Source organism: Paraburkholderia sp. Ac-20340, from assembly GCF_017104965.1.
Taxonomy (GTDB): domain Bacteria; phylum Pseudomonadota; class Gammaproteobacteria; order Burkholderiales; family Burkholderiaceae; genus Paraburkholderia.
Genome location: NZ_JAAGPR010000003.1, coordinates 227,966 through 285,359, shown reverse-complemented (window position 1 = coordinate 285,359; position 57,394 = coordinate 227,966). Strand labels below are relative to the sequence as shown.

The 57,394-nt window shown below is 62.8% G+C and carries 52 protein-coding genes (2 of these 52 cut by a window edge); 41 read left to right on the top strand and 11 right to left on the bottom strand.

Annotated elements, in window-relative coordinates; genetic code table 11:
- The 8 genes from bamA to G3N59_RS06455 form a co-directional block, all read left to right on the top strand.
- Positions 1–853 carry the final stretch of an outer membrane protein assembly factor BamA gene (gene bamA, locus G3N59_RS06490; protein ID WP_205981736.1) on the top strand. 1,454 nt of this gene lie to the left of the window's left edge, so only the last 853 of its 2,307 coding nucleotides appear in the window; its start codon lies beyond the left edge, outside the window; it ends in the stop codon at positions 851–853.
- Between the two features lie 43 nt (positions 854–896).
- Positions 897–1,442, top strand: coding sequence for an OmpH family outer membrane protein (locus G3N59_RS06485; RefSeq protein ID WP_205981735.1), 546 nt, complete (start codon positions 897–899; stop codon positions 1,440–1,442).
- Positions 1,443–1,460: 18 nt separating this feature from the next.
- Positions 1,461–2,537, top strand: a complete 1,077-nt coding sequence (gene lpxD, locus G3N59_RS06480; RefSeq protein WP_205981734.1) for a UDP-3-O-(3-hydroxymyristoyl)glucosamine N-acyltransferase — start codon at positions 1,461–1,463, stop codon at positions 2,535–2,537.
- 267 nt (positions 2,538–2,804) lie between these two features.
- Positions 2,805–3,269 carry a 3-hydroxyacyl-ACP dehydratase FabZ gene (gene fabZ / locus G3N59_RS06475; protein WP_205981733.1) on the top strand — a complete coding sequence of 155 codons (465 nt, stop codon included), beginning with the start codon at positions 2,805–2,807 and terminating at the stop codon, positions 3,267–3,269.
- 71 nt (positions 3,270–3,340) lie between these two features.
- Positions 3,341–4,129: an acyl-ACP--UDP-N-acetylglucosamine O-acyltransferase gene (gene lpxA, locus G3N59_RS06470; protein ID WP_205981732.1), complete on the top strand. Its 789-nt coding sequence runs from the start codon at positions 3,341–3,343 to the stop codon at positions 4,127–4,129.
- A gap of 3 nt (positions 4,130–4,132) precedes the next feature.
- Positions 4,133–5,302 carry a lipid-A-disaccharide synthase gene (gene lpxB, locus G3N59_RS06465; protein ID WP_205981731.1) on the top strand — a complete coding sequence of 390 codons (1,170 nt, stop codon included), beginning with the start codon at positions 4,133–4,135 and terminating at the stop codon, positions 5,300–5,302.
- Between the two features lie 29 nt (positions 5,303–5,331).
- The gene (gene rnhB, locus G3N59_RS06460; protein ID WP_346777855.1) at positions 5,332–6,027 is read left to right on the top strand and encodes a ribonuclease HII; all 696 of its coding nucleotides are present in this window, start codon (positions 5,332–5,334) and stop codon (positions 6,025–6,027) included.
- A gap of 94 nt (positions 6,028–6,121) precedes the next feature.
- The gene (locus G3N59_RS06455) at positions 6,122–6,907 is read left to right on the top strand and encodes an RNA methyltransferase (RefSeq protein WP_205981729.1); all 786 of its coding nucleotides are present in this window, start codon (positions 6,122–6,124) and stop codon (positions 6,905–6,907) included.
- Positions 6,908–6,972: 65 nt separating this feature from the next.
- Here the strand turns inward: G3N59_RS06455 and G3N59_RS06450 are convergent, their stop codons facing one another.
- Positions 6,973–7,788, bottom strand: coding sequence for a pyruvate, water dikinase regulatory protein (locus G3N59_RS06450; RefSeq protein WP_205981728.1), 816 nt, complete (start codon positions 7,786–7,788; stop codon positions 6,973–6,975).
- A 424-nt stretch (positions 7,789–8,212) separates the two neighbouring features.
- On the opposite strand from G3N59_RS06450, the gene ppsA reads away from it, so the two are divergent.
- The 3 genes from ppsA to G3N59_RS06435 all read left to right on the top strand — a co-directional run bounded on the left by ppsA (position 8,213) and on the right by G3N59_RS06435 (position 12,221).
- A complete protein-coding gene (ppsA, locus tag G3N59_RS06445; protein ID WP_205981727.1) occupies positions 8,213–10,612 on the top strand; it encodes a phosphoenolpyruvate synthase in 2,400 nt (799 codons plus the stop codon).
- Positions 10,613–10,763: 151 nt separating this feature from the next.
- Positions 10,764–11,201 (top strand): NfeD family protein, encoded by a 438-nt coding sequence (locus G3N59_RS06440; RefSeq protein WP_205981726.1) that lies wholly within the window; start codon positions 10,764–10,766, stop codon positions 11,199–11,201.
- A gap of 63 nt (positions 11,202–11,264) precedes the next feature.
- Positions 11,265–12,221: a stomatin-like protein gene (locus G3N59_RS06435; RefSeq protein ID WP_205981725.1), complete on the top strand. Its 957-nt coding sequence runs from the start codon at positions 11,265–11,267 to the stop codon at positions 12,219–12,221.
- Positions 12,222–12,322: 101 nt separating this feature from the next.
- On the opposite strand, the gene smpB is transcribed toward G3N59_RS06435, so the two are convergent.
- Positions 12,323–12,769, bottom strand: coding sequence for an SsrA-binding protein SmpB (gene smpB, locus G3N59_RS06430; protein ID WP_205981724.1), 447 nt, complete (start codon positions 12,767–12,769; stop codon positions 12,323–12,325).
- 102 nt (positions 12,770–12,871) lie between these two features.
- On the opposite strand from smpB, the gene G3N59_RS06425 reads away from it, so the two are divergent.
- Positions 12,872–13,315 (top strand): type II toxin-antitoxin system RatA family toxin, encoded by a 444-nt coding sequence (locus G3N59_RS06425; protein ID WP_205981723.1) that lies wholly within the window; start codon positions 12,872–12,874, stop codon positions 13,313–13,315.
- Positions 13,312–13,656: an RnfH family protein gene (locus G3N59_RS06420; protein ID WP_205981722.1), complete on the top strand. Its 345-nt coding sequence runs from the start codon at positions 13,312–13,314 to the stop codon at positions 13,654–13,656. The genes G3N59_RS06425 and G3N59_RS06420 overlap by 4 nt, the downstream gene beginning before the upstream one ends.
- Positions 13,657–13,702: 46 nt before the next feature.
- On the opposite strand, the gene G3N59_RS06415 is transcribed toward G3N59_RS06420, so the two are convergent.
- A complete protein-coding gene (locus tag G3N59_RS06415) occupies positions 13,703–14,728 on the bottom strand; it encodes a DMT family transporter (RefSeq protein ID WP_205981721.1) in 1,026 nt (341 codons plus the stop codon).
- Between the two features lie 284 nt (positions 14,729–15,012).
- Between G3N59_RS06415 and guaB the strand changes: the two genes are divergently transcribed.
- The 3 genes from guaB to guaA all read left to right on the top strand — a co-directional run bounded on the left by guaB (position 15,013) and on the right by guaA (position 18,930).
- The gene (gene guaB / locus G3N59_RS06410) at positions 15,013–16,473 is read left to right on the top strand and encodes an IMP dehydrogenase (RefSeq protein WP_205981720.1); all 1,461 of its coding nucleotides are present in this window, start codon (positions 15,013–15,015) and stop codon (positions 16,471–16,473) included.
- A gap of 6 nt (positions 16,474–16,479) precedes the next feature.
- A complete protein-coding gene (locus G3N59_RS06405) occupies positions 16,480–17,157 on the top strand; it encodes a hypothetical protein (protein WP_205981719.1) in 678 nt (225 codons plus the stop codon).
- A gap of 189 nt (positions 17,158–17,346) precedes the next feature.
- Positions 17,347–18,930 carry a glutamine-hydrolyzing GMP synthase gene (guaA, locus tag G3N59_RS06400; protein WP_205981718.1) on the top strand — a complete coding sequence of 528 codons (1,584 nt, stop codon included), beginning with the start codon at positions 17,347–17,349 and terminating at the stop codon, positions 18,928–18,930.
- A 240-nt stretch (positions 18,931–19,170) separates the two neighbouring features.
- Here guaA and G3N59_RS06395 read toward each other — a convergent pair whose 3' ends face one another.
- On the bottom strand, positions 19,171–19,644 hold the full coding sequence (locus G3N59_RS06395) for an Lrp/AsnC family transcriptional regulator (protein ID WP_205981717.1): 474 nt from the start codon (positions 19,642–19,644) through the stop codon (positions 19,171–19,173).
- A gap of 266 nt (positions 19,645–19,910) precedes the next feature.
- Between G3N59_RS06395 and G3N59_RS06390 the strand changes: the two genes are divergently transcribed.
- The 12 genes from G3N59_RS06390 to G3N59_RS06335 all read left to right on the top strand — a co-directional run bounded on the left by G3N59_RS06390 (position 19,911) and on the right by G3N59_RS06335 (position 32,290).
- A complete protein-coding gene (locus tag G3N59_RS06390; RefSeq protein ID WP_205981716.1) occupies positions 19,911–21,329 on the top strand; it encodes an amino acid permease in 1,419 nt (472 codons plus the stop codon).
- 117 nt (positions 21,330–21,446) lie between these two features.
- Complete coding sequence (locus G3N59_RS06385; RefSeq protein ID WP_205981715.1) at positions 21,447–22,643, top strand: amino acid aminotransferase; 1,197 nt, start codon at positions 21,447–21,449, stop codon at positions 22,641–22,643.
- Between the two features lie 530 nt (positions 22,644–23,173).
- Positions 23,174–23,575, top strand: coding sequence for a DnaJ family domain-containing protein (locus G3N59_RS06380; protein WP_205981714.1), 402 nt, complete (start codon positions 23,174–23,176; stop codon positions 23,573–23,575).
- A gap of 11 nt (positions 23,576–23,586) precedes the next feature.
- Positions 23,587–24,213, top strand: coding sequence for a tRNA adenosine(34) deaminase TadA (tadA, locus tag G3N59_RS06375; RefSeq protein ID WP_205981713.1), 627 nt, complete (start codon positions 23,587–23,589; stop codon positions 24,211–24,213).
- A gap of 64 nt (positions 24,214–24,277) precedes the next feature.
- Complete coding sequence (gene ldcA / locus G3N59_RS06370; protein WP_205981898.1) at positions 24,278–25,204, top strand: muramoyltetrapeptide carboxypeptidase; 927 nt, start codon at positions 24,278–24,280, stop codon at positions 25,202–25,204.
- 309 nt (positions 25,205–25,513) lie between these two features.
- Entirely contained in the window at positions 25,514–26,260 is a 747-nt protein-coding gene (locus tag G3N59_RS06365; RefSeq protein ID WP_205981712.1) for a GntR family transcriptional regulator, read from the top strand.
- A gap of 288 nt (positions 26,261–26,548) precedes the next feature.
- A complete protein-coding gene (locus G3N59_RS06360; protein ID WP_205981711.1) occupies positions 26,549–28,063 on the top strand; it encodes an NCS1 family nucleobase:cation symporter-1 in 1,515 nt (504 codons plus the stop codon).
- Between the two features lie 39 nt (positions 28,064–28,102).
- Complete coding sequence (locus G3N59_RS06355) at positions 28,103–28,891, top strand: aspartate/glutamate racemase family protein (protein WP_205981710.1); 789 nt, start codon at positions 28,103–28,105, stop codon at positions 28,889–28,891.
- Positions 28,892–29,159: 268 nt separating this feature from the next.
- Positions 29,160–30,119: an allantoinase PuuE gene (gene puuE, locus G3N59_RS06350; protein ID WP_205981709.1), complete on the top strand. Its 960-nt coding sequence runs from the start codon at positions 29,160–29,162 to the stop codon at positions 30,117–30,119.
- Positions 30,116–30,637, top strand: a complete 522-nt coding sequence (uraD, locus tag G3N59_RS06345; RefSeq protein ID WP_205981708.1) for a 2-oxo-4-hydroxy-4-carboxy-5-ureidoimidazoline decarboxylase — start codon at positions 30,116–30,118, stop codon at positions 30,635–30,637. Before puuE ends, uraD begins: the two co-directional genes overlap by 4 nt.
- An 87-nt stretch (positions 30,638–30,724) precedes the next feature.
- The gene (alc, locus tag G3N59_RS06340; protein ID WP_205981707.1) at positions 30,725–31,735 is read left to right on the top strand and encodes an allantoicase; all 1,011 of its coding nucleotides are present in this window, start codon (positions 30,725–30,727) and stop codon (positions 31,733–31,735) included.
- Positions 31,736–31,753: 18 nt separating this feature from the next.
- Complete coding sequence (locus G3N59_RS06335) at positions 31,754–32,290, top strand: ureidoglycolate lyase (RefSeq protein ID WP_205981706.1); 537 nt, start codon at positions 31,754–31,756, stop codon at positions 32,288–32,290.
- A gap of 94 nt (positions 32,291–32,384) precedes the next feature.
- Here the strand turns inward: G3N59_RS06335 and G3N59_RS06330 are convergent, their stop codons facing one another.
- On the bottom strand, positions 32,385–34,937 hold the full coding sequence (locus tag G3N59_RS06330; RefSeq protein WP_205981705.1) for an ESPR-type extended signal peptide-containing protein: 2,553 nt from the start codon (positions 34,935–34,937) through the stop codon (positions 32,385–32,387).
- 605 nt (positions 34,938–35,542) lie between these two features.
- Here G3N59_RS06330 and G3N59_RS06325 point away from each other — a divergent pair.
- The 4 genes from G3N59_RS06325 to G3N59_RS06310 all read left to right on the top strand — a co-directional run bounded on the left by G3N59_RS06325 (position 35,543) and on the right by G3N59_RS06310 (position 41,475).
- Positions 35,543–36,505: a hypothetical protein gene (locus tag G3N59_RS06325; RefSeq protein WP_241023222.1), complete on the top strand. Its 963-nt coding sequence runs from the start codon at positions 35,543–35,545 to the stop codon at positions 36,503–36,505.
- 110 nt (positions 36,506–36,615) lie between these two features.
- Positions 36,616–37,824, top strand: coding sequence for an HlyD family efflux transporter periplasmic adaptor subunit (locus G3N59_RS06320; protein WP_205981704.1), 1,209 nt, complete (start codon positions 36,616–36,618; stop codon positions 37,822–37,824).
- A 1-nt stretch (position 37,825) separates the two neighbouring features.
- Positions 37,826–39,940 carry a peptidase domain-containing ABC transporter gene (locus G3N59_RS06315; protein ID WP_205981703.1) on the top strand — a complete coding sequence of 705 codons (2,115 nt, stop codon included), beginning with the start codon at positions 37,826–37,828 and terminating at the stop codon, positions 39,938–39,940.
- Positions 39,937–41,475, top strand: a complete 1,539-nt coding sequence (locus G3N59_RS06310; RefSeq protein WP_241023221.1) for a TolC family outer membrane protein — start codon at positions 39,937–39,939, stop codon at positions 41,473–41,475. The genes G3N59_RS06315 and G3N59_RS06310 overlap by 4 nt, the downstream gene beginning before the upstream one ends.
- Positions 41,476–41,595: 120 nt before the next feature.
- Here G3N59_RS06310 and G3N59_RS06305 read toward each other — a convergent pair whose 3' ends face one another.
- Together G3N59_RS06305 and uraH are read right to left on the bottom strand one after the other, a co-directional pair.
- A complete protein-coding gene (locus G3N59_RS06305; RefSeq protein ID WP_205981702.1) occupies positions 41,596–42,789 on the bottom strand; it encodes a urate hydroxylase PuuD in 1,194 nt (397 codons plus the stop codon).
- Between the two features lie 171 nt (positions 42,790–42,960).
- Positions 42,961–43,314 carry a hydroxyisourate hydrolase gene (uraH, locus tag G3N59_RS06300; RefSeq protein ID WP_205981701.1) on the bottom strand — a complete coding sequence of 118 codons (354 nt, stop codon included), beginning with the start codon at positions 43,312–43,314 and terminating at the stop codon, positions 42,961–42,963.
- Positions 43,315–43,875: 561 nt separating this feature from the next.
- On the opposite strand from uraH, the gene G3N59_RS06295 reads away from it, so the two are divergent.
- Positions 43,876–45,252, top strand: coding sequence for an 8-oxoguanine deaminase (locus G3N59_RS06295; protein WP_205981700.1), 1,377 nt, complete (start codon positions 43,876–43,878; stop codon positions 45,250–45,252).
- Between the two features lie 121 nt (positions 45,253–45,373).
- On the opposite strand, the gene G3N59_RS06290 is transcribed toward G3N59_RS06295, so the two are convergent.
- Positions 45,374–46,306, bottom strand: a complete 933-nt coding sequence (locus G3N59_RS06290; protein ID WP_027814783.1) for a LysR substrate-binding domain-containing protein — start codon at positions 46,304–46,306, stop codon at positions 45,374–45,376.
- A 288-nt stretch (positions 46,307–46,594) separates the two neighbouring features.
- Between G3N59_RS06290 and G3N59_RS06285 the strand changes: the two genes are divergently transcribed.
- The 4 genes from G3N59_RS06285 (at position 46,595) to G3N59_RS06270 (ending at position 51,606) form a co-directional block, all read left to right on the top strand.
- Positions 46,595–48,241 (top strand): ABC transporter ATP-binding protein, encoded by a 1,647-nt coding sequence (locus G3N59_RS06285; RefSeq protein WP_205981699.1) that lies wholly within the window; start codon positions 46,595–46,597, stop codon positions 48,239–48,241.
- 98 nt (positions 48,242–48,339) lie between these two features.
- The gene (locus G3N59_RS06280) at positions 48,340–49,446 is read left to right on the top strand and encodes an ABC transporter permease (RefSeq protein ID WP_205981698.1); all 1,107 of its coding nucleotides are present in this window, start codon (positions 48,340–48,342) and stop codon (positions 49,444–49,446) included.
- 38 nt (positions 49,447–49,484) lie between these two features.
- Positions 49,485–50,414 carry an ABC transporter permease gene (locus G3N59_RS06275; protein ID WP_205981697.1) on the top strand — a complete coding sequence of 310 codons (930 nt, stop codon included), beginning with the start codon at positions 49,485–49,487 and terminating at the stop codon, positions 50,412–50,414.
- Positions 50,415–50,520: 106 nt separating this feature from the next.
- Positions 50,521–51,606, top strand: a complete 1,086-nt coding sequence (locus tag G3N59_RS06270) for a BMP family ABC transporter substrate-binding protein (protein ID WP_205981696.1) — start codon at positions 50,521–50,523, stop codon at positions 51,604–51,606.
- 128 nt (positions 51,607–51,734) lie between these two features.
- Here the strand turns inward: G3N59_RS06270 and G3N59_RS06265 are convergent, their stop codons facing one another.
- Positions 51,735–51,944, bottom strand: a complete 210-nt coding sequence (locus G3N59_RS06265; protein WP_205981695.1) for a dodecin — start codon at positions 51,942–51,944, stop codon at positions 51,735–51,737.
- A gap of 244 nt (positions 51,945–52,188) precedes the next feature.
- Between G3N59_RS06265 and G3N59_RS06260 the strand changes: the two genes are divergently transcribed.
- From G3N59_RS06260 to G3N59_RS06250, 3 genes are all read left to right on the top strand, one after another.
- Positions 52,189–53,073, top strand: a complete 885-nt coding sequence (locus G3N59_RS06260; protein ID WP_205981694.1) for an NAD(P)-dependent oxidoreductase — start codon at positions 52,189–52,191, stop codon at positions 53,071–53,073.
- A gap of 181 nt (positions 53,074–53,254) precedes the next feature.
- On the top strand, positions 53,255–54,847 hold the full coding sequence (locus tag G3N59_RS06255; RefSeq protein WP_205981693.1) for an ABC-F family ATPase: 1,593 nt from the start codon (positions 53,255–53,257) through the stop codon (positions 54,845–54,847).
- Positions 54,848–55,106: 259 nt separating this feature from the next.
- A complete protein-coding gene (locus tag G3N59_RS06250; protein ID WP_205981692.1) occupies positions 55,107–55,466 on the top strand; it encodes a hypothetical protein in 360 nt (119 codons plus the stop codon).
- Positions 55,467–55,476: 10 nt separating this feature from the next.
- Here the strand turns inward: G3N59_RS06250 and G3N59_RS06245 are convergent, their stop codons facing one another.
- Positions 55,477–56,223 (bottom strand): hypothetical protein, encoded by a 747-nt coding sequence (locus G3N59_RS06245; protein ID WP_205981691.1) that lies wholly within the window; start codon positions 56,221–56,223, stop codon positions 55,477–55,479.
- 18 nt (positions 56,224–56,241) lie between these two features.
- A complete protein-coding gene (locus tag G3N59_RS06240) occupies positions 56,242–56,985 on the bottom strand; it encodes a hypothetical protein (protein WP_205981690.1) in 744 nt (247 codons plus the stop codon).
- 165 nt (positions 56,986–57,150) lie between these two features.
- Between G3N59_RS06240 and G3N59_RS06235 the strand changes: the two genes are divergently transcribed.
- Positions 57,151–57,394, top strand: partial view of an aldehyde dehydrogenase family protein gene (locus G3N59_RS06235; protein ID WP_205981689.1) — the beginning only. Its footprint extends 1,190 nt past the window's final position; 244 of the gene's 1,434 nt are visible here — the first part of the coding sequence; it begins with the start codon at positions 57,151–57,153; its stop codon lies off the right edge, out of view.

The following is a 57,394-nucleotide window of genomic DNA, read 5'->3' as shown; positions in this document are numbered from 1 at the left end:
CACCGTGGACGGCATCAAGCGCATTACCGACGTCTACTACCGTACGTATCAGCCGCTGTACTACTCGACCGATTCGAGCTTCAAGATCATCACGGCAGGCGGCGACCTGAAGTTCGGCATTCCGTTCTCGGAAGTCGACACCGTGTTCTTCGGTATCGGTTTCGAACAGGACCGTCTGGACGTCGACGATGCAACGCCGCAGGCCTACAAGGACTACGTCGATGCATTCGGCCGCGTATCGAACAACGTGCCGCTGACGATCGGCTGGTCGCGCGACGCACGTGACAGCGCGCTCATTCCGAGCCGCGGTTACTTCCTCCAGGCCAATGCCGAATACGGCACGCCGGCGGGCTCGACCCAGTACTACAAGACCGATGTGCAGGCACAGTACTATTACTCGTTTGCTCGCGGCTTCGTGCTGGGCCTGAACTTCCAGGCGGGCTATGGTAATGGTCTGGGCGGCAAGCCGTACCCGATCTTCAAGAACTACTACGCCGGCGGTATTGGTTCGGTGCGGGGTTATGAACCGAGCTCGCTGGGTCCGCGCGACAAGACGACGAACGACCCGATCGGCGGCTCGAAGATGGTGGTCGGCAACATCGAACTCACGTTCCCGCTGCCGGGCACGGGCTACGACCGCACGCTGCGCGTCTTCACCTTCCTCGACGGTGGTAACGTCTGGGGCGACGAAGGCACCAGCATCGGCTCGAACGGTCTGCGTTACGCCTACGGTGTCGGTCTTGCGTGGATTTCGCCGATCGGCCCGCTCAAGCTGAGCCTGGGCTTCCCGGTCACGAAGCACGAAGGCGACCAGTACCAGAAGTTCCAGTTCCAGATCGGTACGGCATTCTGACGGTACGCGCGGAACAGGTATTTACAGAAACGAGAGGATAACTTTGCTAACGGGTATGTTTTCCAGGCGGACGATCGGGGCCATGACGCTGTCGCTGGCGATGCTCGCTTTCGGCACGGGCGCGGCCCATGCGCAGGAAGCGAAAATCGCGGCGGTCAACTCCGACCGCATCCTGCGCGAATCCGCCCCCGCGAAGTCTGCGCAGACCAAGCTCGAAGCCGAGTTCGCGAAGCGCGACAAGGATCTGCAGGACATGGCGCAGCGTCTGAAAACGATGTCGGACTCGCTCGACAAGAGCGGTCCGAGCCTGTCGGTGGCCGATCGCGCGCAGAAGCAGCGCGATCTGTCGCAACTCGACAGCGATTTTCAGCGCAAGCAGCGCGAGTTCCGCGAAGATCTGAACCAGCGCCGCAACGAAGAACTCGCGGCGGTGCTCGATCGCGCGAACAAGGTCATCAAGCAGATCGCCGAGCAGCAGCATTACGATCTGATCGTGCAGGAAGCGGTGTATGTGAGCCCGCGCATCGACATCACCGATCAGGTGCTGAAGGCGCTGGCTTCCGGCGCCACTGGCAGCAACAGCAACTAAGGCAGGAGCAGCACGCGCATGGCATTTACGCTTGAGGCAATCGCCGGGCAGTTCGGCGGCGAAGTGGTGGGCGATGCGACGCAACGCGTCGGTTCGCTCGCGCCGCTCGACCAGGCGGGTCCGCAGCAACTGGCTTTCCTCGCCAACCCGAAATATCTCTCGCAGGTCGAAACGACCCGCGCGGGTGCGGTCCTCATCAGCCCGGACGATCTGGCGAAACTCGCATCGCGCGAAGGTCGCAACTTCATCGTCACACCTAATCCGTATGCTTACTTCGCGCGCGTCGCGCAGGCGTTCATCGACCTGGCCGCGCCGAAGGTGCAGCCGGGCGTGCACCCGAGCGCACACGTCGACGCAACGGCCAAGGTAGCGGCAAGCGCCGTCATCGGCCCGAACGTGGTCGTGGAAGCGGGTGCGGTGATCGGCGAGAACGTGCGTCTGGACGCCAACGTCGTGATCGGCCGCGGCACGCAGGTGGGCGAGAACTCGCACTTCTATCCGGGCGTGACCGTCTATTACGGCTGCAAGATCGGCGCGCGCGCCATCGTGCACGCGGGTGCGGTGATCGGCTCGGACGGTTTTGGTTTTGCCCCCGATTTCACGGGGCAGGGCGATGCGCGCACGGGCACGTGGGTCAAGATTCCGCAAGTGGGCGGTGTGTCGATCGGGCCCGATGTCGAAATCGGCGCGAACACCACGATCGATCGCGGCGCAATGGCCGACACGATCATCGAGGAGTGCGTGAAGATCGATAACCAGGTGCAGATCGGCCATAACTGCCGCATCGGTGCCTACACGGTGATCGCGGGCTGCGCGGGTATCGCGGGCAGCACGACGGTCGGCAAGCACTGCATGATCGGCGGCGCGGTGGGCATCGCGGGTCACGTCACGCTGGGCGACTACGTGATCGTCACGGCGAAGTCGGGCGTGTCGAAGTCGCTGCCGAAGGCCGGCATCTACACCAGCGCGTTTCCGGCCGTCGAGCACGGCGACTGGAACAAGAGCGCCGCGCTGCTGCGCAATATCGACAAGCTGCGCGATCGTATCCGGGCGCTCGAAGCCGCCGCCGCGGAAAAATCGCAAGGCGACGCATAAGCATCGCACCACACGTATAAGGGGCCTGGCGCCGCGGCTGTCGCGCTGCATGCCAGGCCGAGCCCCGGCGATGGGTGCCAGACCGCGCGTCTGGCGCGCAGAGCCCGGGGGAATCCGCATGCACGAAGTCGCGCGCGTGGCGCATACTGCGCCTGGGCGCGAACCGCAGGGGTACGTCTGGCCGGCACGGCTACCGTCGGGCAGGGACAGGCGCTTCGGGCAACGCAATCGAAAGTGACACGCAATTCCCGCGTGAGCAGAAACACCATGAACATCGAAAAAATCAACTTCGACATCCACAAGATTCTCACGTTGCTGCCGCACCGTTATCCGTTCCTGATGGTGGACCGGGTCCTCGAGCTCGAGCCGCACAAGAGCATCAAGGCGTTGAAGAATGTGACGGTCAACGAGCCCTTTTTCACGGGCCACTTCCCGCAGCGTCCGGTCATGCCGGGCGTGATGATCCTCGAAGCGCTGGCCCAGACCGCCGCGCTGCTCACTTTCTCGGAAGAAGAGCAGGATTTTGCAAACACGCTGTACTACTTCGTCGGTATCGACGGCGCGCGTTTCAAGCGCGTGGTCGAGCCGGGCGACCAGCTCATCCTGAACGTGACGTTCGAGCGCTACATGCGCGGTATCTGGAAGTTCAAGGCGCAAGCCGACGTGGACGGCGTGGTCGCCTGCGAGGCGGAACTCATGTGCACCGTCAAGAAAATGGACGCGGCGCAGTAAGCTGCGCCGTCGTTTGCCGCAGGGCGCCTGGCGGCGCCCCGGCATGACAACAGAATCGGAGAGCATGACGAATGAGCAGGATCCATCCCACTGCGATCGTCGAGCCAGGCGCGCAAGTCGATGAATCGGTCGAGATCGGCCCCTACGCGGTAATCGGTGCGAATGTCACCATTGGCGCGCGCACCCAGGTCGGTTCGCATAGCGTGCTGGAAGGCCACACGACGATCGGCGAAGACAATTCGATTGGCCATTACGCCTCGATCGGCGGCCGCCCGCAGGACATGAAGTACCGCGGCGAGCCCACGAAGCTCGTGATCGGCAATCGCAACACGATTCGCGAATTCACGACGCTGCACACGGGCACGGTGCAGGACACCGGCATCACGTCGATCGGCGACGACTGCTGGATCATGGCCTACGTGCACGTGGGTCACGATTGCCGTCTGGGCAACAACATCATCATGTCGAGCAACGCGCAGCTGGCCGGCCACGTGTTCGTGGACGATCACGCGATCGTCGGCGGCATGACGGGCGTGCACCAGTTCGTGCGCATCGGTGCGCATGCGATGGTGGGCGGCGCTTCGGCGCTCGTGCAGGACGTGCCGCCGTTCGTGATCGCAGCCGGCAACAAGGCTGTGCCGCACGGTATCAACGTCGAAGGTCTGCGCCGCCGCGGTTTCTCGCCCGACGCAATCTCGGCGCTGCGCGCGGCATATCGCACGCTGTACAAGAACAGCCTGTCGCTCGAAGAAGCGAAGGTTCAGCTCGCCGATCTCGCCCAGGCGGGCGGTGACGGCGACGTGCACGTGAAGGCGCTGCTCAGCTTCGTCGAGCAGTCGCAGCGCGGCATCATCCGCTAAACGATGGCGTTGCAAACCCATCCGTTGCGCCTCGCAATGGTCGCCGGCGAACCGTCCGGCGACCTGCTCGCATCGTCGTTGCTCAAGGGGCTGGTCAGCAAGCTGCCGGATACTGCGCAGTACTACGGAATCGGCGGCCCGCGCATGCAGGCAGTCGGTTTCGATGCGCACTGGCCGATGGACAAGCTCACGGTGCGCGGCTACGTCGAGGCGCTCAGTCATATTCCCGAAATCCTGCGCATTCGCCGCGAGCTCAAGCATCAACTGCTTGCGGAACCGCCTGATGTTTTCATCGGCGTCGATGCGCCCGATTTCAACTTCGGTCTCGAACAGCCGCTGCGCGAAGCCGGGATTCCCACGATCCATTTCGTCTGCCCGTCGATCTGGGCGTGGCGGGGCGGGCGCATCAAGAAGATCCAGAAGTCCGTGGATCACATGCTCTGCGTTTTCCCGTTCGAAACGGCGATCCTGGAGAAGGCCGGCGTGGCCGCGTCCTACGTGGGCCACCCGCTCGCCGACGATATCCCGCTCGAACCGGACGTACCCGGCGCGCGCCTTGCGCTCGGTCTGCCCGATGGCGGTCCGATCATTGCGGTGCTGCCGGGCAGCCGTCGCTCCGAGATCAACCTGATCGGCCCGACTTTCTTCGACGCGATGCAGATCATGCAGCAGCGCGAGCCGGGTCTGCGTTTCGTGATGCCGGCGGCCACGCCTGCGATCCACGCGCAGTTGCAGGAACTGGCGAGCCAGCATCAGGGCCTGGCGCTCACGATCGTCGATGGTCAGTCGCAACTGGCGATGACCGCCGCCGACGCGATCCTCGTGAAGAGCGGCACGGTCACGCTGGAAGCGGCGCTGCTCAAGAAGCCGATGGTCATCTCGTACAAGGTGCCCTGGCTGACGGGGCAGATCATGCGCCGTCAGGGCTATCTGCCTTATGTCGGTCTGCCGAATATTCTTGCGGGGCGTTTCGTGGTGCCGGAAATCCTCCAGCATTTCGCCACGCCTGAAGCGCTCGCCGACGCCACGCTCACGCAGTTGCACGACGAGGCGAACCGGCGCACCCTGACCGAAGTGTTTACGCAGATGCACCATGCGCTGCGCCAGAACACGGCGGAGCGCGCGGCCGAAGTGGTAGCGCGCGTGGTGGAAAGCCGCAAGGGGCGGACATGAGCGACGCGCCGGTTAAAAGTGCCAGAAAGGTGACGGCGAAGGCGGCAGCAAAGCCGAAAGCGCCGTCGCAGGCCGCACAAAAGCGCGCGCTGCGTCTGCAACTCGCGGAGCAGGCCGGTCTGCTGTTCGAATCGCCCGACGACATCATCTGTGGCGTGGACGAAGCCGGGCGCGGCCCGCTCGCCGGTCCCGTGGTGGCGGCGGCTGTGATTCTCGATCCGGCGCGGCCGATCGAAGGACTCGACGATTCGAAGGCGCTCACGGCAAAGTCGCGCGATGCGCTTTACAACTTGATCGTCGAACGCGCGCTTGCCTGGTGTGTGGCAGAGGCGAGCGTCGAGGAAATCGACACGCTCAACATCCTGCACGCGACCATGCTGGCGATGCGCCGCGCGGTCGAAGGTCTGAGCGTGACGCCTACGCTTGCGAAGATCGACGGTAATCGCTGCCCGGTGCTGCCGGTGCGCAGCGAAGCGGTGATCGGCGGCGATGCGATTGTGCCAGCGATTTCGGCGGCATCGATCATCGCAAAAGTCACGCGCGATCGCATGCTGGTCGATCTGCACACGTCGTTTCCCGCCTACGGTTTTAACGTACACGCGGGCTACGGCACGCCGCAGCATCTGGCGGCGTTGCGTACGCATGGTCCGTGCGAGCATCATCGGCGTTCGTTCGCGCCGGTGCGCGAGGCTTTCGAGTTGCACGGTGTCGTTGTAACGAGTTAAGCCGGCCGATGCGCTCGCCGAACTTATCCGGCGCCGCCTCGTGCGGCGCCGTTTTCCTTTTTACTGATCCTTTTCTGAATCGCCAGGCCCGCCCGTGAAAGCCATTACCTCGCGCGACAATCCGCTCTACAAGCGCCTGAAGGCGCTGGCCGGCTCGACGCATCAACAGCGGCGCGCCCATCAGGCCCTGCTCGAAGGGTTCCATCTTGCCAGCGCCTGGCTCGATGGCGGCTCGCAGCCCGAATACTGCATCGTCACCGAAGGCGCGCTCGAGCACGAAGAGGCGCGCGACATCGTTGCGCGCGTCGACGAGCGCCGCGTGATTACGCTGCCCGATGCGCTGTTCGGCCAGTTGTCGAACGTCGTGCACGGCGCGGGCATGTTGCTGCTCGTGGATATGCCGGAAGCAACATTGCCGCAGCGCGTCGAATCGACCTGTCTGGTGCTCGACGGTTTGCAGGACGCAGGCAATGTCGGCTCGATCCTGCGCAGCGCAGCGGCGGCCGGCATCGAGCGGGTGTTCTGCACGCCCGGCACCGCTTACGCATGGTCGTCCAAGGTGCTGCGCTCGGCGATGGGCGCGCATTTCCTGCTGCAGGTCTACGAGAACGTCGAACCGCAGACGCTGATCGACATGCTGGCCGTGCCGGTCGTGATCACCGATTCGCATGGCGCGAAGGCCATCGACGAAACGGATCTGAGGGGGCAGGTCGCGTGGGTGTTCGGCAACGAAGGCGCGGGCGTTTCGCAGGTGTGGCGCGATGCGGCGGCGCTACGCGTGACGATCCCGCAGCCCGGCGGCATGGAGTCGCTGAACGTGGCGGCGGCCGCGGCCGTCTGCGTGTTCGAGCAGTGCCGGCAGCAGCGTCACGCACGCTGACGTTCGCGCGCGTGCAAAAGCAAAAAAGGCCTGCAAATGCAGGCCTTTTTGTTGCGCATCGCGAATCAGTACGACGGCTTATCGATGCGGATTTCCTGAAGAATCGTCGTGGCGATTTCCTCGATCGACTTGTGCGTCGACGAGAGCCACTTGATGCCTTCGCGGCGCATCATCGCTTCGGCTTCGTTCACTTCGTAGCGGCAATTTTCCAGCGCTGCGTACTTGCTGCCCGGACGGCGTTCGTTGCGGATTTCCGTCAGGCGCTGCGGATCGATCGACAGCCCGAAAATCTTCGAGCGGTGCGGCAGCAGCGAATTCGGCATCTTGCCGCGCTCGAAATCGTCGGGGATCAGCGGATAGTTGGCCGCCTTCACGCCGTACTGCATGGCCAGATAGAGGCTGGTCGGCGTCTTGCCGCTGCGCGACACGCCCACGAGGATCACATCGGCATCGGCGAGATTGCGGTCGGATTGGCCGTCGTCATGCGCGAGCGAGAAGTTGATCGCCTCGATACGGTTCTTGTATTCGTCGGTGTCCGCGTTCTGGTGGCCGCGGCCCATCGCGTGGCTCGACTTGAGCTCCAGTTCCTGTTCGAGCGGTTCCACGAAGGTCTGGAACATGTCGAGCACGAGCGCATTGGCGCGCTTGACGATCTCGTTCGAGCTGCTGTCCACCAGCGTCGTGAAGACGATCGGACGACGGCCTTCCTGTACGGCGGCTTCGTTGATCTTTTCGGCGGTCGCATACGCCTTGTCGCTCGAGTCCACGAAGGGCACGCGCACGAGGCGGAATTTCTGGTCGAACTGCGACAGGATCGAATGCGCGAACGTTTCGGCAGTGATCCCGGTACCGTCGGAGACGATAAATACGGTAGGCGGCATCGATTGAGGCTAGGTACGTGAGCTGCTGGTGCGCTCGGGACGGGCGGAAAAAGCCCGGGAAGCGCTAGGGCGACCGCTGTGGGACGATTCCGAGGCGCGTTTCTCTTTGGCTGACTCTTCGAATGGCATTTTCGGGAGTCGGCACGGTAGAATAGCGGCAACCTGTTGGATAAGCAATTGCAGTGCAACCGCGCCAAACCGCAGTCCATCGTGGCTCAAACTGGCGTCAACTTGCAGCGAATGTGTATAACTTCCTGCAATCTTGCGCATCTTCCTGCTTTTCCTCAAGCCGGCTCCAGCCCTTTGGCGCCACGGCGATTGCTTCTCCAACAGGTTGCGCAAGACGCGAAATCGCCCCCAATGGGTGACTCGCGTTCGAGCCCACTTGCGCAGCCGTGAATTTTTTTCACACTTAGGGGCTTGTATGACTAACACCGTTGCCAAGGATCAGGCTTATGTAGTGCCTTTCGAGCAGTTGCGGATGACCGACGTTGAGATCGTGGGCGGCAAGAACGCCTCGCTCGGCGAAATGATCAGCCAGTTGGCTGAGGCTGGCGTGCGAGTCCCCACGGGTTTCGCTACGACTGCGCTCGCCTTCCGCGACTTCCTGAAACATAACAACCTGACCGAACGGATCGCCGCTCGCCTGGAAACGCTCGACGTCGACGACGTCAAGGCGCTGGCCGAAGCGGGCAAGGAAATCCGTCAGTGGATCATCGACGCGCCGCTGCAAGCTCAACTCGAAGCGGACATCCGCACGGGTTTCGAAACGCTGCAGGCTGGCTCGCCGGGCGAGCTGTCGTTTGCCGTGCGTTCGTCGGCAACGGCCGAAGATCTGCCTGACGCATCGTTCGCCGGTCAACAGGAAAGCTACCTGAACGTGGTGGGCGTCGAGGATGTGCTCGACCGTCTCAAGCACGTGTTCGCGTCGCTCTACAACGACCGCGCTATCTCGTATCGCGTCCACAAGGGCTTCACCCACGCTGAAGTCGCGCTGTCGGCAGGCGTGCAGCGCATGGTCCGTTCGGACCGCGGCGCAGCAGGCGTGATGTTCACGCTGGACACGGAATCGGGCTTCAAGGACGCGGTGTTCATCACGTCGAGCTACGGCCTCGGTGAGACCGTGGTGCAGGGCGCCGTGAACCCGGACGAGTTCTACGTCTTCAAGACCACGCTCGCACAAGGCAAGGCACCGATCATCCGCCGCTCGATCGGCTCGAAGCTGATCAAGATGGAATTCACGCAGCCGGGCGAACCGGGCCGCGTGAAGACGGTCGACGTCTCTCACGAACAGCGCAACCGCTTCTCGATCACCGACGAAGACGTGATCGAGCTGGCCAAGTACGCCGTGATCATCGAAAAGCACTACCAGCGTCCGATGGACATCGAGTGGGGCAAGGACGGTCTCGACGGCAAGATCTTCATTCTCCAGGCACGTCCTGAGACGGTGAAGAGCCAGGCAGCGGGCAAGGTCGAGCAGCGCTTCAAGCTCAAGGGGCAGTCGCAGGTGCTGGCAACGGGCCGCGCGATTGGCCAGAAGATCGGCGCGGGCCGCGTGAAGGTGATTCACGATCCGTCCGAAATGGAACGCGTGCAGCCGGGTGACGTGCTGGTCGCCGACATGACCGACCCGAACTGGGAGCCGGTGATGAAGCGCGCTGCGGCAATCGTGACGAATCGTGGCGGCCGTACCTGCCACGCGGCGATTATCGCGCGTGAGCTGGGCGTGCCGGCGGTCGTGGGCTGCGGCGACGCAACCGACGTGCTGAAGGACGGCGCGCTGGTGACGGTGTCGTGCGCGGAAGGCGACGAAGGCCGCATTTATGACGGTCTGCTGGAAACCGAAGTCAGCGAAGTCCAGCGTGGCGAGCTGCCGGCGATTCCGGTCAAGATCATGATGAACGTCGGTAACCCGCAACTCGCGTTCGACTTCTCGCAACTGCCGAACGCAGGTGTGGGTCTCGCGCGTCTCGAGTTCATCATCAACAACAACATCGGCGTTCACCCGAAGGCGATCCTCGAGTACCCGAACATCGACGCGGACCTGAAGAAGGCCGTCGAGAGCGTCGCGCGCGGTCACGCATCGCCGCGTGCGTTCTACGTCGACAAGCTGACGGAAGGCATCGCCACGATTGCTGCGGCGTTCTATCCGAAGCCCGTCATCGTGCGTATGTCGGACTTCAAGTCGAACGAGTACAAGAAGCTGATCGGCGGTTCGCGCTACGAGCCGGACGAAGAAAACCCGATGCTGGGTTTCCGCGGCGCATCGCGTTACATCGCCGAAGACTTCGCGCAAGCGTTCGAAATGGAGTGCCTGGCGCTCAAGCGCGTGCGTGAAGAGATGGGCCTCTCGAACGTCGAGATCATGGTGCCGTTCGTGCGTACGCTGAAGCAGGCGGAGCGTGTGGTTGGCCTGCTCGAGAAGTTCGGCCTCAAGCGCGGCGAAAACGGCCTGCGCCTGATCATGATGTGCGAAGTGCCGACCAACGCGATTCTCGCCGAAGAGTTCCTGCAGTACTTCGACGGTTTCTCGATCGGTTCGAACGACCTGACGCAGCTCACGCTCGGCCTCGACCGGGACTCGGGTATGGAACTGCTGGCCGCCGACTTCGACGAACGCGATCCGGCCGTCAAGTTCCTGCTCAAGCGTGCGATCGAAACCTGCCGCCGCCTGAACAAGTACGTCGGTATCTGCGGGCAGGGTCCTTCGGATCACCCGGACTTCGCCGAGTGGCTGGCGGAAGAAGGCATCGCTTCGATCTCGCTGAACCCGGACACGGTTGTCGAAACGTGGCAGGCGCTGGCGAAGGCACAGGCGAAGTAATGCAGTAACGCTCACTGACGGCGCGAGCCGTCCCGCCGCGCGCGAAGCTTGATGCAGCTTGCATTTCGCTTTCGCACGCAGCGGAAAAAAGTGTCAGCTTCGTGCTATAACACCCCGGTCAATCCGGGGTGTTTTACTTTGGGAGGTCGTCGTGGGTCCGCATGGTTTGTTCTGGTGGATCGGCGCGGGCGTGCTGATCGTGGCCGAGCTGATGACCGGCACCTTCTATCTGCTGATGATCGCGCTGGGCTTTCTGGCCGGCGTGGTGGCTTTCGAGTTTGGCGCGCCGCTCGATGTGCAGTTCGCGATTGCCGCGCTCGTGGGCCTCGTGGCGGTGATCGCGCTGCGGCGTTCGCGTTTCGGGCGCAAGCGCCGCATGGTCGATGCATCGAGCGATCCTGGCGTGAATCTCGACATCGGTTCCACGCTGACCGTTGCCGCCTGGCACGAAGGGCGTGCCCGCACGATGTATCGCGGCGCCGAATGGGACGTCGAACTGGCGCCCGGCGAGCCTGAAGACGCCCATCTCTATCAAATCAAGGCCGTGCGCGGCAGTTGTCTTATCGTGGCGGGCGCGCATCACGCGTGACCCGGGTTCACGCGGTCAGGCTCACGCACTCACCAGTCCAAGCCGAAGCAAAAGGGGAAGCGCATGCAAGTACCAGTTGTCGGGCTGATTCTGCTCGTTATCGTCATCGTCCTGATTTCCAAGACCGTCAAGATCGTGCCGCAGCAGCATGCGTGGGTGCTGGAGCGGCTTGGCCGCTATCACGGCACGCTCACGCCGGGTCTGACGATCGTGCTGCCGTTCATCGATCGCGTCGCGTACAAGCACGTCCTCAAGGAAATCCCGCTCGACGTGCCCAGCCAGATCTGTATCACGCGCGACAACACGCAGTTGCAGGTGGACGGCGTGCTGTACTTCCAGGTGACCGATCCGATGAAGGCGTCGTACGGTTCGAGCAACTTCGTGTTTGCGATCACGCAGCTTTCGCAGACCACGCTGCGCTCGGTGATCGGCAAGCTCGAACTCGACAAAACGTTCGAGGAGCGCGATTTCATCAACCATAGCGTGGTCTCTTCGCTCGACGAGGCGGCGTCGAACTGGGGCGTGAAGGTGCTGCGCTACGAGATCAAGGATCTGACGCCGCCGAAGGAAATTCTCCACGCGATGCAGGCGCAGATCACCGCCGAGCGCGAAAAGCGCGCGTTGATCGCGGCCTCGGAAGGGCGCAAGCAGGAACAGATCAATCTGGCGGCGTGCGCGCGCGAGGCGGCGATCCAGAAGTCGGAAGGCGAGAAGCAGGCTGCGATCAATCAGGCGCAAGGCCAGGCGGCGGCGATTCTGGCGGTGGCCGAAGCGAACGCGACCGCGATCCAGAAAATCGGCAATTCGATCCAGGCGCAGGGCGGGATGGACGCGGTGAACCTCAAGGTTGCGGAGCAGTACGTGAACGCGTTCGGCAACCTGGCGAAGCAGGGCAACACGCTGATCGTGCCGGGCAATATGAGCGATCTGAGTTCGATGATCGCCTCGGCGCTGACGATCGTGAACCGCACGGGCATGAAGGAATCGCAGATGACGCGCGACACGGCCAAGGGCGCGTGAGCCTTCGTTTCGACGTTTCGTAGCGACGAGCGGGCAACAAAAAGGGGCGGCATGTCATTCATGCCGCCCCTTTTTTACGTCTTGAGGCAAAACTACGCGGATCAGGTCGGCGTGCGCATCAGGCGCGCCTTCTCGCGCTGCCAGTCGCGCTGCTTTTCGGTTTCGCGCTTGTCGTGCAGCTTCTTGCCCTTGGCGAGGCCGATTTCGCACTTCACGCGGCCGCCCTTGTAGTGGAAGTTCAGCGGCACGAGCGTGAAACCGCGCTGCTCGACCTTGCCGATCAGCTTGTCGATTTCCTCGCGGTGCAGCAGCAGCTTGCGGGTGCGCGTGGCGTCCGGGTGGATGTGCGTCGAGGCTTCGGGCAGCGGGCTGATGTGCGTGCCGATCAGGAACAGCTCGCCGTCCTTGATGACGACGTAGGCTTCCTTGATGTTGGCTCGCCCGGCGCGCATGGCCTTGACCTCCCATCCTTCGAGCACGAGCCCTGCCTCGTGGCGCTCTTCGATGAAGTAATCGAAGAAGGCTTTTCTGTTGTCGATGATGCTCATAGGAAAATGGGAAACGCCCAACTCGTTTAAAATTACGATTTTAGCAAAGCGGGCCAGCGAAAGCCCGCTGCGCCTTCACCCTTGCATCGCATTGCGCAATTTATGGCGGATGTCCAGAAAACCGTGTTGATTCGCCATTCGGCGGAACAGATGTTCGACCTCGTCACCGATGTCGACGACTATCCCAACTTCCTGCCGTGGTGCGGCGGCGTCGAGGTACGCCGCAAGGACGAGAGCGGCATGGAGGCGAAGATCGATATCAACTTCAAGGGCATCAAACAGCACTTCGCCACGCGTAACGTGCAGAAGCGCCCTGAGTATATCGATATGGAGTTCACCGACGGCCCTTTCAAGAAGTTCACGGGCTCGTGGCGCTTCACGCCGTTGCGGGCCGACGCCTGCAAGATCGAATTCTCGCTGCACTACGAGTTTTCTAACATCATTCTCGAAAAGATCATCGGGCCGGTGTTTCATCACATCGCGAACACCTTCGTCGATTCCTTCGTGAAGCGCGCCGATCAGCGTTACGGGAAGAACAAGGTATGAGCGCGAATCTCACCCGCGATCTGTCGGTCGATGTCTGCTATGCGCTGCCGGATGCGCAAACGCTCATCGGCGTGCAACTGGCGGCCGGTTCGACCGTGCAGCAGGCCATCGACGCGAGCGGCATATTGACGCGCCATCCCGAGATCGATCTGACGAAACTGAAGGTGGGCGTGTTCGGCAAGCTCAAGCCGCTCGACAGCGTGCTGGCTAACCATGATCGCGTGGAGATTTATCGGCCGCTGGTGGTCGATCCGAAGCTCGCGCGTCAGCGTCGCGTCGACAAAACCCGCAAGGCGGGTTCGATCGAAGGGCGCAAGTGGCAGAACAAGGATTCGCGCTGATCGTCTGAAATATCATCAGACCAGCGCGAACGATCGTCACAAAGGTTTAACTGGCCGCGCGGCGCTGCTCCGCGCCATTCCTGCGGCTCTCGTGCCCATCGCCTTCGGGCACGATGCCGTCGCCGTGCACGGCGTCTTCAGGTCCGCCCGCATGCTGGCGGACCGACCAGCTCACGCCCACCACCAGCAGCACGATCGCCGCGATTTCCAGCCCGCGCGGCAGGCGATGGTCGTAGATGAAACCGTAGAGCAGCGCGAACAGCGTCTCGAACACGATCATCTGGCCGGAGAGCGTCAGCGGCAGACGCTTGGCGGCGGCGTTCCACAGCCCGTTGCCGAGCCACGAGGCGCCAATCGCCAGCACCAGGTTCAGTTGCCAGAAGGTGGTCCAGCGGCCATCGGCGACAGTTTCCTGCGCGGCGCCTGCCGGCATCACCAGAATCACGAGCCACAGCAGGCCGCCGAGTGCGCCCGTCACCACGCCCCAGAGCACCGACCACTCGTTGCCGCTGAAATGCGCGTTGCGCTGCAGATAGCGCGAATTTTCGACAGCGAACCACGTCCAGCAGATCAGCGCGCCTGCGGCGCAGCCAATCCCGGTGATCTTCGTGAGCGTGCTGGCGGAATCGCCCGCGCTGCCCGCCGCTGTAAATACATCGACGTTGATGCAGACGATGCCCGCCGCGATCATCGCCAAAGGCCATGCGAGCTTCGAAAGCGACACCGCGCCATGATCGCCGCGACCGAGCAGCGTGACCGTCACGGGCAACACGCCCACGATCAGCGAGGCCGGCGCAATGCCTACCAGGTGGATCGCGGTGGCGAGAAATAGGTAGTAGAGCAGGTTGCCCATCAACGCCAGTTTCACGAGCGCGACGAGATCTTCGCGCGTGAGGCGCGGCCAGACACGTTTGAGCATTGGCAGGAGCGCAGCCAGCGACACGAGCCCGTACATCACGTAGCGTCCGGCGCTCAGGAGCAGGGGCGAGAAGTCCGCCAGTTGCCGGGGCACCACGAATACCGTTCCCCATAACGCTCCAGCGAGCACGCCGTACAGCACACCACGTTGCATTTCCATTGCCTCCGCATAACTTTCAGTGGGAGGCAAGCTTACCCGCGCGCGCTGCTTCTCGTCTTGTTCAATCCTGCACGGTTCATGCGGGATGAGTGGAGATACGGATGGAAATTCGGGTCGAAAGCAGGTGAGCAAGAACGCGGAAATCCTCTGTAGTGACCGCTCCGGGTGCCCCCGAAAACTTCAAAAAAATCCCGAAATCGGCGCTAAGCTACTGTACGCACTGATGATTTCCAGGGCGCTATCCCGTATAATCTGCTTTTGCGCCTATAGGATTTGCCATGCGTCTGATCCAGAAAGCACTCACGTTCGATGACGTGCTCCTCGTTCCCGCCTTCTCCGACGTTCTCCCGCGCGACACCAGCCTGAAGACCCGGCTGACCCGCAATATCTCCCTGAACATTCCGCTTGTCTCGGCCGCGATGGATACCGTCACGGAAGGGCGTCTTGCTATTGCCATGGCGCAGCAAGGTGGCGTGGGTATCGTTCACAAGAACCTCACGCCCGCCGAACAGGCGCGTGAAGTCGCGAAGGTGAAGCGTTTCGAGTCGGGCGTCGTGCGTGATCCGATCACCGTGCCGCCGCAGATGAAGGTCGCGGACGTCATCGCGCTGTCGCAGCAACATGGCATCTCGGGCTTCCCGGTCGTGGAAGGCGCGCAGCTGGTCGGTATCGTCACGAACCGCGACCTGCGCTTCGAAACCCGTCTGGACGAGCCGGTGCGCTCGATCATGACGCCGCGCGAGCGCCTCGTCACCGTCAAGGAAGGCACGCCGCTGGCCGACGCCAAGTCGCTCATGCACAGCCACCGCCTCGAGCGCGTGCTGGTCGTGAACGATGCGTTCGAACTGCGCGGCCTGATGACCGTCAAGGACATCACCAAGCAGACCGAACACCCGGCCGCCTGTAAGGACGAGCACGGCAAGCTGCGCGCTGGCGCGGCGGTCGGCGTCGGCGCAGACAACGAAGAGCGCGTCGAACTGCTGGTGCAGGCCGGCGTCGACGTCATCGTCGTCGATACGGCGCACGGTCACAGCAAGGGCGTGCTCGAGCGCGTTCGTTGGGTCAAGCAGAACTTCCCGCATGTCGAAGTCATCGGCGGCAACATTGCGACGGCCGATGCCGCGCGTGCGCTCGTCGAATACGGCGCGGATGGCGTGAAGGTCGGTATCGGCCCGGGCTCGATCTGCACGACGCGTATCGTCGCAGGCGTGGGCGTGCCGCAGATCACGGCCATTTCGAATGTCGCTGAAGCGCTCAAGGGCACCGGCGTGCCGTGCATCGCCGACGGTGGCGTGCGCTACTCGGGCGACGTCTCGAAGGCGCTGGCCGCCGGCGCGAATGCCGTCATGATGGGCAGCATGTTCGCCGGCACCGAAGAATCGCCGGGCGACGTGTTCCTGTTCCAGGGCCGTCAGTACAAGTCGTACCGCGGCATGGGTTCGGTTGGCGCGATGAAGGACGGCGCGGCTGACCGTTACTTCCAGGACAACTCGGCGAACATCGACAAGCTCGTGCCGGAAGGCATCGAAGGCCGCGTCGCCTACAAGGGCCCGATCAACGCGATCCTGTTCCAGATGATCGGCGGCGTGCGCGCTTCGATGGGCTATTGCGGTTGCCGTACGATCGACGAACTCCACGAGAAGGCGGAGTTCGTGCAGATCACGGGCGCAGGTCTGAACGAATCGCACGTCCATGACGTGCAGATCACCAAGGAAGCGCCCAACTACCACGTGGACTAAGCCTCGATGAAGCCGCTGCTGCGCGTAGTGCTGATTGTCGATGCGTTGATATTGCTGGGGTTCGGCGTGCTGTTTCTTCTCACGCCCTGGACCTCGCTCTACGACGCGCTGCAATTGGTGCAGGCGCAGCCGGCGCTTGTCGGACAGGCGTTCGGCGTGGTGTTGCTGGGCTTTGCCTGGCTCGCGCTGCGAGCGGCCTTCGACGGCGCGCTGACGGCCACGATCGGTCGCACTGCAGGGCATGTCAACTGGATTGCCGGCGTCTTGATGCTGGTCTGGCTGATCGGTCTGCACAAGCCGCAGCTCACGGGCTTGGGGCAACTGGTGGCCGGTGCGGTGGGCGCCTGTCTGATCATCGTGGGATTTGGCGGTGCGCGTCTTGCCGGTGCGGTGAAGCTGCGCGAGAAGGCGCTGGCGGTCGAAGCCGCGGCGCAGGAGCGCGAAGCGCGCCGTGCGGTCAAGGAAAAGCGCGACGAGCCGGTGGTCTATGCGAAGCCGTTTTTCTCGCATAAGAAGGCTGCGCCCGTCGTCGTTCCGGTCGCTGATCCAGTCGAGCCGGTCGAGCCGGTGATTGTGCCGGCCACGCCGCCGGTCGCGCCGCGCACAGCGGTGGACGCCGAGGAAGCGCGCCAGGCGGCGCGAGACGAAGCGGCCGACGCCCAGCGGCCACCGCTGCGAGGTTGAGGTGGGGCGCGCGTCGACGCCAACCGTCAGACGCGACACCCGCCAGATTGCGCCCGAACCGCCCGAATTGCGCTGCACGGGACCGCCACGTGCCCGTGCCCAGGTTCCGATGAATTCACGCCGCGTGCGAGGCTTCCAGCCAGTGCGCGGCTTTCTGTATCCGTTCTTTTTTAGGTCTCGTCCGCTGCCATGCACGACAAAATCCTGATTCTCGACTTCGGTTCGCAAGTCACCCAGCTCATCGCGCGCCGTGTGCGCGAAGCAAACGTCTACTCGGAAATCCATCCGTACGATGTCGACGACGCGTTCATCCGCGAATTCGCACCGAAGGGCATCATCCTCTCGGGCGGCCCGAATTCCGTCACCGAAACCGACACGCCGCGCGCGCCACAAGCGGTGTTCGAACTGGGCGTGCCCGTGCTCGGCATCTGCTACGGCATGCAGACGATGGCCGAACAGCTCGGCGGCAAGGTCGATGGCGGCCATCTGCGTGAATTCGGTTACGCCGAAGTGCGCGCGCGCAACCATACGAGCTTCCTCGACGGTATCGAAGATTTCCGTACGGCCGAAGGCCACGGCATGCTCAAGGTCTGGATGAGCCACGGCGACAAGGTCATCGAAATGCCGGCGGGCTTCCAGCTGATGGCATCGACGGAATCGTGCCCGATCGCGGCGATGGCCGACGAAGCGCGTCATTTCTACGGCCTGCAATGGCACCCGGAAGTCACCCACACCGTTCAGGGCCGCGCGATGCTCGAGCGCTTCGTGCTGGGTATCTGCGGCGCGAAGGCCGATTGGGAAATGGGTCACTACATCGACGAAGCCGTCGAAGCGATCCGCAAGCAGGTTGGCAAGGAACACGTCATTCTGGGTCTGTCGGGCGGCGTGGATTCGTCGGTGGCGGCTGCGCTGCTGCACCGCGCGATTGGCGACCAGCTGACCTGCGTGTTCGTCGATCACGGTCTGCTGCGTCTGAACGAAGCCGAGCAGGTGATGGCGATGTTCGCGGGCAATCTGGGCGTGAAGGTGGTTCACGTCGATGCGAGCGAAGCGTTCCTGTCGAAGCTGGCGGGCGTGACCGATCCGGAAGCGAAGCGCAAGATCATCGGCGCCGAGTTCGTCGAAGTGTTCCAGACCGAAGCGGGCAAGCTGACGGACGCGAAGTGGCTGGCGCAAGGCACGATCTACCCGGACGTGATCGAATCGGCGGGCAAGGGCAAGAAGGGCGCGCACACGATCAAGAGCCACCACAACGTGGGCGGTCTGCCGGAAACGCTGAACCTGAAGCTGCTCGAGCCGCTGCGCGAACTGTTCAAGGACGAAGTGCGCGAATTGGGCGTGAAGCTCGGTCTGCCGCACGACATGGTGTATCGCCATCCGTTCCCGGGCCCGGGTCTGGGCGTGCGTATCCTGGGCGAAGTGAAGCGTGATTTCGCGGACTTGCTGCGTCGCGCGGATGCGATCTTTATCGAGACGCTGCGTAACACCATCGACAAGGAAACCGGCAAGTCGTGGTACGAACTGACGAGCCAGGCGTTCGCGGTGTTCCTGCCGGTCAAGAGCGTGGGCGTGATGGGCGATGGCCGCACGTATGAGTACGTCGTGGCGCTGCGTGCAGTGCAGACGATGGACTTCATGACGGCGCATTGGGCGCATCTGCCGCATGAACTGCTCGGCCACGTGTCGAACCGCATCATCAATGAAGTGCGCGGCATCAACCGTGTCGTGTACGACATTTCGGGCAAGCCGCCTGCGACGATCGAGTGGGAGTAATCCCGCTTTGACCGATGCGCGCTAGCATCGGCGATCAAGCGAACCCGCGCACAGATCTTGATCTGGCGCGGGTTTTTTGTTGTCCAGGTCTGGACCTGTCGAGCCCTATCGCGTTATGGCGCCATTTGCCGCCATTTCGGGCGGCCAAAACACAATCATCCCTCATCTGCGCGATGCAAATGAGATAAAATTGCGTATCCGCACGGGACTTATCCCCAGCGAGCCGGCTTCACGCTCCGCTCACGCCTCCAGCGGCATCGCGCTCGTTCCCTTGAGTTCATCGAGGCACACAATCGAATGCACGCTGCTCACGCCAGGCGCGCGCATGAGCGTGTCGAGCAGGAATTCGGACAGCGCCTTGAGATCGCGGGCCACCACCTTCAGTACGTAGTCGATATCGCCGGTCACGGAGTAGCACTCCTGCACCTGCGGCAACTTCGCGACGAGTTCCTTGAACTTCACGAGTTCGCGCATGTGCCCGCGCTCCATCGTTACCTGAATGAACGCGACCACGCCAAAGCCGAGCGCCTGCGGGTCAAGCCGCGTCTCATAACGCTTGATGACGCCCAGCTCTTCAAGCCGGCGATGGCGTCGCAGCGTTTGTGCAGGCGAGAGCTTCACGGCCGCGGCCAGTTCGAGATTGGAGGCGCGTCCGTGCTCCTGGAGCGCGGCGAGAAGCCGGAGATCGATGGCGTCGAGGGCGAGTGCTTGCACTTATGTTGCTCGGGATGAGTTGGATGCGAAATGAAATTGTACCAATCAGGGTTTGCCTGCGTATCAGATGAAATCATATTTTTCCTCGCCGCCTATACACTGGGCGCACCTGACAGGGCCGTCAGCCACAAGCGACGGCTCTGAAAGCGCATCAGCGCATCAAGTTGCGTGCGCAATATTATTTCGCGCGGCTGCGCAGGGAGCACACGGGGGTGATCAGCCCGGCTCCCAGCCGACGCATCGATAAAGAAGAAACAGGAAGAGACATGGTTTCCACATCCCCAGGCAACGGCGCACCAGGTAACGGCGGCGACGAGAACGGCCACCTCAAGCGCGGCCTCAAGAATCGGCACATCCAGCTCATCGCGCTGGGTGGGGCAATCGGCACAGGACTGTTTCTTGGCATCGCACAGACGATCCAGACGGCCGGCCCGTCCGTGCTACTCGGCTATGCGATCGCGGGCATCGTCGCGTTCTTCATCATGCGGCAGCTTGGTGAAATGGTCGTCGACGAGCCGGTCGCCGGTTCGTTCAGCTACTTCGCCGATAAGTACTTTGGTCCGTTCGCAGGCTTTCTCTCCGGCTGGAATTACTGGGTGCTCTATGTGCTCGTAAGCATGGCGGAACTGTCGGCGGTCGGCATCTACATGCACTACTGGTGGCCGAATCTGCCCACCTGGGTATCGGCGCTCGGATTTTTCGTCGTCATCAACGGCATCAATCTGGCGAGCGTGAAGTCCTACGGCGAGCTCGAATTCTGGTTCGCGATCATCAAGGTGCTGGCGATCGTCGGCATGATCGCGTTCGGTGGCTGGCTGCTGCTGTCCGGGAACGCCGGTCCGCAAGCGGGCATCTCCAACCTCTGGGCGCACGGCGGTTTCTTCCCGCATGGCGTGTCGGGGCTCGTGATGTCGATGGCGGTCGTGATGTTCTCGTTCGGCGGGCTGGAGCTGGTCGGCATCACCGCAGCAGAGGCGGACGATCCTTCGCACACGATCCCGCGCGCCACCAATCAGGTGATCTACCGCATCCTGATTTTCTACGTCGGCGCACTGGGCGTGTTGCTCTCGCTGTATCCGTGGGAAAAGGTCGTGTCGGGCGGCAGCCCCTTCGTGCTGATCTTCCACGCGATGAACAGCAACTTCGTGGCGCACGTGCTCAACGTGGTCGTGCTGACCGCCGCACTGTCGGTGTACAACAGCGGCGTGTACTGCAATAGCCGCATGCTCTACGGTCTGGCGCAGCAGGGCAACGCTCCCAGGGCGCTGCTCAAGGTGAATCGCCGCGGTATTCCGCTGACGGCGCTGGCCGTGACGGCCGTGGCGACGGCGGCCTGCGTCGTCATCAACTATTTCATGCCGGGCAAGGCGTTCGAACTGCTGATGGGGCTGGTGGTGTCGGCGCTCATCATCAACTGGGCGATGATCAGCCTGATCCATCTGAAGTTCCGCAGTGTGAAGGCGCGTGCCGGCGAGACGACGTCGTTCCGCAGCCTTGGCTATCCGCTCACGAATTACCTGTGCCTGGCGTTCCTGGCCGGTATTCTCGTCGTGATGTACATGATCCCGGATCTGCGCATTTCCGTGTGGCTCATCCCGGTATGGCTGGTGGTGCTGGGCGGTGCGTATCGCTTCTGGCGTCGTGGCGCGGCGCCGGCGCTGCACGGCGGCGTGCAGACGCGCTGAAATCCGTTCGGTGAGGCGAGGGCGCTGGTACACGCCAGACGCCTTCGCACAAGAATCCCGATCCGCCGCTTATCATCCGACATTCCGCAACTTTCCCGTAACCGACAAGCTAAGGCCATGTTCGAACATATCGATGCCTATCCCGGCGACCCGATCCTCTCGCTCAACGAGAACTTCCAGAAAGATCCGCGGCAGAACAAGGTCAATCTGAGCATTGGCATCTATTTCGACGACGAAGGCCGTCTGCCGGTGATGAAGGCCGTCCACGAGGCGGAAGCGGCGCTCCTGCAGGAGCCGGGCGCCAAGCCCTATCTGCCGATGGCGGGTTTCGCCCAGTATCGCGATGCGGTGCAGGCGCTGGTGTTCGGCGCGCAGTGTCCGTCGCGCGCAGCAGGGCGTGTGGCGACGGTGCAGACGCTCGGCGGTTCGGGCGCGCTCAAGGTCGGTGCCGATTTCATCAAGCGCTATTTCCCGCAAAGCCAGGTGTGGGTCAGCGACCCGACGTGGGAAAACCATCGCTTCATCTTCGAGCGCGCGGGTTTCGAGGTGAACACCTACCCGTACTACGACGAAGCGACTGGCGGTCTGAAGTTCGACGCGATGCTCGCGGCCATCGATGCGCTGCCGGCAAAGAGCGTCGTGCTGCTGCACGCCTGCTGCCATAACCCGACCGGCGTGGATCTGGACGACGCGCAATGGGTGCAACTGATCGACGTGCTGCAAAAGCGCGATCTGCTGCCGTTCGTCGATATGGCGTATCAGGGTTTTGGCGCCGGTCTGGACGCCGATGCCTTCGCGGTGCGCGAACTCGGCCGTCGCGGTGTGCCGGCGCTGGTGGCGAACTCGTTCTCGAAGAACTTCTCGCTGTACGGCGAGCGTTGCGGCGGTCTGCACGTGATCTGCGAAGACGCGGCCGCGGCTGATCGCGTGCTGGGCCAGCTGACGGGCGCGGTGCGCTCGAACTACAGCAATCCGCCGACGCACGGCGCCAGGATCGTCACGCGCGTGCTGACGACGCCCGCGCTCAAGCAATCGTGGGAAACCGAGCTGGCGGCGATGTGCGAGCGTATCGCCCGCATGCGTGTGGCGATCCACGACGGTCTGGAGGCGCACGTGAGCGGCGAAGCGCTGTCGCGTTATGTGAAGCAGCGCGGCATGTTCACCTACACGGGCCTGAGCGCGGATCAGGTCGATCGCCTCAAGGAAGAGTTCGGCGTGTATATCCTGCGTTCGGGCCGTATGTGTGTGGCGGGTCTGAACGAGAAGAACGTGAGCATCGTCGTCGATGCCGTGGGCAAGGTGCTGAAGGACTGATGCTTGCCTGATTTGCTGAGGCGGCGCCAGCGTGTCTCAACGTAGCTTTACGTCTGGCTGCCGCTTCAGAACCGCATGCCTGTGCCGATCCCGCACACGCCGGAAATGCCTCCGCCACTCCCTCCGCCGCCGCTGCAAAACACGCCGCATCCGCTCAGCGCTGTTCCCAGCAGTAGACAAGCCGCACCAAGCCGCAACTGACGCAGGATTCGTGCGCCTCGCAATGTTCGCCATGTAGTCTTGAAGCGGAAAAATGAAGAAGATTTCATCGTTGCCTGCGCAAGGAAGAGGGAGCGTGTCGCCAGACGCTGGCTGGCGGTGAAGCCATGAACCTTACGTGCGCACCAGACCCGCGCCCATCAGACGATTCCGGCTTTGCGGGGCGTTCGGGGTATTTGCGCCGGATGCGCTTCGCATCAAATACGCCCTCTGTCAATCCATAGGATTAGAACGTCGCCCATGTCGGATGTGCGCGGTCTTCCAGGTGTTACCCTGATAGAATGCCGTGGCCGCAACGTAGTGGATTGCTGATGAAATTGCTTGATGCCCTCGTCGAACAACGGATTGCCGCCGCCGCTGCGCGCGGTGACTTCGACGGGTCTCCCGGCGCCGGAGCGCCCCAGGAACTCGACGACGACCTCTTCGTACCCGAAGAAGTGCGCGTCGCGAACCGCATCCTCAAGAACGCCGGATTCGTTCCGCCCGCGCTCGAACAGCTTCGCGCACTGCGCGATCTCGAGGAAGAACTTGCCAAGGTAGGCGACAAGGCCGCGCAGTGCCGTCTGCGCGCGCGTCTGCTCGCGCTCGATATGGCGCTCGAATCGCTGCGTGGCGGGCCGATGGTCGTGCCGCAGGAATATCGTCGCCGTATCGCCGAGCGGCTGTCCGAGCGTGCTGCCGGCGCTCAGGGTTTCGCGGCGGGTGCCGCTTGAGCGTGGGTGCCATGACGCCTTCCGGCGATGCGAATGAGCCGAATCTGACGTCCGTCGAGGCGTTCGAAGCCGCCGTGCCTGACTCCGCCACCGATCCCATCACCGAACGCGACCGCCATTTCATGCGTCTCGCCCAGGCGGCCGCCGACCAGGCGCGCGCGGCCGACGAAGTGCCGGTGGGCGCCGTGCTCGTGCGCGGCGACGAAGTCATCGCGACGGGCTTCAATCATCCGATCGGCACGCACGACCCTTCGGCGCACGCCGAAATGGCGGCATTGCGCGCAGCCGGCAGCGCATTGGGTAACTACCGCTTGCCCGGCTGCGAACTTTATGTGACCCTGGAACCGTGTCTCATGTGCGCCGGCGCGATCATGCATGCGCGCATTTCGCGCGTGGTGTACGGTGCGCGCGATCCGAAGACGGGCGCGTGCGGCAGTGTCGTCGATGCCTTCTCGAACGAGCAGCTCAACCACCATACGAGCGTGATGGGCGGCGTGCTCGAGACCGAATGCGGCGATGCCTTGCGCGACTTTTTCGCCGAACGCCGCCGGGCCAGCCGCGAAGCGCGTCGCGCCGCTCAAGCTGCCGATTCAGCCGATACGTCGCATCCGAACCGCGCGCCTGACGCGCCTCGATAAACCACGCCGCCACGTCGCGCCGCCGCAGCCTGATGGCGCTCTGGTGGATTCGAATCCATCGAACATGACCAGCCATCGCACCATCGAACTGATTGCGCCGTCGGGCTATCCCCACGACCCGGAAGCCGTGCATCGCGGCATTGCGCGGCTGCGCGCGCAGGGTCATCGCGTCGAGAATATCGAGGCCACCGAGCGGCGCTTCCAGCGTTTCGCGGGCACCGACGGCCAGCGCGCCGCCGAACTCAACCGTCTCGCCGATCCTGCGCGCGCCTTGCCCGATATCGCGCTGGCGGTCCGTGGCGGCTACGGCGCCGTGCGCATCCTGCACGGGCTCGACTACGAAGGCCTGCAAGCCCGGCTGGCGGGCCAGCCGATCGCGCTGGTCGGTCACAGCGATTTCACCGCGATCCAGTTGGCGCTCTACGCGCGCGCGGGCATCACGACTTTTGGCGGCCCGATGCTGCTAAGCGACTTCGGCGCGCCGGAATTGAGCAGTTTCACGATGCATCACTTCTGGCAGGCGCTCACGCAGCCCGAATTCACGCTCAAGGTAAAAGCGCCGCAGGCGCAGCACGCGGACGTATCGGGCATGCTCTGGGGCGGCAATCTGGCCGTGCTCACGTCGCTGATCGGCACGCCGTATATGCCGCCGGTGGAGGGCGGCATCCTGTTCGTCGAGGACGTCAACGAACAGCCGTTCCGCATCGAGCGGATGCTGTACCAACTGCATCTTTCCGGCATCCTCGCGCGTCAGAAGGCGCTGGTGCTCGGCGATTTTTCGGGCGGCAAGCCGTTCGACTACGACAACGGCTACGACCTGCACGCGGTCGTGGAGCAGGTGCGGGCGCTGGCGGGGATTCCGGTCATCACGGGTCTGCCATTCGGCCATATCGCGGATATGGTCACGTTGCCGTTCGGCGCGCAGGCGCAACTGAGCGCCCATGCGCACGGTTTCGAGCTTAACCTGAGCGGCTATCCGTATCGCGGATGAACGGATGCGGAACGCCGCAAGCGCCTTCGGGCGCTTTTTATCTCCGATGATATGCAACTAACAGCCAGTTTCACCCGCCAAAGGTAAATGTTCTAGACCCGTCATCACCATAAATTGTTGACAAAAAATCGGCCCATTTGTGGGCACTCGATCACCATGATCGTGCGTTATTCCCAATACTGAAGCGGGATTCACCGGAAGAATGCATGTGTCTGACCGGTCAGACCAGGCATATTCCCCAGGTTTGCCGATAAAATTGTTGACAATCTTTATGTCCAAACTAGCATACCCAACATCAAGGTGACAGACATGAGCAAGACCGTGCAACGCGACGTGCAAAACACCGATACCGAAGCTGACGCGACCGGCACGAAGCCCGAAGCCATCGCCGCGCGCATCCGCGCCGCGATCCTCGAGCATCGTTTGCCGCCTGGCGCGAAGCTCACGGAAGCGCAGTTGTGCGAGGTGTTCAGCGTCAAGCGTGGCCCGATCCGTCAGGCGCTCGCCTTGCTTGCGACCGATCACCTGGTCGATCTGGAGCCGAATCGCGGCGCCTTCGTCGCCAGCCCGACGCTCCAGGAAGTGCACGAAGTGTTCGAGATGCGCCGCATCATCGAACTGGCGGTAGTGGAGCGTGTGTGCAACGCGCAGCACGGCACGCGGCGGCTCAAGAGCATCAGCGAGACGATCCGGCGCGAGCGCAAGGCCTTCGAAGGCCGCGACTTTCCGGCCTGGATTCGCCTTTCCGGCGAGTTCCATACGGAATTGGCGGCGCTCACCGGCAACACGGTGCTGTGCGATTGCCTGAACGGTCTCGTCGCGCGTTCGACCTTGATTTCGGCGCTCTACGAATCGCCCGGCCGCAGCCCGTGTTCCTTCGACGATCACGAGTCGATTCTCGTGGCGCTGGAAGCGGGGCAGGCGGCAGAAGCGGCCGCCTTGATGGTGCGGCACCTGCAGGGCGTGGAACTCAAGATGCTGGACCGGCCGACGGGCGCGTCGGTGGATCTGCAGGATGTTTTCGGCACGCGCGACGCCGCGCTTGCCGCACGCTGATAACGGATTGCATGACGGTGGGAACGCGATCGTTCCCACCGCGCTGAACTGAAGGACAACTGAAGAAAGCTGAAGGATGCGTGGCACGCCAGATGCCACGCGCCCCACGGGGAAGGAATTGGGATGGCCGCGGCACAGCGGACAGGGCGCCACCAGGGCGACCGTCGCGGTGCGAATGCGACGCCATCCACGCAGATATCGCGGCAGCCGCATGCAGCGGTGCAGCACGCGTTTTGAGGCGTTCAGGCGTCTTTTTTCCGTCGGCGTATCCATCCCAAGGAGCGGATCATGGCTCAGTTCAGCGCGTCACATGGCAGTCCTGCAGTGCCCACCTTCGATTCAGGCGAGAGCAACGAACCCGGCGACGGCATGCGGATTCCCGCCGGCTACAGCGAACGCCTCTATAACCACGATCTCGCGCCGCTCAAGGAGCAGACCTGGGGCGCGTACAACATCTTCGCGTTCTGGATGTCCGACGTGCACAGCGTCGGCGGCTACGTGTTCGCCGGCAGCCTCTTTGCACTCGGCTTGACGAGCTGGCAGGTGCTGGTCGCGCTGATCGTCGGCATCTCGATCGTCAACGTGCTCTGCAATCTGATTGCGCGTCCGAGCCAGCGTCACGGCGTACCGTATCCGGTCGCCTGCCGTGGCACGTTCGGCGTGCTGGGCGCCAATGTTCCCGCGGTGATTCGCGGCCTGATTGCGGTGGCGTGGTACGGCATTCAGACCTTCCTCGCGTCGAGCGCGCTGGTGATCGTCGTGCTCAAATTCGTCCCGCAGTTGATGCCTTACGCCGATGTGCACAAGCACGGCATGCTCGGGCTTTCGACGGTCGGCTGGGCGGGCTTCATGACGCTCTGGGTGCTGCAGGCCTTCGTGTTCTGGAACGGCATGGAGACGATCAAGAAGTTCATCGACTTCGCAGGCCCGGCAGTTTATGTGGTGATGTTCGCGCTCGCCGGTTACATGGTGTATCGCGCGGGCTGGCAGAACATCGGTCTCAATCTTGGCGGCGTGAAGTATCACGGCACGGAAGTCATTCCGGTGATGATCACGGCCATTTCCCTCGTGGTGTCGTATTTCTCCGGCCCGATGCTGAATTTCGGCGACTTCTCGCGTTACGGCAAGTCGCTGCGCAGCGTGCATCGCGGCAACTTCTGGGGGCTGCCGGTCAACTTCCTCGCGTTCTCGCTGGTCACGGTGGTGACGACCTCGGCCACGCTGCCTGTATTCGGACAACTGATTACCGATCCGGTCGAAACCGTGAGCCGTATCGATCACCCGACCGCCGTGATTCTCGGCGCGCTGACGTTCACGATCGCGACCATCGGCATCAATATCGTGGCGAATTTCGTCTCGCCGGCCTTCGACTTCTCGAACGTTGCACCGCGTCTGATCAGCTGGCGTGCGGGCGGCATGCTCGCGGCCGTGGCATCGATCTTCATCACGCCGTGGAATCTCTTCAACAACCCGGCTGTGATTCACTACACGCTCGATGTACTCGGCGCGTTCATCGGTCCTTTGTATGGTGTCCTGATCGTTGACTTCTACCTCGTGAAGCGTGGCCGTCTGGCCGTGGACGATCTCTACACGGTGTCGCCGAAGGGCGCCTACTGGTATAGCAACGGCGTGAACTGGCGTGCGGTGTCGGCGCTGCTGCCCGCCGCCGTGATCGCGATTGTCTGCGTGATGGTGCCCGCGCTCAGCGGCGCAGCGAACTTCTCGTGGTTTATCGGCGCTGCGCTGGGCGCGCTGTTCTACCGCGCGTTGACGATGGGCGAACGCGCCCGCGCGCAAGTCTGAACCACGGATCACGAGCAAGAACACGAGCAAGGAAAGGCCATGCGTATCAAACTGATCAATCCGAACACCACGCAGCGCATGACGGCGGCCATGGGGCAGTGCGCGCGTGCCGTCGTCGCCTCGGGCACGGAAGTGGTGGCCGTGAGCCCGACGATGGGGCCGCCCTCGATCGAGGGCTACTACGACGAGGCGCTGGCCACGCCCGGTCTGCTCGCCGAAGTGGAGGCGGGCGAGCGCGAAGGCTTCGACGGCTACGTGATCGCCTGCTTCGGCGACCCCGGCCTCTATGCGGCGCGCGAGCTTGCACGCGGGCCGGTGGTGGGTATCGCCGAGGCGGCCATGCATGCGGCCAGCGTGCTGGCGCCGGGCTTCTCGGTTGTCACCACGCTCTCGCGCACCAAGGCGATGGCGTGGCATCTCGCAGAGCGCTACGGCATGACGCGTTTTTGCCGCAACGTGCGCGCCATCGACGTGGCCGTGCTCGAACTGGACGAGCCGGGTTCGGCGGCGCGCCGCGCGATCGTCGACGAATGCCGGCGCGCGCTTGAAGAAGATGGCGCCGATACCATCGTGCTCGGTTGCGCAGGCATGACGAGCCTGTGCGCGCAAATCGAGGATGCGCTGTCCGTTCCAGTCGTGGATGGCGTGACGGCCGCGGTCAAATGGGTCGAGGCGCTGGTCGCGCTGCGTCTGACTACCGCCAAGCGCGGCGACTTCGCCAGGCCGCTCGCGAAGCGCTACGACGGCGAGTTCGCCCACTTCAGCCCGACCAGCACGGCCAGCGTGACCGACACGCCACCGCCCGTGCGTCCGCTGCGCTACGGGTAAACACCCAACGCGCACGGACCTTGCCGGGCCTCGGCCGGCCCGGCACATACACCTCGCTTGACCCGTACTATCCGTCCTTGCGTATGGGCGCGCCCGGACGATTTCGCTACACTGGGCCGGTCCTCGAAGCAGATTGCCCGCACGCCTGCAAATCCTTGTGGCGCAAGGTTTTAATGCGGTGGAACGGCATCTCGCGCACGAGTCCCGAGCGTCTTATCGCGCTCAGCGTAGTTTCGTTTCGTCATCATCTTTCGACAGATTCGACAGCATGCCACTCGATCCCCAATATCCCCGCGATCTGATCGGTTACGGCCGCCACCCGGTACAGGCCAACTGGCCTGGTAAGGCGCGCATCGCGGTGCAGTTCGTGCTCAACTACGAAGAGGGCGGCGAAAACTGCGTGCTGCACGGCGATCCCGCTTCGGAGCAGTTCCTCTCCGAGATCGTCGGCGCCGCGGCTTATCCGGCCCGCCACATGAGCATGGAGTCGATCTACGAATACGGCTCGCGCGCGGGCGTCTGGCGCATCCTGCGCGAGTTCGAAAAGCGCGGTCTGCCGCTCACGGTTTTCGGCGTGGGCATGGCGATCGAACGCCACCCGGAACTGGGCCGCGCATTCGTCGAACTGGGTCATGAAATCGCCTGCCACGGCTATCGCTGGATTCATTATCAGGACGCGACGCCCGAACGCGAACTGGAGCACATGAAACTTGGCATGGAAGCGATCGAGCGCGTGACGGGGCAGCGTCCGCTCGGTTGGTACACGGGACGCGACAGCCCCAATACGCATCGGCTCGTGGCGGAATACGGCGGCTTCCTCTACGACTCCGATTACTACGGCGACGATCTGCCGTTCTGGATGGATGTGGACGTGACCGGCGGCAAGACGGTGCCGCAACTGATCGTGCCGTACACGCTCGACACCAACGATATGCGCTTCGCCACGCCGCAAGGCTTCAACACGGCGGATCACTTCTTCACCTATCTGCGCGACGCCTTCGACGTGCTCTACGAAGAAGGCGACGAAGCGCCGAAAATGCTCTCGATCGGCATGCACTGCCGCCTGCTCGGTCGTCCTGGCCGCATGCGCGCGCTGCAACGATTCCTCGATCACATCGAGAAACACGATCGCGTCTGGGTGACGCGCCGTGTCGATATCGCGCGCCACTGGCGCGAACACCATCCCTATCAACCGCAACAGAACGATCACCGCGGGGCCGCCGCATGAAGGCAATGCACTACACCCTCGAACAGCTGAATCAGGCTTCGACCGACGCCTTCGTGGCGGCGCTCTCGGGCATTTTCGAGCACTCGCCCTGGGTCGCCGAGGCGGCCGCGCGGCAGCGGCCCTACGCGAGCATCGACGTGCTGCATTCGACCATGTCGGGCGCGGTGGAAACCTCGGGCGAAGCACTGCAACTCGCGCTGATCAACGCTCACCCGGAGCTTGCGGGGAAGGCTGCGGTGCGTGGCGAACTCACGGCCGAATCGACGCGCGAGCAAAGCGGCGCCGGGCTGAACCAGTGCACGCAGGAAGAGTTCGACAAATTGCAGGCGCTCAACCGCGCCTATCGCGAGAAGTTTGGTTTTCCGTTCATTCTCGCGGTGCGCGGCTATGACCGCCACGGCATCATCGCGAACTTCGAATCGCGCGTGAACAACAATCGCGCCGACGAAATGCGCGCGAGCCTCGACCAGATTTACCGTATCGCGCGCTTCAGGCTGGATGAGCTGATCGACGCGTGACGTGGCGATGCGCTCCGGCACGCAGCAACACCGCGTGCGCAGCGCAGCGCCGTTTTAACCATAGAAAAGATACGAAGGAAGACAAAGATGGCACTCCCGACTCTCGACCCCAACGCACCCGACTTCACGCGCCGCTTCGTCAATCTCGCGGACCCGCGGCTAGGGGCGCAGGCGCTCGAGGCGAGCGACGACTTCTTCGCGCCGAAGGAGCGCATGCTCAATCCGGAGCCGGCCGTCTTTATCCCGGGCAAGTACGACGATCACGGCAAGTGGATGGACGGCTGGGAAACGCGTCGCAAGCGCAGCAACGGCTACGACTGGTGCGTCGTGAAGCTCGCGCGTCCGGGCGTCATCAAGGGCCTCGATCTCGACACCAGCCACTTCACGGGTAACTTCCCGCCGGCCGCTTCGGTCGAAGGCGCTTATGTCGCTGACGGCGCGCCGACTGCATCGACGCAATGGACCGAAATCGTTCCGTCGATGTCGCTCAACGGCAACAGCCATCACTACGTCGAAGTGTCGAGCGACAAGCCCTTCACGCATCTGCGCGTGAACATCTACCCGGACGGCGGCATCGCCCGTCTGCGTGTGTACGGCCAGCCGCAGGTGGACTGGCAGGGCGCGAGCCGCACGGAACTGTTCGACCTCGCCGCGATGGAAAACGGCGCGTACCTCGTCGGCGCGAACAATCAGCACTTTGGCGTGGCATCGACGCTGCTGATGCCGGGCCGCGGCGTGAACATGGGCGACGGCTGGGAAACGCGTCGCCGTCGCGAACCGGGCAACGACTGGGCGATCATCGCGCTGGCGCAGCCGGGCATCATCAAGAAGATCGAAGTCGATACGGCGCACTTCAAGGGCAACTACCCGGATCGCTGCTCGTTCCAGGCCGCGCGCGTGGTGGGCGGCACGGACAGCTCGCTGGTCACGCAGGCGATGTTCTGGCCGGTGCTGCTCGGCGAACAGAAGTTGCAGATGGACAAGCAGCACTACTTCGAGAGCGAACTCGCGGCACTCGGCCCGGTCACGCACGTGCGCTTCAACATCTTCCCGGACGGCGGCGTATCGCGCGTGCGTCTGTGGGGTACGCTCGCCTGATGGGCAAGCGAGGCCATCATGAGTGAAACCACGCAGTTGACCCGCACGACGTTGACCATCGAGCCGCTCACGCGCGAGGCGTTCGCGCCGTTTGGCGACGTGATCGAACTCGAAGGCGCGAAGCAGATTCCGATCAACCTGGGCACGACGATCCGCTATCACGATCTCGCGAATGTGGACGTCACGGAAGAGGGCGGGCGTACGCTCGTGAATCTCTTCCGCGGCCAGCCGCGCGTGCTGCCGTTCGAAGTGAAGATGCTCGAACGCCATCCGCTGGGCAGCCAGGCGTTCGTCCCGCTCAACGACAAGCCGTACCTCGTTGTGGTGTCGCCGGCTGGCGATCTGGATGTGTCGAAGATCCGCGCGTTCGTGTCGAGCGGCTGGCAAGGCGTGAACTATGCGAAAGGCGTCTGGCACCATCCGTTGATCGCACTCGGCGACGTCAGCGACTTTATCGTCGTCGATCGTGGCGGCGAAGGGCTGAACCTCAACGAGCAGGATCTGCCGGAATCGCTCTGGCTGACCGAAGAAGCGATGCGCGACGCACAGCGTTGACGTGTTGTCGGCGGCACGCAAAGCGCGTACCGATGAAAAAAAGCCACGGTCTTGACCGTGGCTTTTTGCATGCTGCCTGAGAGTTTTCTTGCGATCAGAACTCGTAGCCGACCTGGGCGCGCACGGCAGGATTGCCCGTGCTGGTGACGGACACGGCGCCGTTCATGAGCCAGTGCATGTTCGTCGAACGATACGTGACGCCGACCGCCGCCGCGCTGCCGCCCATGTAGTAGCCGCCGCCAGCCGCCACCAGCGTGCGGCCCGGACCGGAAGGCGTGAGGTTGGGCATCGCCATGGCGGCCGCGACGCCGGCGTAGGCGTTCTTCGACACCGTGTTGATCGAACCTTGCAGATTGGATATCTGCTGGCCGAGCGCGTTCGATTGCTGCGCGATGGCGCCGTTCAACTGGTTCAGATTGACGGCGTCGGTGCCCGAAGTACCGGTCGCGACATTCGTGATCTGGCGTTCCGAGCCAACAGCGCCGACAGAAACGGCGTTATCGCGATCCGCTACGGAGTTGGCACCGATTGCGACAGCATTGCTTGCCGATGCGTTGGCTTTATCGCCGAGCGCCGTTGAATTTGCACCTGAGGCGAGCGCGCCACCGCCCACTGCGATGGCCTGCGTACCGGACGCGGCCGCTGCACCGCTGGTCGAATTGGCGGAAACCGCCGTGGTGCCATTCATGCTGATGTTCTGCACGGCCTGGTTGATGTTGGCGACCTGCTGGTTCGTGGCGTAGAGCTGCTGGCCTGTGACGGCGTCGGTGCTCGATGCGGTGAGCGCCGCGTTTTGCAGGCCGCTCAAGCTGACATTGCCGTTGGTGGTGCTGCTGAGCGTGACGGACGCGTGAGTCGATGAGTCGTAGTGCAAAGCGTCTGCATCGACACTTGCCACGCCGACGAGATTGCCACTCGTTGCGCCCAGCATGCTGGGCGGATTCGCGGAACTGGCGTCGAGCGCAGCGATGGCGGAAGTGTTTGCGCCTAGCTGGGCTGAGAAGCTGACAAGGCCGGATCTCACTGCTCCCCAAAGATCGTTCAACTGCGCGACGTTAGCCGCGTCAGTGTCCGCTGAACCTCTTGCAACGTTCGTGATCTTGCGAGTTAAACCCGTCGCCGCGTTACCGACCGACACTGTCCGAAGTCCATCGGCGACTGACCCCAGTCCCAATGCCACCGAATTGAGCCCGGTTGCCTGTGCGGCGGGTAGGCCGGTTCCCGTGCCGTCAATATACGGATTGCTGAGTTTTTCGATAGCCTGATTCGTCGCGTAAAGCTGCGAGCCGTTGATCGCATCGGTCGAGCTTTCGCTGATCCTGCCCGCAGCGAGATTCGTGATGGTGCGTTCGCTGCCTACGCCGCCGATGCTGACCGTACTGGCCGGATTCGCCCCCGCGAAGCTGTACTCACTGCCACGGATCGTGGTGCCCGACGTGCCCGCAGCGATGTCGGTAATCGATCCCGCGCCAAGCGCCACGTCGCCCGGGTTCGTGCTGACGGCACCGGCGCCGAGTGCGGTTCCCTGCGATGAGATTGCGCTGGCGCTGTCGCCGAGCGCCGTTGCGAATGAGCCCTGCGTCAGCGCCGCGCCGCCCATTGCCATCGAGTGGTAGCCCGCTGCGGTGCTGTTCAGGCCTACGGCAATCGACGTGCCGCCGTAAGCGCTAGTGCCGAAGCCAATGGCGATGTCATTCCATTCGGTAGCCGCGCTGTGCGCGCCCACTGCGATGGACGCTTCGGCGGCCGTTGCCTGGCTGCCGAACGAGATCGCATAGTTGCCTGATGCCGTGCTGCCTGTGCCCATCGCCACCGAGTTATAAGCCCCCGCACTGGCGTTTGCGCCGATGGCAATCGTATCGACGCCGTTCGCGCCTTCACCGTTGTAGTTGCCGGAGCCCGCCGCGCTATTGATGCCGACATAGTGCGCCGCGCCGCCAGCCTGCAGCATGGCGTCATAGAGTTGCGCGCCGTTGACGGCGTCTAGGCTGTCCGCCGAAAGGGTGCCGTTTGCGACGTTATGCAGTGCGACGGGTTCCATGGCGGCTGCGTCGCCAAGCGTTACTGCATTGTGTGAGGCCGTATCGTAGAAAACGGCGTCGCCGAGCTTGCTGATGGCCGCATAGACCTGCGAGCCGTTAATTGCATCTGCGCTGGTGGCCGAAATCTCACCGGGGCCCAGATTCGTAATCTTCTGGTTGCTCATCGAAACGATGCTGTCGAACGTGGTCGGTCCATGGACCAGGACATTCTTGCCTTTGATGTCCAGCGTGCCGTTTTGATAGCCCGCAACCCGCGCCGTCGATGCGTCGAATCCATAGCCGCCGTTTGTATCGCCCGCATTGTTCAGCGAAAAAGCAAGCCCGTCCGATACGCCGGAGCTTCCGGCCGAGCAGTCAAGCGTGGCGCTGCCGCCCGTGGCTCCCCAGGAATATCCCTTCACCCCTGAGCAGATTTCAAGTCCGCCCTGTCCCACGGTGCCGGCCGCGAAAGCGCCTGTTGAAACAAGACTTGCGACGATCCCCAGTGCGCCGGTCGTCAAGACGGCCGAGCGACGCGACGATTTGCGGTGCGATCGGGTGGTTTCCGCTACCGCTACCCATGTTTGGTCGGTGTCGCTCCAGATGGAACGATAGGTCTTATTCATCTGATTACCTGATTGGAAAATATTCGGAATTACTGAATTCTAGTAACGGAATTCAGAGTATTTAGCGCGTGTTTTGGGCACCGCTTTAGCCAGGCGCGGAATCACTCTAGCGACGCAGGAAGAACGCAAGAATCCGAATATTCCTAATTTCCAATCGATGCTTTGGTTATATGGCGTGCAAATAGAGCATTAAGCGCGCAAAAATTGCATTGATTTCTTATGAAAATGCGAACATTCTTATTAAATATGGATTTGACGCATAATTTATAAGATTTTTGTAAATTAATTAAAATTAAGATTTTAATTTGAACATTTATGATTTTTAAGACTGATGGGACTGCTAGCATGCGTATGCCGTCTAACGAATGATGGTAATTCACCAAAAGGAGATCATTTGATGCAAAAAATCGACCGCACCCAACTCGCGAATATTCAAGCGGCAGGTGGCTGCTGCAAGTGCTGCTGCGCGCCCGCACCGACTCCCCGCGTCGTCGCTGCTGCTGCACCGGTGACGCCGGCGCCGACGCCGCGTTAATCGTACGGTCTGATCGAAAGGGGGGACGCCCCCTTTTTTATGGTTTGGTTTGTATTCCCCAGGTCGTGCTATGTCATTGAGCGCTGAAGGGATCTCGCAGTTCTTCAAGCGCCTGAATGAGCGGCGTTTGTCTTGGCAATTTTCGTTACGCCGTTACCTGTTTTCCCGCTTGTCATTTTCGATGGTCGAGCGCGCGGCTTTGGCTGCCTGGCTGCTTCGATCCACATACTGTGGCCGGGTCCGCGCGATTGGGGTGGCGCGCTATGAAACCGGGCGCGTCGAGGTCGGCCTGACGCGCAAGCACGCATTGCAAACCATGAGCGCGCATATACGCGAATTGTGGTTCGACGAGCGTTTTTACGCTGGCCGTGCTTTAAAACGTGATGGCTGGAACGATTTACTCGAAGTCGCGCGGCAGTTGGCCGGAATAATCTCGCAGATGCGGGCAAGCGATCCCCGTCGTCCGATTGTCCTTTCGCCTTTTCACTATATTTCCCAATACGCGAACATCTATGTCATCGATGAAGTACGGCGCGAACTGAATCTTGATTCGATTTCGGTTGTTTCCGGTGTGCCGCGCGATATTTACGGTAATGATGCAGCAATGATTCCTTCCATTCGCGTCCTTTATACCTACGATGAGGACGGAAAAGATAGCCGCAATGGATTGGGGCTGCGTGTCATCCGTTCGTTGCGCCGTGACGGTGTTGCCGTCGTGTTTTCGGACGTCCCGCCTTTTGCATTGGCGAAATTTCCCATGGAGACGACCGGCGTGACAATCGGCGGGCGTCCAGCACGCCTGCACAACGGCGTATTCCGGCTTGGCGCGCCGCTTGATGCCTGGCTGCTGTCGTTTTATCTGCGCTTCGAAAATGGGCGCTTCAGCGTGCGGGTGTTCGAACCCATCGCACTAGCCAGGGCCGATGCGCCGCAGTCTGTCGCCAACGATATCGAAGCCGCGCGCAAGGAAAACTATCCGCATTGGCTCTACGCCGGGCATCCGTCGGTCTATCACTTCGCCGCGACCCGCTAGCGCAACTGTCGGAACGTAGCGATCGATAAGCACAACAACGAAACAGCCGGCGCAAGAAGCCGGGAATCACAAGTTGGCCTGCAAGGCGGGCTACGGGGATCTATCACAACGTGGAACCGATCTTTCTTCCCGAGTTCCGGGATATTCATTGGCGCTGGATTGCCTATGTGGCGTCGGCGGTCGTGCTGGTCGGCGTCGTTTTTGCCTTCACACATGAAGTCGAATTGAAACAGGACGTGCGCTGCGAGATCGTGTCGCCTGCGGAGATCAAAGTGCAGGGGGAGAGCGGGCTCGTCTCTGCCATTTATGTCCAGCCGCCTGCGCACGTGAGCGCCGGCCAGCCGCTTTTTCGGCTCGAGCGTGATTTGTCACTCGCGAGCGACGGATCGCGACGTGGCGCGTTCGATGCCCAGGTCCGCGACGAAGAGCGTCGTGCCGCCGACGCTCTATACGTGCAGAAGCATATCGATCTCACCAGCCAGCTTGCGACTGCGCGGACGAACGAAGCGAGCCAGCATGCGGCGCTTGCTCAACTCGACGTGCAGGCGGACCAGAATACGCTGCTGGTCAACGAGGCACAGAAGAAGGTCACACGACTCGAATCCGTCGCCGATTACGTGCCCGCCGATCGTGTCGAACAGGCGCGTGCGGAACTGCATCAGGGCCGCATTGCGCGGGCGGAATCCGCTTCCCGGCGGCAACAGGTCGAGGCCACGCTGGCCGATCTGAAAAACACCCAGACAACGCTGACTGCCCAACTGAAGGAACTCGACGCGAGTCACGCGCGCGATCTGCAGGAAGCCGACGCGCGCTTCGAGCAAAGCCGGCGCGACGCCACGATTTCCGCGCCCAAGGCCGGCGAGGTCACATTCTCGCGGCTTGTGCAGGGCAGCACGCTGCAGTCGTCCGATATCGCGATGGTGATCGTCACCGATCGATCACAGCCATTGCGCGCCGAGCTGCGCATTCCGTCGCGCCGGCGTGGTTTCGTACGCGAAGGGCAAACGGTTCGTCTCAAGTTCGACGCCTTTCCTTACGTGCGCTTCGGCTCCTACGAAGCGCGGATAGATTCGATCTCGAGCACCACGGTTGCGGCTGCGCCCGCGTCGGCGGCGGCGCTGGCTGCCGCCAAAGGGGCGACTCCGTCGGCAGGCGACGAGTACGTTGCATGGGTCACATTGAGCGGCCATACCTTCGATTACGGCGCGCAGCATTTCGACATCCTGCCGGGCATGCAGGCTACGGCGAGCGTCGTCGTCGAAAGGCGAACCATCGCCGAGTGGGTGCTCGAGCCGCTGTTCAAGATTGTCCGAGGTTGAGATGCAGGTGATCTACCAGAACGAAGTCGCCGAATGCGGCTACGCATGCCTTGCGATGGTCCTTTCGCATTCAGGGCGTGCAACCGAAGTTCGCGAGCTTTCCGCTTACCGGCCCATTTCCGCGAACGGTCTCTCGCTGATGGACCTGTACGACGTGGCGACCGATTACGGCCTCGAAGTCCAGGCATTCCGCTTCGACGCTTCGCAGATCGGCGAGGTGAAGCAGGGCTCGATTATTCATTTCGGTGGCGCGCACTTTGTCGTGTTCGAGCGCGCAACACGGCACTACGTCCATCTGATCGACCCGGCGGTGGGGCGCCGGCGCATCGCCCTGGATACCTTCGTCGCCTGCGTTTCGGGCTATCTGATCGAGTGCGCACCCACGCCGGCGCTCGTGCGGATCAAACGGCGCTCCCGCGTGCCCGAAGCGCTTGCACGCCTGCGCGCGCTCAATCCGCAGCTGCGCAGCCATGCCGCGAAGATCCTGTTTGTTGCGGTGGGCGCGCAGTTTGCGATCCTCGCGCAACCGTACTTTGGCTCCTTTGTGCTCGATCACGTCGTGGCGGAGGACAACCTTTCGCTGCTCAATGTGCTGGCGCTGACGTTCGGATCGATTTTTCTCATCGGCGCGCTGGGGCAGTACGTGCAAGGCGTGCTCGTCGAACTGTTGTATGCGCGCGTGAGCGTGAGCGCGACGCAAGGTTTATTCGCGCATTTGCTGCGCGTGCCGGTTTCGTATTTCGAGAAGCGCAACGTTGGTGACATCTTTACGCGCTTCAAGGCGCAGGACGAGATCAACGGATTCGCCTCGCGTTCCGTGGTGTCGTTTTGCGTCGACGTTACGGTCGGCGTGCTCGCGCTGCTTATGATGTTCATCCAGGACACGAAGCTTTCTGCGCTTGTGCTGGCGATTTTCACCGCTTACGTACTGGTTGCAGCGCTCATGTTCGCATCGATGCGCGATACGCACGCGCGCGTGCTCCAGGAAAGCGCCCGCTGCGACGACGCGCTGTTCGAAACCGTGCGCGGTGCGTCGCTCATCAAGCTCTCGCAAGGCGAAACGCGGCGCGTCGCGCGTTTCATGGAACTGTTTCGAACCTACGCGTCGGCCCTTTTTCAGAGCAGTCGTCTGACGGCCACGCGCGAAGCGGCGCTCAAGCTGCTGGCGCACGCGGAAACCCTCGCGGTCACCTGGCTCGCCGCAAAGCTGATGCTTGGCGGCGCATTGTCCGTGGGCGCGTTCTATTCGTTCATGATCTACAAATCGCTGTTTTCAGAGCGCATTGCGCTGGCGATCAACGCGGCTTTTTCGTACAGCATGCTGAGCGTGCCGGTCGCGCGCGTCGACGACATCGTGGCGTGCGAGCCCGAGCGCTACACCGCATTGGCCGATGTCCACAGGACCGTGGAGGTGAATCGCTTCGAGCGCATCGCCGTGCGTGCCGTGACGTTCTCGTACGGCATCTCGGACCAGCCCATTCTCACCGACGCCAGCCTGGACATCGTACGCGGCGACAAGATCGTGATCACCGGGCCGTCGGGCGTCGGCAAGTCGACGCTCTTCAAATTGCTGGCTGCATCCGAAACCGCACAGCGCGGCGAGATCACGCTCAATGGAATCGCCTGGCCCAATCTGAGCGTCGATGAAATCCGTCGCCATGCCACCCACATGCGGCAGGGCGACATCATCCTGCACGGCTCGATCGCCGACAACATCTCGCTCTTCGAGGGCAATCCAGACGAAGCGCGCATTCTGGCGCTGCTCGAAGCGGTTGGTCTGCTCGACGATGTCATGCGTTTGCCCATGCGCACGCGCACGGTTATCAGCGATTCGCTGGCCAATATTTCCGCCGGGCAACGCCAACGGCTCCTGCTCGCGCGCGCGCTCTATCAGCCTCGCGAGTTGCTGCTGCTCGACGAACCGACCTCGAATCTCGATCCGGTTGCGGTACGGCGGATCTCGGCACTACTCCAGCAGATCGATCGCACGGTCGTTGTCATCACGCACGACGTTGCAATGGCGGAGGGCTTCGACAAGCACTATCGCCTGGTCGACGGCGCGTTCATTCGCGTGGAGCGTCAGCATGCGGAAGCCGCCATGGAGGGCTGCGCATGAGCGTGTTCCGAAACCGGCGATTTACGTGGATGACCGCGCTGGCGATGCTCGCGGTCTTGCCGCTGCCGGGTCGTGCAGATGCGGCCGACCTGTTGTCGGTCGTGAGCGATGCGCTCGATCATGATCCCGCGCTTGCGGCTTCGCGCGACGCATCCCGCGCGGCCGCGCAGGCCATCCCCAAAGCGCGCGCCGCGCTGTTACCCCATGCCTCTGGCGGTTGGGGCCGCGCCTACAACGGCATCGTGACCGAAGATTTTCCGACTCAGCACTACTGGCAGAGCGGCTGGACGGTCGGCCTGACGCAGCCGGTCTTCAACTGGTCGAGCTGGACGGCCTATCGCCAGGCCGATTACATCGTGGCGCGTGCCCGCCTGCAAACGGCAAGCGCGATACAGGCCGCGATTCTGTCGGTGTCGCAGGCGTATTTCGATACCCTTGCCGCCGACGATGAGGTTGCGCGCGCAACCGACTATCTGCGTGCGGTCGACGTCCATCTGGCGCTCATCCGGCGCGCGAAGGCGGCGGGGGAAGCCACACTTGTGGATATTCAGGACGGCGAGGCCAGCCATGCGCAGGCGCAATTGCAGTTGCTCGATGCGCAAAGCCAGGTTCGGCTTGCGCGCGCGGCGCTCGAACGCCTCGCTGGCAAGACAGGCGACGCGCTCGCGCCGTTGCCTCCCGGCACGGTGCCCACGTTGCAGCCAGCCGACGGCGATGCCTGGGTGACACAGGCGCAGACGCGCGGTTATCCCGTGCAGATCGGTGAGGTCGAGCTACAGGTTGCGAAATTCGATACGGAAAAAGCGCGCGCCGCACGTTATCCCAACGTGGATTTGCAGGTGACGCATACGCCAGCCGGTGCGGGCGGCGGATATGCCCGACCCACGACGACTACGACCGGCATGCTGTCCGTGACGATTCCCATCCTGTCGGGCGGCGAGATTTCCGCGAAAGTGGACGAAGCGCGGGCGATGGAAGACAAGGCGCGCGACGAACTCGACGCTGCCGTGCGTGATGCGGGTGCGGGCGCACGTGACGCGTGGCTGCGCGTGACGGCAGGGCAGCGGCGTGTCGCGGCACTGGAGCAGGTTGCGCAGCGCACGCAAGCGGCGCTCGATGCAACGCGAATTGGCTTCGGCGCCGGTAGCCGCACGAGTCTCGATGTGTTGCGGGCCACCGATTCACTTTACGCAAGCCGGCGCGATCTGATTCGCGCGCGTTACGACAGTGTGCTGGCCTTGCTCAAGCTGCTGTCGCAGACGGCCATGCTTGACGTTGACGAGGTGGCTCGAATCAACGCGCAGCTATTCGTTTCAGGCACGGCCCAGCCAGCGAGTGCCGTGACGCGTAGTGACAGCACGCGCCAGGACGTGCCAGACCTCAACATGCCCGCTGTCGCGCAGACCGGGCCGATTCGCGAGAAAGCGGTCGTACCAGACATTCCACGCACGATCCCAACGCGCGCGCTGAACGCGATGGACATGGCGCCGGCCGTGTCCACATCGACTTCGAACTACGTGCCGATCGTCCGCTGAAAGGCGGCGGGGAGGGACATGAGGGACATTAGCGTCCCGTCATGCAAAAGGCCCGAAGCGTCAAACGCTTCGGGCCTTTCGTTTCCAGCTTTGCTTACATAGGGCTCTGCGGTGCGGCGCTTACGGCTTGGCCCCACCCTGGAACCACATCGCGATCTTTTGCCGCTCGTCGTCCGTCATATGCGTGACGTTGCCCAGCGGCATCGCCTTGAGCGTCACAGCCTGCTGATAAAGACGCTGCGCGTTCTGCGAGATCTCATCGGGCGTATCGAACATCACGCCAGCGGGCGCTGCGCCCATCATCGTCGGGTGAGCCGAGTGGCAGCCCGCGCAACGCTGCTGCAGGATCGGCTGGATATCGCCGATCTTGATGGTCGGTGCGTTAGCGGCTTCGGCTTGCGGCACGACCGGGCGCGGCAGCGTCCAGACCAGCGCCACGAACATCAGCGCGACACCGCCGATCGGCAGATACCAGAGCTGCTGACCACGATGACGCATCACGAAGAACTGACGGATCAGCGCGCCGGCCAGCATGATGACCACCAGCACGGCCCAGTTGTACTCATGCGCGTAGGTCATCGCGTAGTGGTTCGACAGCATCGCGAACACCACCGGCAGCGTGAAATACGTGTTGTGCACCGAGCGCTGCTTGCCGCGCTTGCCGTAGATCGGGTTCGGCGTTTCGCCCTTGAGCATCGCGTTGACCATCTTGCGCTGGCCAGGAATGATCACGAAGAACACGTTCGCCGACATGATCGTCGCCAGCATCGCGCCCATGATCAGGTACGCGGCGCGGCCCGAGAAAATGTGGCAGGCGAGGTAAGCGGCGATCACGACATAGATGCCCACGCACGCGCCGAGCAGCTTGTCCTTCGTGCCCAGCAGACGGCACAGCGAGTCATAGACGATCCAGCCTGCGGCCAGGAAGCCCAGTGCCGAAGCGACTGCCACGACCGGACCCATATCCAGCACGTTCTTGTCGATCAGATAGGTGTTCGGGGCGAACAGATAAAGCACCGTGAACAGCGACGCGCCCGAGAGCCACGTCGTGTACGAGGGCCACTTCGACCAGTGCAGATCGTCCGGCATTTCGGGCGGCGCGACGGTGTACTTCTGCATGTTGTAGAAGCCGCCGCCGTGCACGTGCCACAGTTCGCCGAACACGCCGCGACGCTTCTGGTTCGGGTCAACCGGCGGTTTGAGGCTGTTGTCGAGCGCGACGAAGTAGAACGATTCGCCGATCCAGGCGATCGCCGCGATGACGTGGAACCAGCGCAATGCGAGGTTCAGCCAGTCGGTAATAAAGCCTTCCATGAAACTCCTCCACTCCTGATTCGTTGCGCGCGGACGTCAGTGCGTCTCGCGCGGGACTGCGGGGGCTGCATCAATGCAGCGCCGCAAAGCGGGGACACAGTGATGTGCCGCCTGTCTCTTTCGATGTGTTGTTGTTGGCTGTGGGGTTAGCGCGCGTGCGTGCCGAAGCGATCAGCTACCGCGGTACGTGCTGTACGACCACGGCGAAACGAGCAGCGGCACGTGGTAGTGCGCACCGGCATCGGCTACGCCAAAGCGCAGCACGACGCGATCGACGAAGCGCGGTTCCGGCACTTTCGTGCCGATCGAGGCGAAGTAATCGCCTGCATGGAACACGAGTTCGTATTCGCCGGTAGTCAGCGCTGCGCCTTCGAGCAGCGGTTCGTCGCAGCGGCCGTCGTGGTTGGTCGTGACGGTCTTTAGCGCGCGGCGGGTGTCGCCGTCGAGCGCATGGAGTTCGACCTTGATGCCCGCGCCGGGACGGCCGTTCGCGGTGTCGAGCACGTGGGTAGTCAGCTTGCCCATTCGCAGTTTTCCTTGTCTTTTCCTGGTGTCATTGCGAGGTTTCGGCGGCGTCTCGATCCCATGATGCATAAGCGGCGGATCGAGGCTCCACGTCAGTGGCTACATACCCGTCGGCGGATCGATGCGAGCGCCGTGAACGCATTTTAAGAACGATCGGGCCGCAATCGCGCGAGCGATAGGAAAGATAATCCCCGTCGCATGAGCCTGGCCGTCGAGCCTTGCTGCAGGCGGCTCTGGCGGCCACGAAACCGCGGGTTTTCACTCATGTGCACACACGATTCACATCGTAGCTGCGCCAAAAATCGACCTTTATATGCAGGGACTGAATTCCGGTATCTCGGCTACGCGAATTGCCAGCGGAATTTTGGTTGCGGAAGGTATCGGTTATGCGCGCAGCGGTACTGTGCGCAACCCGAAGACGGCGCTGGGCGCCGGGTAACCGGGCCAGCGGCGTCCTCGTCAGGATGCGTCGGCACCGGTGTTTCGGTGGAACGGCGGCGTGGCAAGGGCGTCTGCTTCACATTCACAGTCGATTCACAGACAACGGAGCGAACAGACACGATGGAACGCAATCCCACCACCCGAACCTTGCTCGTCAAGAACGCCGACATGCTGGTGACGATGGACGGCGAGCGCCGCGAGATCCGCGGCGGCGGCCTGTATATCGAAGGCAACCGCATCGTCGCCGTCGGCCCGACGGCGGAGTTGCCGCAGAGCGCCGATGAAGTGATCGACGCGACCGGCCATATCGTCACGCCCGGCCTCGTCAACACGCATCACCACATGTATCAGAGCCTCACGCGCGCCGTGCCCGCTGCGCAGGATGCCGAGCTGTTCGGCTGGCTCACGAATCTGTACAAGGTCTGGGCCAACCTGACGCCGGAAATGATCGAGGTATCGACGCTCACGGCCATGGCCGAACTGCTGTTGTCGGGCTGTACGACGTCGAGCGATCACCTCTACATCTATCCGAACGGCAGCCGTCTGGACGACAGCATCCGCGCGGCGCAAAGCATCGGCATGCGCTTTCACGCGGCGCGCGGCAGCATGAGCGTGGGGCAGAAAGATGGCGGTTTGCCGCCCGATTCGGTGGTCGAAAACGAGGACGCGATTCTCGCCGACACGCAGCGCCTGATCGAGACGTATCACGACGAAGGGCGTTACGCGATGTTGCGCGTGGTGGTTGCGCCGTGCTCGCCGTTTTCGGTGAGCCGCGATCTGATGCGCGAATCGGCGATCATGGCGCGGCATTACGGCGTGTCGATGCACACGCACCTCGCGGAAAACGTCAACGACATCGCCTATAGCCGCGAAAAATTCGGCATGACGCCGGCCGAATATGCCGAGGATCTGGGCTGGGTCGGTCGCGATGTCTGGCATGCGCACTGCGTACAGCTCGACGACCACGGCATCGGCCTGTTCGGGCGCACGGGGACGGGTGTCGCGCATTGCCCGTGCTCGAACATGCGGCTCGCGTCCGGCATTGCGCCGATCAGGAAAATGCGGCTTGCGGGCGTGCCGGTCGGGCTGGGCGTGGATGGTTCGGCGTCGAACGACGGCGCGCAGATGGTGGGCGAAATGCGACAGGCGATGCTGCTCGCGCGCGTGGGTTTTGGCCCCGATGCGATGACCGCGCGCGAAGCGCTCGAAATCGCCACGCTGGGCGGCGCGAAGGTGCTGGGCCGCGACGATATCGGCGCGCTCGCACCGGGCATGGCGGCGGACTTTATCGCCTTCGATCTGCGTCAGCCGCTCTTTGCGGGCGCGCTGCATGATCCGGTCGCGGCGCTGGCGTTCTGTGCGCCTTCGCAGGTCGCGCTATCGGTGATCGACGGGCGGGTGGTGGTGAAGGAAGGCGTGCTGCAAACGGTCGAACTCGGGCCGGTGATCGAGCGCCATAACCGGCTTGCCGGTCAGCTTGCCCAGGCCGCGCGATAAGCAGGACATTCGAGCAAAGCACATAGGCAAAAAGCAAAACGGGCGGCGCGCAAAAGCGGGCCGCCCGTGGCTTAACGCGTAGGCCGTTCGGCAAAACGGCCATCGCGTGACGAATGCGTGATTAAGGTTTGTCGATCAGCGTCCTGGTGGCTTCGGCGACGAGGCTGCGCAACCAGCGGACTTCATCCGAATAGTGACAGCGCTCGTGCCACAGCTGGTAGTACTGCATCGGCGGGAAGTCGAGCGGCGCGGGCACGACCGTCAGCGGCAGGAAGCGTGCGTAATGATCGGCGAACAGACGCGTGGTGGTGAACACCAGATCCGACTTGATCAGCACGTAAGGCGCCAGATTGAAGTACGGCAGCGTGACGACGACATGACGCTTCAGGCGCTCGCGCGCCAGATGCACGTCGATGGCGCCGCGCTGACCCACGGAATACGGCGTGGGCGCGAGGTGCGGCGCGTTCAGGTACTGATCGAGCGTAAGCCCGCCGCGCTTGGCGAACGGGTGCGTGTTGCTCATCAGGCAGACGATCTGGTCAACGAACAGATTCGACAGGTGCAACTGCTCGGGCGGTTCGGGCCAGTTGCCGATCACGATGTCGAGCTTGCCTTCTTCAAGGGCCAGTTCGTAATCGAACGCCGGACCGAGCGAATGGAACTCGAGCGTGGCGTTGGGCGCGGCCTGGCGGAACCGCTCGACCACGGTGGGCACGAACAGCACGTTCAGGTAGTCCGGACAGCCGATGCGGTAACAACGGATCGAAGTGGCCGGATCGAAATTATGTTGCTGGAAGCGGATGCGCTCGATTTCGCGCAGGGCGTTCTGCACGGGTTCGAGCAGGCGCAGGCCGTATTCGGTCGGCACCATGCCGGACTTGCCGCGCACGAGGAGCGGGTCGCCGGTGATGTCGCGCAGACGCCGTAGCGCCGCGCTGATAGCGGGTTGCGACTGATTGAGCTTGACGGCCGCGCGCGTCACGCTGCGTTCCATCAAGAGGGTGTGCAAGACGCGCAAAAGGTACGTGTCGATCGCCTCGCGTTGCTGGCTCATGAAATCTCCGATTATATGTTTTGGCTGATCGAGGGGCTTTGGGAATATATGTTTTTTAATATGGACAAAAAGACCCGTCAAGAGAGGGATCTACTGAGCCATCCTGACAAGTCCCTGTTGCGCGAGGCACGACGGCGTGTCACGGGGATTTTTGACGGCTCGACGCTGGCACGCCCGGCAAGGTATCGTGACCTGGCGCGGGGGCGCCTCGCGAGGCCGTAGAACGGCTGGCGAGCAGCAGCACACACGAACACTGAGATAGCAATAACGTACTGCGACGGAACATCCATGGGCGATTCTTCTTCACGTCAGGCGAGCGGCCTGGACCAGCATGCGGGTCAACATGCGGATCACCGCGTACCGCGGCTTCAACTATCCGGCATAACGAAACAATACCCGGCCGTGCGCGCCAACGACGACGTCACGCTGACGGTTGCACCCGGCGAAATCCACGCGCTGCTCGGCGAAAACGGTGCCGGCAAGAGCACGCTGATGAAGATCGTCTACGGCGCGGTGCGCCCCGACGCCGGCGAGATCCGCTGGGAAGGCGAGAGCGTCGAGATCGCGAGTCCGGCGGCGGCGCGCAAGCTCGGCATCGGCATGGTGTTCCAGCATTTTTCCTTGTTCGAAACGCTGACGGTCGGCGAGAACATCGCGCTCTCGCTCGACGAAAAATTCGATCTCAAGACGCTGTCCGCGCGCATTCGGGAAGTGTCCGGGCAATACGGTCTCGATGTCGATCCGCAGCGCCATGTGCACAGCCTCACGGTGGGCGAGCGCCAGCGCGTGGAGATCGTGCGCTGCCTGCTGCAGAACCCGCGTCTGCTGATCATGGACGAGCCCACTTCGGTGCTCACGCCGCAAGCCGTGCGCAAGCTGTTCGGTACGCTGCGCCGGCTGGCGTCGGAAGGCTGCAGCATTCTCTACATCAGCCACAAGCTCGACGAAATCCAGGAGCTTTGCGATACCGCGACCGTGCTGCGCGGCGGCAAGGTGACCGGCAACGTGATTCCGCGCGAGGAAACCCACGCGTCGCTCGCGCGCCTGATGGTCGGGCGCGAGTTGCCCGCCTATACGCGTCGCGCGCATACGCCCGGCGACGTGCTGCTCGACGTCAAACATCTGTCGATGCCGAGCGACGATCCGTTCGGCACCTCGCTCGACGATGTGAGCTTCGGCGTGCATGCGGGCGAGATTCTGGGCATCGCGGGCGTGTCGGGCAACGGTCAGGCCGAACTGCTCGCGGCGCTGTCGGGCGAGGCGCGTCAGACCCCGTCAGGACGCCACGGCGCGGCGGATTCCGTATCGATTTGCGGCAAGCCCGCTGGGCGGCTTTCGGCGGCGGCGCGTCGTCGTCTTGGCTTTGCGTTCGTGCCGGAAGAGCGTCTTGGACGTGGCGCCGTGCCCGCCATGTCGCTCGCGGAAAACGCCTTGCTCACGGCGCATCGCGAAGGCATGGTGCGCTCGGGCTGGCTCAAGACCGGCGCAATGCGCGCGTTCGCGCAACGCTGTATCGGCGCGTTCGATGTGCGCTGCGGCGGACCGGATGCGCTCGCGCAAAGTCTCTCGGGCGGCAATCTGCAGAAGTTCATCGTCGGGCGCGAGATTTTGCAGACGCCGAAATTGCTGGTGGTCGCGCAGCCCACCTGGGGCGTCGATGTGGGCGCGGCCGCCTTCATTCGCCAGCAGCTGCTCGATCTGTCCGCGCGCGGCGTGGCGATTCTCGTGATCTCCGAGGAACTGGAAGAGCTCTTCGATATCTGCGACCGCATTGCCGTGCTCGCAGGCGGCCGACTTTCGCCCGCGCGTCTGACCGGCGAAACCAACGCCGAGGAAATCGGCCGCTGGATGGCCGGTCTGTTCGGCGAGCGCGCGGCGCAGACGAACGGCGGTCCTCCGCCCGCGGCGCCGGCAGCGCCCGCCGTGCATGCCTAGAGGCCAACGCCAACTCGAACGCAAAAACACCCGCAGACGCAAACGCCTCGCCCAGGCCGGGCAACGCATAACGACAACGCGACAGCCATTCCACCGCCATGATTTTTCCTTACCGACTAGAAGCCCGCACGACACCGTCCCGCACGGTGCGCATCGCCGTGCCGCTGATCGCCGCGCTCCTGACGCTGGCAATCGGCTTCCTGATTTTTGGCCTTGTCGGCCGCGATCCCATGCAGGCCATGCACGCGTTCTTTATCGAGCCGCTGTCGAGCGTCAACGGCTGGTCGGAACTGCTGCTCAAGGCTTCGCCGCTCTGTCTGATCGCGCTCGGCCTCGCGGCCGGGTATCGCGCGAACGTGTGGAATATCGGCGCGGAAGGGCAGATGGTGCTCGGCGGCATTGCGGCGAGCGGCGTGGCGATCTATTTCGATCAGGCAAGCGGCTGGTGGATTCTGTTTCTGATGATGATCGCCGGCGTGCTGGGCGGCATGGCATGGGCGGCGATTCCCGCCTGGCTCAAGAGCCGCTTCAATACCAATGAGATCCTCACGAGCCTGATGCTCACCTATGTGGCCACGCAGTTGCTGATCTGGCTGGTGAGCGGCCCGTGGCGCGATCCGAACGGCATGAACTTTCCGCTCTCCGAAATGTTCAGCGGCGACGCGCTCTATCCCACCTTCGGCGGCGACTGGCGCATTCACTGGCTGCGCGGCACGCGTCTGAATGCGTCGATCTTCCTCACGCTCGCGGCCATCCCGCTCGTGTGGCTGTTCATGCGCCGCAGTTTCGCGGGCTATCGCATGAGCGTCGGCGGTCTTGCGCCGCTGGCCGCGCGCTACGCCGGTTTCTCGGAGAAGAAAACCATCTGGACTTCGCTGCTGCTGTCGGGCGGTCTTGCGGGCCTCGCGGGCATGGGCGAAATCGCCGGCCCGATCGGCCAGTTGCAGGCGACGTGGTCGCCGGGCTACGGCTTCACGGCCATCATCGTGGTGTTTGTCGGGCGGCTGCATCCGGTCGGCATCGTGCTCGCGAGTCTGCTGATGGCGCTGCTGTACCTCGGCGGCGAAGCGGTGCAGACCTCGCTGCAACTGCCGCAGGCGCTTTCGGGCGTGTTCCAGGGCCTGCTGCTGTTCTGTCTGCTCGGTGCGGACCTGTTCGTGAACTACCGCGTTCGCCGCCGTCACGCTGTCGCCGCTGCGCATTGACCCCGCCCATACCCGAATACGAAACAAGGCAACACGATATGGATATCCAGCAAGCCAGCTCGCTCGCATCGAGCGCCGTTACCGCCGCCATTCCGCTGATGTTCGCGGGCGTGGGCGAACTCGTCACGGAAAAGTCAGGCGTACTCAATCTCGGCGTCGAAGGGATGATGCTGATGGGCGCCGTGACCGGCTACGCCGTCACCACGATCAGCGGCAATCCCTGGCTCGGTCTTGCCGCGGGCATGGCGGCGGGCGTGGCGATGTCGCTGCTGTTCGGCTTCCTCGTGCTGACGATGCTCGCCAATCAGGTCGCGACGGGGCTTTCGCTCACGATCTTCGGCGTGGGTTTGTCGGCGTATGTGGGCAAGCCGTACACCTCGGCGGCCACTTCGGCGACGATCGGCGCATGGCCGATTCCGGGGCTCTCGCATCTGCCCGTGGTCGGTCCGGCGTTCTTCAGCCTGACGCCGGTCGATTACCTCGCGTTCGTGATGTTCGCCGTGGTCGCGTGGTTCCTCTATCGCACGCGCGCCGGGCTCGTGCTGCGCTCGGTGGGCGAGTCGCCGCAGGTTGCGCATTCGGTGGGCTTTCCGGTGATCGGCGTGCGTTATGGCGCGACGGCGTTCGGCGGCGCGATGGCGGGTCTCGCGGGCGCGTATTACTCGGTCGTGCAACTGCATCTGTGGCAGGAGCAGATCACCGCGGGCCGCGGCTGGATCGCGCTCGCGCTGGTGGTGTTCGCGACGTGGCGACCGGGCCGTCTGTTGATCGGCGCATTGCTGTTTGGTGCAGTGACGGGTGCGCAGTTCTACGCGCAGGCTATCGGCGTGCCGGTGCCTACGCAGTTTCTCGCCATGCTGCCGTATGTGGCGACCATCGTCGTGCTCGTGCTGATTTCGCGTAATCCGAACACGATTCGTCTTAACGCGCCGGCTTCTCTCGGCAAGTCGTTCTTCGGCGCGGCCTAGTTGTTTTCAAAGCGGTATCCACAACGATTCGACAACACGCTTGAACCAATACGCTCGCAGTTTCTCAACCATGACAGCAGCGTCCTCACGGGACCGGAGATCCACAATGAAAAAAACCATCCTGACCGCCTTTGCCGTCGCCGCGACCTGCGGCGCGGCAGCGCTCGTGCCGTCGGCGCAGGCCGCCGACGCGCCGGGCGTCGCGTTCGTCTATCTCGGCAATCCTGGCGACGCCGGCTGGACCTTCGCGCACGATCAGGGTTCGAAGGCCGCCGAACAGAAGTTCGGCAACAAGATCAAGATCACGCGCGTGGAGAATGTGCCGGAATCGGCGGACTCGGAACGCGTGTTCCGCGATCTGGCCAGCAAGGGCAACAAGATCATCTTCGGTTCGAGTTTCGGTTATCAGGACTTCGAACTGAAAGTGGCGAAGGACTTTCCGGATACGGTTTTCCTGCACGCGACCGGCTACAAGAAGGCGCCGAACTTCGGCACCTATGACGTGCGTATGTATCAGGGCGCGTATCTCGCGGGCGTCGCGGCCGGTTACGCGACGAAGACCAACACGCTGGGCTTCGTGGCCTCGGTGCCGATTCCCGAAGTCGTGCGCAACATCAACGCATACACGCTGGGCGCGCGCTCGGTGAATCCGAAGGTCCACACCAAGGTTATCTGGATCAATAGCTGGTTCGATCCGGGCAAGGAAAAGCAGGCCGCCGAAACGCTGATCGGGCAGGGCGCGGACGTGCTGCTGCAGAACACCGATTCGAGCGCGACGCTGGCCACCGCCGAAGAAAAGCACGTACACGCGTTCGGCTGGGATTCGAACATGAAGAAGTTCGGCCCGGATGCGCATCTGGGTTCGGTTGAAGCGAACTGGGGCGTGTACTACACGGCCGTGATCCAGCAGGTGCTCGACGGCAAGTGGAAGAACGATCCGGTCTGGTGGGGCATTCCGCAGAAGGCGGTCGATCTGGGCGACGTGAATACGTCCGCGCTGTCCGCCGATGCGCAGAAGGCCGTCGCCGCGAAGCGCGAAGCGATCGCGAGCGGCAAGTGGGATGTGTTCACGGGTCCGATCAAGGATCAGACGGGCGCGGTGAAGGTGCCGGCCGGCAAGACGCTCGCCGATGGCGAACTGCAACGCCTGAACTGGTACGTCGAAGGCGTGGACGGTTCGCTGCCGAAATAACGCCGACGTCGATCGCGGACGCAAATCCCGGACGCAAATCGCCCACGCTTTCGTCCGATCATTGATGTGTCACGCGGCTGCGCGACGCCTTTACGGCGCGCGCAGCCGTTTGCATTTCAGCGTCGCTTTTAATCGTCGATCCGCAAGCCGACCTTGATCGTCACCTGCCAGTGCATGACCTTGTCGCCCTCGATCAGACCGCGCGTTTCGGTGACTTCGAACCAGTGCAGATTGCGCAAGGTCTTCGACGCGCGTGCGATGGCGCATCGGATGGCTTCGTCGCTGGAAACGGTGGACGAACCGGTGAGTTCGATCTGCTTGTAGACGTGGTCGCTCATGACAAGGTCTCCTCGATGGGGGCGGCGCGCGATGGCGTGCGTGCGGCGTGCAGGCACGTGAATCGAGTATAGGAAACGGTCTCGCAAGCGCCAGCGCGTGCGTGCGCGCGCACTCGCGCGGCCGCTACCGGAAATACGCTGCCGGGTATCATGGCGCTCGCGTGATCCGACATAGTCATGACCGCATCGGCCATGCCTGTAAGCGCACGCAGCGTCGAAGAATTTGCAGCAGGAGACAAGGAAAATGCAGAAGCAGGAACTGGGATTTTGCGGGCCCGGATTGATGGGCGCGCCGATGATTCGCCATTTGCTGGGCGCGGGTCACGCCGTTCACGTGTGGAACCGCTCGCGCGTGAAAGCCGAGGCGCTCGCGAGCGACGGCGCGCAGGTCGCGGATACGCCGCTCGCACTCGCGCAACGTGCGGACGTGGTGCTGCTGTGCGTGTCGGATGGCGCCGCGGTCGAGCAGACGGTATTCGGCGAGCAGGGTTTGCTATCCGCTGGCGCCGCGCGCGTGCGCCGTATCGTCGATCATTCGAGTATTCCGCCCGATCTGACACGTGCACTGGCTGCGCGCGCGGCCGCGCTGGGTGTGGGCTGGGTCGACGCGCCGGTTTCCGGCGGCGTGGGCGGGGCGCAGGCGGGCACGCTCGCGGTGATGGCGGGCGGCGAGGCCGCCGACGTCGAAGCCGTCTCGCCGATCCTCGCCGCTTACTCGGCGCGCGTCACGCATATGGGCGGCGCGGGCGCGGGGCAGACCACCAAGCTGTGCAACCAGGCGATCGTCACGGCCACGGTTGCGGCCATCGCCGAGGCGGTGGGGCTCGCACGCCGCAGCGGCATCGACGCCGCGAAGCTGCCCGAAGCGCTCGCGGGCGGCTGGGCCGATTCGGTGCTGCTGCGCACCTTCGTGCCGCGCATGACGCAGGAAGGCCTCGCGCCGATTGGCGCCCTGAAAACGTTCCAGAAGGACGTGGATACCGTGGCCGCCGCCGCGCAACAGACCGGCACGCCCATGCCGGTTTCGGGCACCGTCCAGCAGATCCTGCGACTCGGCGCCGCGATGGGGCTCGATCAGGCCGATCTGTCCGGTTTTGTCGACGTCCTGCAGACGCCGCGCGGCGGCTGATCCGGCCCGGCGCGCAAGCACCACGCCAGGCGCGCCTGCACGAATCTGCCACGAATTTCCGGTAAGTTCATCGCGCGCGCCTGCTGCATTCCCGCTTCGCCAGACTCTGGCAGACGCGCGCGAACTGGCATAACCTGCTAAAATTACAGGTTTTTCGTCGATCTACTTACCGGGACGCGCTGTGCTCTCTACCGCCAACATCACCATGCAATTCGGGCCGAAGCCCTTGTTCGAGAATATCTCGGTCAAATTCGGCGAAGGCAACCGCTATGGCCTGATCGGCGCGAACGGTTGCGGCAAATCCACGTTCATGAAGATCCTGGGCGGCGACCTCGAGCAAAGCTCGGGCAACGTCATCCTCGAACCGAACGTGCGCCTGGGCAAGCTGCGCCAGGACCAGTTCGCCTACGAAGACGTGCGCGTGCTCGACGTCGTCATGATGGGCCACACCGAAATGTGGGCCGCCATGAGCGAGCGCGACGCGATCTACGCGAACCCCGAAGCCACCGACGACGACTACATGCACGCCGCCGAACTCGAAGCGAAATTCGCCGAGTACGACGGCTACACGGCTGAAGCGCGCGCGGGCGAGCTGCTGCTCGGCATCGGCATCGATACGGAATTCCACAACGGCCCGATGAGCGGCGTCGCTCCGGGCTGGAAGCTGCGCGTGCTGCTCGCGCAGGCGCTGTTCTCGAAGCCGGACGTGCTGCTGCTCGACGAACCGACCAACAACCTCGACATCAACTCGATCCGTTGGCTGGAAGATGTTCTGAACGAGTACAACTCGACCATGATCATCATTTCCCACGATCGACACTTCCTGAACCAGGTCTGCACGCATATGGCGGACATGGATTACGGCACGCTGAAGGTCTGGCCGGGCAACTACGACGACTACATGCTGGCTTCGGCGCAGGCGCGCGAGCGTCAGCAGGCCGCCAACCAGAAGGCCAAGGAACGCGTGGCCGACCTGCAGGACTTCGTGCGCCGCTTCTCGGCGAACAAGTCGAAGGCGCGTCAGGCAACCAGCCGTCTGAAGATGATCGACAAGATCAAGATCGAGGACTTCAAGCCTTCGTCGCGTCAGAACCCGTTCATCCGCTTCGAATTCGAGAAGAAGCTGCACAACATCGTCGTGGTCGCGGAAGAGATCACGAAGACGTACGAGCGCCGCATCTTCAACAAATTCAGCATCAGCGTGCAGCCGGGCGAGCGTATCGCGATCATCGGCGAAAACGGCGCGGGCAAGACCACGCTGCTGCGCTCGCTGCTGGGCAACCTGGCCGTGGATAACGGTTCGGTGAAGTGGGCGGAAAACGCGAACATCGGCTACATGCCGCAGGACACGTACGAAGAATTCCCGAACGACGTCACGCTGATGGACTGGATCGACCAGTACCGCCAGGAAGGCGACGACGAGCAGTCCGTGCGCGGCACGCTCGGCCGTCTGCTGTTCAATGCCGACGACATCCGCAAGTCGGTCAAGGTGCTCTCGGGTGGCGAGAAGGGCCGCATGATCTGGGGCAAGCTGATGCTGGGCCGCCATAACGTGCTGCTGATGGACGAGCCGACCAACCACATGGACATGGAATCGATCGAGTCGCTGCAGATCGCGCTCGAAAAGTTCGAAGGTACGCTCGTGTTCGTGTCGCACGACCGCGAGTTCGTGAACGGTCTGGCCAATCGCGTGATCGAAGTGAAGACCAATGGCACGATCAACGATTACAGCGGTAACTACGAGGACTTCCTGGCGAGCCAGGGTGTGCATTGAGCCGCGAGGGTTAGCACGCTAACCTGAAGTTCAGACGTCAAGAAAACCCGCTGCGGCGTTTGCCGCAGCGGGTTTTTTCATTTCCAGACTTCGGTTATGGAGGCACGCATCTCGTTCTCGATTTAATTGTGCGCACAACCAATCGGGTGCGTTATGCACGTGTTAAAGGTTGTTTTCTTAATGCCGTTAAAAAGGGTTGGATCGCAAAAGCCGCGCGCCGCGGTGTATTGCCCTTAGGTATTCAACCGGAGAAGTCTGCATGAGAAGAAACCTGGCCAAGTACGCGACGCTGCTAGTGATCGTGATCGCCGCAATGCATTTTTTGACTGATTTGACCGGGATATTTTCCAGCGCGTTCGGTCAGGCGCTGGTCGGCATGCTGTTATCGGGCGGCCTCGCTTGGCTGGCGTGGCGGCGCTACCGGCTTCTCACACGCTATGAGCAGCAGAACTACGACTGGTATGTCGCCCAGCATCCGCCTCGACAGGCCAGCCGCCCGGAATGCAGTAAGTGCGGTAGCACGTCTTTGCGCACGAGTCGCCTCATGCGCTATACGTATTCCGTCGAGCACGCGTGCGGCACGTGTGGAACGCCGCTTTATTATTCGGAAGAGCGCTGAACCGTCCGGCTCAATCGTTCGAATATTGGAGGTCGGCTGGGATGCCGTAGGTGCCATGTTGATATGGCAACGTCACGCTGCGGCGTTGCGCTGGCGATTTGCTGACCCAGCACTTTTCGGCATTGCCGCTTACTGTTTGGTCGATCGTTCTCTCTTCGATCTTGAGGGGCGCGTAGTCATTCGCCGACGCGACGCCCATCGTAATCGTACGTTTCGTATCGGTCTCTTCGGAGTCGCAGGCACTGCCGCGGCTGGCATGCCATTCGCCGACTTTCATGCGATCCAGCACGGTTCGCATGCGGGCGTCGTTGAACAGATACAGGCTAAGCGTCGTGACGCCCGACATATCCGCGGGATAGCCGCCCGACGACGTCAATCGAACGCCGATCGCTCGCTGCGTGGGCGTGAGTTGGTAACGCGCACTATCGATCTCGATGCCGTCAAAAAAATGGCCTGATTCATATTGGACTGCAGCCGCCTGAAAATGGTGCGCGGCGATCGTGCCCGTCGATGTGTCGGCGACCAGCACGTCAACGTCGATACTCCCGCCATCGTCGTTGTCTGATGCATGCTTGATCGGTAGCGCCGCAATCGTCAGCGCCTCGTTCGCTGGCCAGATTTTGCAGGCGGCGTGTTCCCGGTCGAGCGATTGACCAGGATGCAGTTTTTCCATCCATATCTGGAAGTGCTCCTCGCACCCAGCATGTGCGAAGAGCGGGGCAAGGCCGGCAACGAGAGTGAGCAGTGGGCGCTTCATGCGGATGCACTCCAAGTGTCAGTCGGTGTACTGCATACCCTTCGGCACGCCGTATTTGCCGTTCTTGTATTCGAGCGTGAAGCCCGTGCGCTTGCTCGATTTATTGATGTCGTACTTGCAATCGCCGCCCCGCACCACGTTGGTGGTTTGCGAGGACAATTCCTTACCCTTCAGAACGGCATAGCCTTCCTTGCCGGCCGGCCCAAGGTCGAGCGTGCGCGTCGTATTGCTGAAGTCGCCCGCGCAATTGCCGTCCCACTCGCCGCCCGAATCTTCCACGATCAGGCGATCAACAACCGTTCGCAGGCTTTGGCCATCGACGACGTAAAGGCTCAGCGCCGTTTGTCCGAACGGATTGACGCGCGATGAACCCTCATGCGAAACCCGTACGCCAAACGCACGGTTTTGCGGCGTGAGCTGGTAGCGTGCTGTGTCGATCGTCAAACCAGAGAACCTGACGGCATCGTACGAAATTGCCGACTTCTGGAACTGATGCGCGATGACTGTCCCTGAAGCCGTGTCCGCGACCAGCACTTCGAGATCATCGGTACCTTCATCGTCATTGTTGTTCTTCTGCGGCAACGGCAACGCCGCAATCGTCAGCGCTTCGTTCGCAGGCCAGACCTTGCACGCCGCATGTTCCGTGTCGAGCGTGCGGCCCGGATGCAATTGCGAAGTCCACTTCTGGAAGTTGTCTTCGCAGCCCGCGTGAGCGAGCAGCGGCGTGAGACCAATGGCGAGGCAGAGCAGGATGCGTTTCATGAAGCACATGAGCAAATAAAGGAGCGCGCAGTATAAGGGTGCGACCGAAACCGTCGCCGGAATGTGTGCACCACCTTCCGTAAGCGTCAACCAAGCTAGAATGCGTGATCACGGCGTCCCGCAAGGCGACGCCATCGAACACACAAACGGAGACAGGAGCAGCGCATGAAACAGTACGACCAGCTCTACATCAACGGCCAATGGATTGCCCCGCAGGGCAAGGGCATGATCGACGTATTCGATTCGGGCACCGAGGCCGTGATGGGCCGCATCCCCGAAGGCAACGAAGCCGATGCCGAAGCCGCCATCGTCGCCGCCCGCGCGGCCTTCGACGCCTGGGCTGCCACACCTGCCGCCGAGCGCGGCGCGTATCTGCAAAAGATCGCCGACAACCTCAAAGCCCACACCG

Bases quoted from the DNA above. Each gene is read 5' to 3' on its own strand.
- lpxD (WP_205981734.1), top strand. From the start codon at position 1,461: ATGGCATTTACGCTTGAGGCAATCGCCGGGCAGTTCGGCGGCGAAGTG.
- fabZ (WP_205981733.1), top strand. From the start codon at position 2,805: ATGAACATCGAAAAAATCAACTTCGACATCCACAAGATTCTCACGTTG.
- lpxA (WP_205981732.1), top strand. From the start codon at position 3,341: ATGAGCAGGATCCATCCCACTGCGATCGTCGAGCCAGGCGCGCAAGTC.
- lpxB (WP_205981731.1), top strand. From the start codon at position 4,133: ATGGCGTTGCAAACCCATCCGTTGCGCCTCGCAATGGTCGCCGGCGAA.
- G3N59_RS06450 (WP_205981728.1), bottom strand. From the start codon at position 7,788: ATGCCGCCTACCGTATTTATCGTCTCCGACGGTACCGGGATCACTGCC.
- ppsA (WP_205981727.1), top strand. From the start codon at position 8,213: ATGACTAACACCGTTGCCAAGGATCAGGCTTATGTAGTGCCTTTCGAG.
- G3N59_RS06435 (WP_205981725.1), top strand. From the start codon at position 11,265: ATGCAAGTACCAGTTGTCGGGCTGATTCTGCTCGTTATCGTCATCGTC.
- smpB (WP_205981724.1), bottom strand. From the start codon at position 12,769: ATGAGCATCATCGACAACAGAAAAGCCTTCTTCGATTACTTCATCGAA.
- G3N59_RS06425 (WP_205981723.1), top strand. From the start codon at position 12,872: ATGGCGGATGTCCAGAAAACCGTGTTGATTCGCCATTCGGCGGAACAG.
- G3N59_RS06420 (WP_205981722.1), top strand. From the start codon at position 13,312: ATGAGCGCGAATCTCACCCGCGATCTGTCGGTCGATGTCTGCTATGCG.
- G3N59_RS06415 (WP_205981721.1), bottom strand. From the start codon at position 14,728: ATGCAACGTGGTGTGCTGTACGGCGTGCTCGCTGGAGCGTTATGGGGA.
- guaB (WP_205981720.1), top strand. From the start codon at position 15,013: ATGCGTCTGATCCAGAAAGCACTCACGTTCGATGACGTGCTCCTCGTT.
- G3N59_RS06405 (WP_205981719.1), top strand. From the start codon at position 16,480: ATGAAGCCGCTGCTGCGCGTAGTGCTGATTGTCGATGCGTTGATATTG.
- guaA (WP_205981718.1), top strand. From the start codon at position 17,347: ATGCACGACAAAATCCTGATTCTCGACTTCGGTTCGCAAGTCACCCAG.
- G3N59_RS06390 (WP_205981716.1), top strand. From the start codon at position 19,911: ATGGTTTCCACATCCCCAGGCAACGGCGCACCAGGTAACGGCGGCGAC.
- G3N59_RS06385 (WP_205981715.1), top strand. From the start codon at position 21,447: ATGTTCGAACATATCGATGCCTATCCCGGCGACCCGATCCTCTCGCTC.
- G3N59_RS06380 (WP_205981714.1), top strand. From the start codon at position 23,174: ATGAAATTGCTTGATGCCCTCGTCGAACAACGGATTGCCGCCGCCGCT.
- tadA (WP_205981713.1), top strand. From the start codon at position 23,587: ATGACGCCTTCCGGCGATGCGAATGAGCCGAATCTGACGTCCGTCGAG.
- ldcA (WP_205981898.1), top strand. From the start codon at position 24,278: ATGACCAGCCATCGCACCATCGAACTGATTGCGCCGTCGGGCTATCCC.
- G3N59_RS06365 (WP_205981712.1), top strand. From the start codon at position 25,514: ATGAGCAAGACCGTGCAACGCGACGTGCAAAACACCGATACCGAAGCT.
- G3N59_RS06360 (WP_205981711.1), top strand. From the start codon at position 26,549: ATGGCTCAGTTCAGCGCGTCACATGGCAGTCCTGCAGTGCCCACCTTC.
- G3N59_RS06355 (WP_205981710.1), top strand. From the start codon at position 28,103: ATGCGTATCAAACTGATCAATCCGAACACCACGCAGCGCATGACGGCG.
- puuE (WP_205981709.1), top strand. From the start codon at position 29,160: ATGCCACTCGATCCCCAATATCCCCGCGATCTGATCGGTTACGGCCGC.
- uraD (WP_205981708.1), top strand. From the start codon at position 30,116: ATGAAGGCAATGCACTACACCCTCGAACAGCTGAATCAGGCTTCGACC.
- alc (WP_205981707.1), top strand. From the start codon at position 30,725: ATGGCACTCCCGACTCTCGACCCCAACGCACCCGACTTCACGCGCCGC.
- G3N59_RS06335 (WP_205981706.1), top strand. From the start codon at position 31,754: ATGAGTGAAACCACGCAGTTGACCCGCACGACGTTGACCATCGAGCCG.
- G3N59_RS06330 (WP_205981705.1), bottom strand. From the start codon at position 34,937: ATGAATAAGACCTATCGTTCCATCTGGAGCGACACCGACCAAACATGG.
- G3N59_RS06325 (WP_241023222.1), top strand. From the start codon at position 35,543: ATGTCATTGAGCGCTGAAGGGATCTCGCAGTTCTTCAAGCGCCTGAAT.
- G3N59_RS06315 (WP_205981703.1), top strand. From the start codon at position 37,826: ATGCAGGTGATCTACCAGAACGAAGTCGCCGAATGCGGCTACGCATGC.
- G3N59_RS06310 (WP_241023221.1), top strand. From the start codon at position 39,937: ATGAGCGTGTTCCGAAACCGGCGATTTACGTGGATGACCGCGCTGGCG.
- G3N59_RS06305 (WP_205981702.1), bottom strand. From the start codon at position 42,789: ATGGAAGGCTTTATTACCGACTGGCTGAACCTCGCATTGCGCTGGTTC.
- uraH (WP_205981701.1), bottom strand. From the start codon at position 43,314: ATGGGCAAGCTGACTACCCACGTGCTCGACACCGCGAACGGCCGTCCC.
- G3N59_RS06295 (WP_205981700.1), top strand. From the start codon at position 43,876: ATGGAACGCAATCCCACCACCCGAACCTTGCTCGTCAAGAACGCCGAC.
- G3N59_RS06290 (WP_027814783.1), bottom strand. From the start codon at position 46,306: ATGAGCCAGCAACGCGAGGCGATCGACACGTACCTTTTGCGCGTCTTG.
- G3N59_RS06285 (WP_205981699.1), top strand. From the start codon at position 46,595: ATGGGCGATTCTTCTTCACGTCAGGCGAGCGGCCTGGACCAGCATGCG.
- G3N59_RS06280 (WP_205981698.1), top strand. From the start codon at position 48,340: ATGATTTTTCCTTACCGACTAGAAGCCCGCACGACACCGTCCCGCACG.
- G3N59_RS06275 (WP_205981697.1), top strand. From the start codon at position 49,485: ATGGATATCCAGCAAGCCAGCTCGCTCGCATCGAGCGCCGTTACCGCC.
- G3N59_RS06270 (WP_205981696.1), top strand. From the start codon at position 50,521: ATGAAAAAAACCATCCTGACCGCCTTTGCCGTCGCCGCGACCTGCGGC.
- G3N59_RS06265 (WP_205981695.1), bottom strand. From the start codon at position 51,944: ATGAGCGACCACGTCTACAAGCAGATCGAACTCACCGGTTCGTCCACC.
- G3N59_RS06260 (WP_205981694.1), top strand. From the start codon at position 52,189: ATGCAGAAGCAGGAACTGGGATTTTGCGGGCCCGGATTGATGGGCGCG.
- G3N59_RS06250 (WP_205981692.1), top strand. From the start codon at position 55,107: ATGAGAAGAAACCTGGCCAAGTACGCGACGCTGCTAGTGATCGTGATC.
- G3N59_RS06245 (WP_205981691.1), bottom strand. From the start codon at position 56,223: ATGAAGCGCCCACTGCTCACTCTCGTTGCCGGCCTTGCCCCGCTCTTC.
- G3N59_RS06240 (WP_205981690.1), bottom strand. From the start codon at position 56,985: ATGAAACGCATCCTGCTCTGCCTCGCCATTGGTCTCACGCCGCTGCTC.